The organism is Neobacillus niacini (assembly GCF_031457145.1).
Taxonomy (GTDB): Bacteria; Bacillota; Bacilli; order Bacillales; family Cytobacillaceae; genus Neobacillus; species Neobacillus niacini_J.
The window spans coordinates 115,343-173,013 of sequence record NZ_JAVDVZ010000006.1 but is presented as its reverse complement, the minus strand read 5'-3'; the positions used below and the strand labels follow the sequence as shown (position 1 = coordinate 173,013).

Annotated in this window: 52 protein-coding genes and 1 pseudogene (2 of these 53 running past the window's edge); 15 read left to right on the top strand and 38 right to left on the bottom strand. The window is 37.9% G+C overall.

Annotated features, from left to right (window positions below):
• The 3 genes from preA to J2Y03_RS16300 all read right to left on the bottom strand — a co-directional run.
• Positions 1-517, bottom strand: partial view of an NAD-dependent dihydropyrimidine dehydrogenase subunit PreA gene (gene preA / locus J2Y03_RS16310; RefSeq protein WP_310195783.1) — the start only. The gene continues 770 nt to the left of window position 1, outside the view; only the first 517 of its 1,287 coding nucleotides appear in the window; its start codon is at positions 515-517; its stop codon lies beyond the left edge, outside the window.
• 79 nt (positions 518-596) lie between these two features.
• Positions 597-1,961, bottom strand: coding sequence for an NAD(P)-dependent oxidoreductase (locus J2Y03_RS16305; protein WP_396954215.1), 1,365 nt, complete (start codon positions 1,959-1,961; stop codon positions 597-599).
• 446 nt (positions 1,962-2,407) lie between these two features.
• Entirely contained in the window at positions 2,408-3,097 is a 690-nt protein-coding gene (locus J2Y03_RS16300; RefSeq protein ID WP_310195781.1) for an oxidoreductase, read from the bottom strand.
• Positions 3,098-3,259: 162 nt separating this feature from the next.
• Here J2Y03_RS16300 and J2Y03_RS16295 point away from each other — a divergent pair, with 162 nt between their 5' ends.
• Positions 3,260-3,877, top strand: coding sequence for a GyrI-like domain-containing protein (locus J2Y03_RS16295; RefSeq protein ID WP_310195779.1), 618 nt, complete (start codon positions 3,260-3,262; stop codon positions 3,875-3,877).
• A gap of 37 nt (positions 3,878-3,914) precedes the next feature.
• Here J2Y03_RS16295 and J2Y03_RS16290 read toward each other — a convergent pair.
• From J2Y03_RS16290 to J2Y03_RS16280, 3 genes and pseudogenes are all read right to left on the bottom strand, one after another.
• Positions 3,915-4,013: pseudogene (locus tag J2Y03_RS16290) on the bottom strand (cobalamin-binding protein); the annotation flags it as partial.
• Positions 4,014-4,165: 152 nt separating this feature from the next.
• Entirely contained in the window at positions 4,166-4,627 is a 462-nt protein-coding gene (locus J2Y03_RS16285; protein ID WP_310195777.1) for a branched-chain amino acid aminotransferase, read from the bottom strand.
• Between the two features lie 115 nt (positions 4,628-4,742).
• Positions 4,743-6,272, bottom strand: coding sequence for a DHA2 family efflux MFS transporter permease subunit (locus J2Y03_RS16280; RefSeq protein WP_310195775.1), 1,530 nt, complete (start codon positions 6,270-6,272; stop codon positions 4,743-4,745).
• 186 nt (positions 6,273-6,458) lie between these two features.
• Here J2Y03_RS16280 and J2Y03_RS16275 point away from each other — a divergent pair, with 186 nt between their 5' ends.
• Positions 6,459-7,382 carry a TetR/AcrR family transcriptional regulator gene (locus J2Y03_RS16275; RefSeq protein ID WP_310195773.1) on the top strand — a complete coding sequence of 308 codons (924 nt, stop codon included), beginning with the start codon at positions 6,459-6,461 and terminating at the stop codon, positions 7,380-7,382.
• 245 nt (positions 7,383-7,627) lie between these two features.
• Positions 7,628-8,128, top strand: coding sequence for a hypothetical protein (locus J2Y03_RS16270; RefSeq protein WP_310195771.1), 501 nt, complete (start codon positions 7,628-7,630; stop codon positions 8,126-8,128).
• Positions 8,129-8,173: 45 nt separating this feature from the next.
• Here the strand turns inward: J2Y03_RS16270 and J2Y03_RS16265 are convergent, their stop codons facing one another.
• A complete protein-coding gene (locus tag J2Y03_RS16265) occupies positions 8,174-8,659 on the bottom strand; it encodes a PaaI family thioesterase (protein ID WP_310195769.1) in 486 nt (161 codons plus the stop codon).
• Between the two features lie 203 nt (positions 8,660-8,862).
• On the opposite strand from J2Y03_RS16265, the gene rluF reads away from it, so the two are divergent.
• The 3 genes from rluF to J2Y03_RS16250 all read left to right on the top strand — a co-directional run bounded on the left by rluF (position 8,863) and on the right by J2Y03_RS16250 (position 13,626).
• Complete coding sequence (gene rluF, locus J2Y03_RS16260; RefSeq protein ID WP_310195767.1) at positions 8,863-9,627, top strand: 23S rRNA pseudouridine(2604) synthase RluF; 765 nt, start codon at positions 8,863-8,865, stop codon at positions 9,625-9,627.
• A 127-nt stretch (positions 9,628-9,754) separates the two neighbouring features.
• Positions 9,755-11,569: an oligoendopeptidase F gene (pepF, locus tag J2Y03_RS16255; RefSeq protein WP_310195765.1), complete on the top strand. Its 1,815-nt coding sequence runs from the start codon at positions 9,755-9,757 to the stop codon at positions 11,567-11,569.
• 350 nt (positions 11,570-11,919) lie between these two features.
• Entirely contained in the window at positions 11,920-13,626 is a 1,707-nt protein-coding gene (locus J2Y03_RS16250) for an MFS transporter (RefSeq protein WP_310195763.1), read from the top strand.
• Between the two features lie 54 nt (positions 13,627-13,680).
• On the opposite strand, the gene J2Y03_RS16245 is transcribed toward J2Y03_RS16250, so the two are convergent.
• A complete protein-coding gene (locus J2Y03_RS16245) occupies positions 13,681-14,466 on the bottom strand; it encodes an SDR family oxidoreductase (protein WP_310195761.1) in 786 nt (261 codons plus the stop codon).
• A gap of 120 nt (positions 14,467-14,586) precedes the next feature.
• Here J2Y03_RS16245 and J2Y03_RS16240 point away from each other — a divergent pair, with 120 nt between their 5' ends.
• Positions 14,587-14,928 (top strand): hypothetical protein, encoded by a 342-nt coding sequence (locus tag J2Y03_RS16240; RefSeq protein WP_310195759.1) that lies wholly within the window; start codon positions 14,587-14,589, stop codon positions 14,926-14,928.
• Here the strand turns inward: J2Y03_RS16240 and J2Y03_RS16235 are convergent.
• The 8 genes from J2Y03_RS16235 to J2Y03_RS16200 form a co-directional block, all read right to left on the bottom strand.
• A complete protein-coding gene (locus J2Y03_RS16235) occupies positions 14,885-15,934 on the bottom strand; it encodes a VanW family protein (protein WP_396954214.1) in 1,050 nt (349 codons plus the stop codon). The genes J2Y03_RS16240 and J2Y03_RS16235 overlap by 44 nt on opposite strands.
• A gap of 578 nt (positions 15,935-16,512) precedes the next feature.
• On the bottom strand, positions 16,513-17,070 hold the full coding sequence (locus J2Y03_RS16230; RefSeq protein ID WP_132086732.1) for a DNA-3-methyladenine glycosylase I: 558 nt from the start codon (positions 17,068-17,070) through the stop codon (positions 16,513-16,515).
• Positions 17,071-17,176: 106 nt separating this feature from the next.
• On the bottom strand, positions 17,177-18,307 hold the full coding sequence (locus tag J2Y03_RS16225) for a glycerate kinase (protein ID WP_310195754.1): 1,131 nt from the start codon (positions 18,305-18,307) through the stop codon (positions 17,177-17,179).
• A 97-nt stretch (positions 18,308-18,404) separates the two neighbouring features.
• Positions 18,405-19,757: a glucarate dehydratase gene (gene gudD, locus J2Y03_RS16220; RefSeq protein WP_310195752.1), complete on the bottom strand. Its 1,353-nt coding sequence runs from the start codon at positions 19,755-19,757 to the stop codon at positions 18,405-18,407.
• A gap of 98 nt (positions 19,758-19,855) precedes the next feature.
• Positions 19,856-20,743: a 2-hydroxy-3-oxopropionate reductase gene (gene garR / locus J2Y03_RS16215; protein WP_310195750.1), complete on the bottom strand. Its 888-nt coding sequence runs from the start codon at positions 20,741-20,743 to the stop codon at positions 19,856-19,858.
• A gap of 127 nt (positions 20,744-20,870) precedes the next feature.
• Positions 20,871-22,193 (bottom strand): gluconate:H+ symporter, encoded by a 1,323-nt coding sequence (locus J2Y03_RS16210; RefSeq protein ID WP_310195748.1) that lies wholly within the window; start codon positions 22,191-22,193, stop codon positions 20,871-20,873.
• Between the two features lie 33 nt (positions 22,194-22,226).
• The gene (dapA, locus tag J2Y03_RS16205) at positions 22,227-23,123 is read right to left on the bottom strand and encodes a 4-hydroxy-tetrahydrodipicolinate synthase (RefSeq protein WP_310195746.1); all 897 of its coding nucleotides are present in this window, start codon (positions 23,121-23,123) and stop codon (positions 22,227-22,229) included.
• A 137-nt stretch (positions 23,124-23,260) separates the two neighbouring features.
• Positions 23,261-23,416: a hypothetical protein gene (locus J2Y03_RS16200; RefSeq protein ID WP_310195744.1), complete on the bottom strand. Its 156-nt coding sequence runs from the start codon at positions 23,414-23,416 to the stop codon at positions 23,261-23,263.
• 277 nt (positions 23,417-23,693) lie between these two features.
• On the opposite strand from J2Y03_RS16200, the gene J2Y03_RS16195 reads away from it, so the two are divergent.
• The gene (locus tag J2Y03_RS16195; protein WP_310195743.1) at positions 23,694-24,734 is read left to right on the top strand and encodes a CdaR family transcriptional regulator; all 1,041 of its coding nucleotides are present in this window, start codon (positions 23,694-23,696) and stop codon (positions 24,732-24,734) included.
• A gap of 195 nt (positions 24,735-24,929) precedes the next feature.
• Here J2Y03_RS16195 and J2Y03_RS16190 read toward each other — a convergent pair whose 3' ends face one another.
• From J2Y03_RS16190 to J2Y03_RS16165, 6 genes are all read right to left on the bottom strand, one after another.
• A complete protein-coding gene (locus tag J2Y03_RS16190) occupies positions 24,930-26,264 on the bottom strand; it encodes a TRAP transporter large permease subunit (RefSeq protein ID WP_310195741.1) in 1,335 nt (444 codons plus the stop codon).
• A 184-nt stretch (positions 26,265-26,448) separates the two neighbouring features.
• The gene (locus tag J2Y03_RS16185; protein WP_310195738.1) at positions 26,449-27,975 is read right to left on the bottom strand and encodes a DHA2 family efflux MFS transporter permease subunit; all 1,527 of its coding nucleotides are present in this window, start codon (positions 27,973-27,975) and stop codon (positions 26,449-26,451) included.
• Between the two features lie 245 nt (positions 27,976-28,220).
• Positions 28,221-29,204, bottom strand: coding sequence for a proline dehydrogenase family protein (locus tag J2Y03_RS16180; protein ID WP_310195736.1), 984 nt, complete (start codon positions 29,202-29,204; stop codon positions 28,221-28,223).
• A gap of 169 nt (positions 29,205-29,373) precedes the next feature.
• Complete coding sequence (ftsZ, locus tag J2Y03_RS16175) at positions 29,374-30,516, bottom strand: cell division protein FtsZ (RefSeq protein WP_132086752.1); 1,143 nt, start codon at positions 30,514-30,516, stop codon at positions 29,374-29,376.
• A gap of 277 nt (positions 30,517-30,793) precedes the next feature.
• Entirely contained in the window at positions 30,794-31,714 is a 921-nt protein-coding gene (locus tag J2Y03_RS16170) for a DUF1002 domain-containing protein (RefSeq protein ID WP_310195735.1), read from the bottom strand.
• A gap of 117 nt (positions 31,715-31,831) precedes the next feature.
• Positions 31,832-33,379, bottom strand: coding sequence for an NAD(P)H-hydrate dehydratase (locus tag J2Y03_RS16165; RefSeq protein WP_310195734.1), 1,548 nt, complete (start codon positions 33,377-33,379; stop codon positions 31,832-31,834).
• 95 nt (positions 33,380-33,474) lie between these two features.
• Between J2Y03_RS16165 and J2Y03_RS16160 the strand changes: the two genes are divergently transcribed.
• The gene (locus J2Y03_RS16160; RefSeq protein ID WP_310195732.1) at positions 33,475-34,464 is read left to right on the top strand and encodes an NADPH:quinone oxidoreductase family protein; all 990 of its coding nucleotides are present in this window, start codon (positions 33,475-33,477) and stop codon (positions 34,462-34,464) included.
• Positions 34,465-34,508: 44 nt separating this feature from the next.
• Here J2Y03_RS16160 and J2Y03_RS16155 read toward each other — a convergent pair whose 3' ends face one another.
• The 13 genes from J2Y03_RS16155 to J2Y03_RS16095 form a co-directional block, all read right to left on the bottom strand.
• The gene (locus tag J2Y03_RS16155) at positions 34,509-35,276 is read right to left on the bottom strand and encodes an IclR family transcriptional regulator (RefSeq protein ID WP_310195730.1); all 768 of its coding nucleotides are present in this window, start codon (positions 35,274-35,276) and stop codon (positions 34,509-34,511) included.
• 69 nt (positions 35,277-35,345) lie between these two features.
• On the bottom strand, positions 35,346-37,523 hold the full coding sequence (locus J2Y03_RS16150) for a malate synthase G (RefSeq protein WP_310195728.1): 2,178 nt from the start codon (positions 37,521-37,523) through the stop codon (positions 35,346-35,348).
• A 58-nt stretch (positions 37,524-37,581) separates the two neighbouring features.
• Positions 37,582-39,027: an FAD-linked oxidase C-terminal domain-containing protein gene (locus J2Y03_RS16145; RefSeq protein ID WP_310195727.1), complete on the bottom strand. Its 1,446-nt coding sequence runs from the start codon at positions 39,025-39,027 to the stop codon at positions 37,582-37,584.
• Positions 39,008-40,363: a (Fe-S)-binding protein gene (locus tag J2Y03_RS16140; RefSeq protein ID WP_310195725.1), complete on the bottom strand. Its 1,356-nt coding sequence runs from the start codon at positions 40,361-40,363 to the stop codon at positions 39,008-39,010. Before J2Y03_RS16140 ends, J2Y03_RS16145 begins: the two co-directional genes overlap by 20 nt.
• Position 40,364: 1 nt before the next feature.
• Positions 40,365-41,681 (bottom strand): FAD-binding oxidoreductase, encoded by a 1,317-nt coding sequence (locus J2Y03_RS16135; protein WP_310195723.1) that lies wholly within the window; start codon positions 41,679-41,681, stop codon positions 40,365-40,367.
• A gap of 182 nt (positions 41,682-41,863) precedes the next feature.
• Positions 41,864-42,646 (bottom strand): NAD-dependent protein deacylase, encoded by a 783-nt coding sequence (locus J2Y03_RS16130; RefSeq protein WP_310195722.1) that lies wholly within the window; start codon positions 42,644-42,646, stop codon positions 41,864-41,866.
• Between the two features lie 148 nt (positions 42,647-42,794).
• A complete protein-coding gene (locus J2Y03_RS16125) occupies positions 42,795-43,988 on the bottom strand; it encodes a MalY/PatB family protein (protein WP_310195721.1) in 1,194 nt (397 codons plus the stop codon).
• 136 nt (positions 43,989-44,124) lie between these two features.
• Positions 44,125-45,201, bottom strand: a complete 1,077-nt coding sequence (locus tag J2Y03_RS16120) for a sulfate/molybdate ABC transporter ATP-binding protein (RefSeq protein ID WP_310195719.1) — start codon at positions 45,199-45,201, stop codon at positions 44,125-44,127.
• Between the two features lie 50 nt (positions 45,202-45,251).
• Positions 45,252-46,103, bottom strand: a complete 852-nt coding sequence (cysW, locus tag J2Y03_RS16115) for a sulfate ABC transporter permease subunit CysW (protein ID WP_310195718.1) — start codon at positions 46,101-46,103, stop codon at positions 45,252-45,254.
• A gap of 15 nt (positions 46,104-46,118) precedes the next feature.
• The gene (cysT, locus tag J2Y03_RS16110; protein ID WP_310195961.1) at positions 46,119-46,940 is read right to left on the bottom strand and encodes a sulfate ABC transporter permease subunit CysT; all 822 of its coding nucleotides are present in this window, start codon (positions 46,938-46,940) and stop codon (positions 46,119-46,121) included.
• Positions 46,941-46,974: 34 nt separating this feature from the next.
• Positions 46,975-48,024, bottom strand: a complete 1,050-nt coding sequence (locus tag J2Y03_RS16105; RefSeq protein WP_310195716.1) for a sulfate ABC transporter substrate-binding protein — start codon at positions 48,022-48,024, stop codon at positions 46,975-46,977.
• Between the two features lie 135 nt (positions 48,025-48,159).
• Entirely contained in the window at positions 48,160-48,357 is a 198-nt protein-coding gene (locus tag J2Y03_RS16100; RefSeq protein ID WP_132086777.1) for a YezD family protein, read from the bottom strand.
• On the bottom strand, positions 48,308-48,790 hold the full coding sequence (locus J2Y03_RS16095; RefSeq protein ID WP_310195714.1) for an RrF2 family transcriptional regulator: 483 nt from the start codon (positions 48,788-48,790) through the stop codon (positions 48,308-48,310). Before J2Y03_RS16095 ends, J2Y03_RS16100 begins: the two co-directional genes overlap by 50 nt.
• Positions 48,791-49,151: 361 nt before the next feature.
• Between J2Y03_RS16095 and J2Y03_RS16090 the strand changes: the two genes are divergently transcribed.
• The 3 genes from J2Y03_RS16090 (at position 49,152) to J2Y03_RS16080 (ending at position 52,419) form a co-directional block, all read left to right on the top strand.
• Positions 49,152-50,813, top strand: coding sequence for a ribonuclease J (locus J2Y03_RS16090; protein WP_310195713.1), 1,662 nt, complete (start codon positions 49,152-49,154; stop codon positions 50,811-50,813).
• 196 nt (positions 50,814-51,009) lie between these two features.
• On the top strand, positions 51,010-52,137 hold the full coding sequence (locus J2Y03_RS16085; RefSeq protein ID WP_310195712.1) for a CAP domain-containing protein: 1,128 nt from the start codon (positions 51,010-51,012) through the stop codon (positions 52,135-52,137).
• An 87-nt stretch (positions 52,138-52,224) separates the two neighbouring features.
• On the top strand, positions 52,225-52,419 hold the full coding sequence (locus J2Y03_RS16080) for an alpha/beta-type small acid-soluble spore protein (RefSeq protein ID WP_132086786.1): 195 nt from the start codon (positions 52,225-52,227) through the stop codon (positions 52,417-52,419).
• A gap of 48 nt (positions 52,420-52,467) precedes the next feature.
• Here J2Y03_RS16080 and J2Y03_RS16075 read toward each other — a convergent pair whose 3' ends face one another.
• Positions 52,468-53,310, bottom strand: a complete 843-nt coding sequence (locus tag J2Y03_RS16075) for a dimethylarginine dimethylaminohydrolase family protein (protein WP_310195710.1) — start codon at positions 53,308-53,310, stop codon at positions 52,468-52,470.
• A gap of 122 nt (positions 53,311-53,432) precedes the next feature.
• Here J2Y03_RS16075 and J2Y03_RS16070 point away from each other — a divergent pair, with 122 nt between their 5' ends.
• On the top strand, positions 53,433-53,801 hold the full coding sequence (locus tag J2Y03_RS16070) for an SET domain-containing protein (protein WP_310195709.1): 369 nt from the start codon (positions 53,433-53,435) through the stop codon (positions 53,799-53,801).
• Between the two features lie 60 nt (positions 53,802-53,861).
• Here the strand turns inward: J2Y03_RS16070 and J2Y03_RS16065 are convergent, their stop codons facing one another.
• Positions 53,862-54,380, bottom strand: a complete 519-nt coding sequence (locus tag J2Y03_RS16065) for a response regulator (protein WP_310195707.1) — start codon at positions 54,378-54,380, stop codon at positions 53,862-53,864.
• 78 nt (positions 54,381-54,458) lie between these two features.
• Entirely contained in the window at positions 54,459-55,493 is a 1,035-nt protein-coding gene (gene desA, locus J2Y03_RS16060) for a Delta(5) desaturase DesA (RefSeq protein WP_310195705.1), read from the bottom strand.
• Between the two features lie 243 nt (positions 55,494-55,736).
• On the opposite strand from desA, the gene J2Y03_RS16055 reads away from it, so the two are divergent.
• Both J2Y03_RS16055 and J2Y03_RS16050 read left to right on the top strand, forming a co-directional pair.
• Positions 55,737-56,132, top strand: coding sequence for a hypothetical protein (locus tag J2Y03_RS16055; RefSeq protein WP_132086796.1), 396 nt, complete (start codon positions 55,737-55,739; stop codon positions 56,130-56,132).
• A 449-nt stretch (positions 56,133-56,581) separates the two neighbouring features.
• Positions 56,582-57,671, top strand: partial view of an alanine/glycine:cation symporter family protein gene (locus J2Y03_RS16050; RefSeq protein WP_310195701.1) — the 5' portion only. Its footprint extends 389 nt past the window's final position; 1,090 of the gene's 1,479 nt are visible here — the first part of the coding sequence; its start codon is at positions 56,582-56,584; the stop codon falls past the right edge of the window.

The window sequence follows — 57,671 nt, the reverse complement described above, 5'->3', positions numbered from 1 at the left end:
TTACAATGACAGGTGTTTTTGCCACTTCCTTCACCCAATAGGTCTGGCGTTCCACCAGTGCAGGCACTTGCCCTGAGGCAGATCCCATTCCACGTTCCGCCATTCCATGCGGACAGCCAAAATTTAATTCGAGACCGTCAACCCCGACATCCTCCACGCGTTTTACAAGTTCGTGCCATTTATCCTGTTTTGGTTCCATCATTAGTGAAGCTATAATGGCGTGATTTGGAAATCTCTTTTTCGTTTCATAGATTTCTTTTAAATTTACTTCTAGTGGTCTGTCCGTAATCAGTTCAATATTATTGAAACCAGCTACCCGCTGCCCGTTGAAGCTGATGGCAGCAAACCTAGAGGAAACATTTAAAATGGGGTCCCCTAATGTCTTCCAAACTGCTCCACCCCACCCTGCTTCAAAGGCCCTCTGAACCTGATACCCTGAATTGGTGGGGGGTGCTGACGCTAGCCAAAATGGGTTAGGAGATTTTATCCCTGCAAGATTAATACTTAAATCAGCCATCTCGTATTCACCCCTTTAATAGTAAAACTTCCTTCAAATAAGGATAGCGCTTACAAATTTATATCCTTTTAATTTTAAATTACTGTACGGTTCCGACTGCAGTAAATTTCTTATGAATGTTATAAGCTGCTACTTTACCTTGTTGCGCTGCGGTCACAACCATGGCATCCCCTTTGCCCTTACCAAAAACAACATCGCCACATGCGTAAATTTTGGGATTAGAAGTTTGATAGGTTTCTTTATTTACTTGTACTACACCACTTTCATGCTCCAGTTTTAGAGCCTTAATTAGTTCCAAATGCCTTGTTTGTCCGATTGCTTTAATAACTGCGTCCACCGGCAGAACATGTTCAGACCCTTCGATTGGATGTGGTCTCCTGCGCCCATCTAGATCCGGTTCCCCAAGTTTCATTTTGATACATACTATCCCGGTTACTCTTCCATTTTCATCTCCAATAATTCTTTTTGGAGCTGTTAACCAGCGGAATTCCACACCGTCCTGCTTGGCAAATTCATATTCAAAATCATAGGCAGTCATTTCTTCTTCTGTTCGGCGGTATAAGATTTTAACATTTTCTGCCCCTAAGCGTATGGAGCAGGTTGCACCATCTATGGCCGTATTTCCTGCACCAATGACAACTGCACGCTTACCAACAAAATCCTTCGATAATCTTCCACTCTTTGTTTCTTTTACAAACTCAATAGCGTCATAGACTCCCTCTAACTCTTCTCCTTCTATACCTAAATCAGGAACCTTCGCCATACCAACCGCCAACACGGTGCAATCAAAGTTTTTTAGTAATTGGTCTACTGAAATATCTTTTCCTACCCTTGTGTTTGTTTTGATAGTTACATTAAGCTTCTCAACTTGTTCCACTTCCCAATACGAAATCGAATGTGGGAGTCGAAATGAGACAATGCCATAGGTATTTAAACCACCAGCTTTTTCTGCAGCTTCAAATATCGTTACATCGTAGCCAAATCGTGCCAGCTCTCTCGCTGCAGAAAGTCCAGCAGGTCCTCCACCAACAATGGCAACAGACTTACCGTTGGGAGCTCCAGGCTTAAAAAGTGTTTGTTCATTTTTCATTGCCCAATCTGTGGCAAATCTCTGGAGATTTCCAATCATAATTGGTTTTGTAGAATGGTTTAAGACACATGCACCCTCACATAACTCTTCCGTTGGACATACTCTCGAGCAGCTTGCTCCGACTGGATTGGAAGCCATGATTGTTTTTGCAGAGCCAAGTAGATTTCCTGATGCTATTTTTTTTATAAAAGTTGGGATATCAATGTCTGTTGGGCATGCTTTAATACACGGGGCATTGTAGCAATAAAGACAGCGATTTGATTCTTCCAACGCTACTTGATTTGTAAGAGCACGTTCCACTTCTTGAAAGTTAAATTCCAGATTGGTATTAGAAATCCGCTGTATTTTTTCCAATAAAAAGTCCTCCTTTATCTAAAAAAATACGTATTTTATTATTGAAGGATGTTTGAAGGGAAATTTTTGAGGTTATTGTAGATTAAAATAGGAGATATCCTTGTACGATGATAATTCTTTACCAATTTAACACATGTACACAAAAAATTTTGTAAAATTACATCGAACCAAATGATTCACATAAGAAATGGATTCTAATCAGAAAACCAACGTTAAAACCAGAAAAATAATGTTTATTAATAAGAAAAAATGATAGTATGACAATTTTTCTTATTAATAATTTCTCGACAATGATAAATTATTTGCCGAATAAAAGTTCATCCGGTATTTCCACCATTGAGCTTCTAGTAAAAAAAATTCAAGTCCTTAAAATAATAAAATAATGCAGCGGGTGACTGGTTAAAGAGTAAAGGATCATTCAAGTGAATGATCCCTTTTTTATCGTCTTAAACCTTTTTCCATTCTGAAGACCCAACTATTGAATCAATTTGATGTGAATGATAGACATTGTTCCCTTTTTTATTTGACTGAGCGATAAAAGCCATTGCGGCAGCCACTTTTCTTGCTTGTATCCCTCGGTACGGGCGCAAGGGGCCTATCATTAGCTTGTTCATAACCCCACTAACTCTTTCGGCAAGTTTCTCACCAAACCGAAACTCCTCTCGCTCTCCCAACAGTAAAGAAGGTCTAAAGATATGCAGGGAAGGTAAGTTTAATTTGTTTAGCGTTTCCTCTACTTGCCCCTTTACCCGATTGTAAAAGAAAACTGATTTACTATCAGCTCCCATTGCCGTTACAATTAAAAATGTTTCAGCTCCATTTTCCTTTGCTAATTTGGCCGCTTCAACAGGATATTCGTAATCAACTTTACGAAAAGCCTCTTTTGATCTAGCTTTTTTAATGGTCGTCCCCAAACAACAGAAAACATCATTTACTTTGAATAATTCATGGTATTTAGGAAGTTCATCAAAATTCACAAGGTGTACTTCACAAATCTCTGATGGAAGTTCAATTGGCCTGCGAACCAATAAATGAATTTTTTCATATTCTTCTTTTTCACTTATTATATTTACTAATTCTTTACCAATAAGCCCTGTTGCACCCAGAACGAGGGCCGTTTTTTTATTTAGACTCATATAATTGTGCAAGCTCCTCCCAAAAATTAACGACCTAATAAACGTATTATAACATGTGCCAAAGTTGGTACATATTAAGAAAGAAAATGCTTTTTTATAATAAAAGTTATATTATTTGAATGTAGACCAGAGGGGAAATTTCAATTTATAAAGGAGCTAAATATGAAATACGAATGGAGAAAAAAGGACAAAGAAATTTATCTACCTTCATCAACCCCGACAAAAATAGTGGTTCCACCCCTGAAATACTTCACGTTGAAAGGAAAAGGAAACCCTAATAGCGAAGCGTTCAAGGAGAGTGTAGAGGCATTATATGCATTGTCCTATTGCGTACGGATGCTGCCAAAGAAAGGTATTACCCCTGAGGGTTATTTTGAGTATACGGTTTTTCCATTGGAAGGAGTTTGGGACTTAGATGAAGAAGGTAGACTTTCCGAACAATTAGATAAGGATAGATTAATTTATAAGCTAATGATTCGTCAGCCCGATTTCGTTTCAAATAGCCTCTTTTCTACAGCAAAGGAAATATCGGCAAAAAAAGTCTCGGACAATTTATTAAATTCTGTAATGTATGAGGAAATAGATGAGGGCTTGTGTATTCAATGCATGCATATAGGAGACTACGACAGTGAGCCAGCCACTTTTCTTAAAATGGAGGATTTTTGTACTTCAAATAACCTCACGCGTATTGATAAGAGACATCGTGAAATATACATAAGTGACCCAAGAAAGACAGACCCTCAAAAGTTAAAAACAGTACTGCGATTTAAAGCACAATAAATGAACTAAACGCTTGTATGTGATCCAAGCGTTTAGTTTACTCATGAATTAGTACGTAGAGTTTTTCAAGCCCATCAAGCAGTCTTGGGGAAGGTCGACAATATAGTTCTTCTTCGAGGATTAAAATTTGACTCTCATCATAGCCAAGATGCCCAATAGATGAGTTAAACCTAAATACTCCATAATTTCTGTATTACTCGGACACAAAGATATGACTCTCATTCTTTCCCACCCCTCTTACTTTATTTATCGCTATCATTACCACCTAAAAAAACCAACCAGTATAGTTCAGCTGGTCGGTTTTTTAACGGCTTCCACCAAATTGAATAAAAAATGGTGAATAAGTTGAAAAGCATCTCCAATAGACATATCCTCTTGGAATCCCGCAACATAATTTAATGCAAAATTTAAATCCCATAAACCATCATCTTGACTGAACATTAAATCAAATTTTGAGGCTTCACCATCCAAAGAGTTATTCAAATGTTCCCTTATTATTTTATCAAACTTCTTTTGAAGCTTTAATCCAAGCATTACATCATATGTACCAAAAACATCATCAACTTCAAGTGAAATACCTTCAACACCAATATCATCAAACAAAGCCGACTCTACATAAATAAATTCATTCTTATGTTCTTTTAGGTAGATGATTGGCTGATTCAAGAAACTTGAAGATTCATTCGCAATCATAGTTTCTGTTTCCTTACTGCAGCGTTCAATATAAGCATTAGAAAAATTTGCTTCCAATTGTATAAGCCTCCAATTAATCATTTCTTATCATTACTATAGAGTGTTTCTCAACAAAAAAGCAAATATCTTTAAGTGGTAAAAAAAAAGCAGCCTGGGCTGCTTTTTTAAAAAATTAGTTTTCAGCTAATTTAGTTACGACTTTTTTTTCAACAGGGTTTTCACCGATTTTATCCTCTGCCTGTGTTACACGTTTCATAAAGAATGCTAGTATAAGGGCAACTGCGGCAATAAAGGTAGAAACTAAAAAGGCAAAATTTATCCCGTCCAACATAGCACTCATCATGACTTGCTGCTGCAATTCTGCCAGTGCTGCTTGTGTTGGCTGCTCAGTTAAGGCTGCCTTGGCAGCTTCGCCAAGTTCTATCGCTCTAGACTCTGAGCGGTTTGACATGATTGTCACCAATAATGCTGTTCCAATTGCTCCTGATACTTGCTGAAGCGTATTGTTCATGGCAGTGCCGTGTGGGTAAAAACGTGCTGGTAATTGATTTAAACCGTTTGTAGAAACTGGCATCATCACCATCGACATCCCCAACATTCGGACTGAGAATAAAAGCAGTAATTGAGTATACGTTGTCTCAAGTGATAATTGGCTGAAAAGATAACTTGTTATCACCGTGATGCTTAAGCCAGTTATTGCTAAAAGGCGGCCGCCAAATTTGTCAAATAGTTTACCGGTAACTGGTGACATAAGCGCCATAATGATTGCTCCTGGAAGCATCATTAGGCCTGCATCCAATGGAGATATGCCGCGTACCGTTTGAACATAAATCGGCAGCAAAAGCATCCCCGAAAACAATGCCATCGTAAGTACCATTGAGATAACAGACGATAAAGCAAACATAGGGTACTTAAAGATCCTATAATTAAGCATAGGCTGATCTTGTTTTATTTGACGTAGGATGGACACAAACAATGAAATAGCTCCAACAGCAATCGTCAAATAAACTTGTGGGCTGTCCCAGCCTTGCTTTCCTGCTGAACTGAACCCATAAAGCAAGCCGCCGAAGCCAACGCTTGTAAGTATAACAGATAGGAAATCAAGTCGAATAGCAACTTTTTCTTTTTTATCCTTTAATAAGAAGAAACCGATTAATAGAACAATCGATGCAATTGGTGTTACAAAGTGGAATAACATTCTCCAGTCATAGTGTTCGATTAACCAACCAGATAATGTTGGTCCAATTGCCGGTGCCCCCATTAATACTAAACCAAAAATCCCCATTGCGGCTCCTCTTTTCTCAATCGGGAAGCTTACTAACATGACATTCATTAACAGTGGCATCATAATCGCAGAACCAGCTGCTTGCGTCATCCTGCCTGCTAATAAAACCGGAAAAATATGGGCAAACCCAGCAAGAATTGTCCCTGCTGTAAATAAGCCCATTGCAACTAAGAAAAGCTTTCTTACAGAATATTTTTGAATTAAAAATGCTGTTGTTGGAATTAATACACCATTTACTAACATAAAGCCTGTAGTCAACCACTGAACGACCGAGGCGTCAACCTTTAAATCCGACATTATAGAAGGAAGTGCAATATTAAGTAAAGTATTGTTTAAAAAAGCAATAAAAGCCCCAATCATCAGAATCGAAATAATCCCATATGGGGGACGTTTCGTTTCATTTTTTTCATTTCCCATGTTTAATACCCCCTGTAAACTCTTTGTACATTTTTTTATACCACTGTTTCATGCTTAATTAATAATATACCGTCAGTTCATTTTTTGCAATCAAAAAACACTACAAAATTATGGGTTTGTAATACCCTTCTTTATCATGTAGTATATTTTTATACAGGTAGTATAATTCGGATTATAGGTGATAAAATGAATGATCGGAAACAGCATGTCATTAATAAGGCCCATCAATTATTTATTGAAAAAGGATATCAAGCTACATCAATTCAGGACATTTTAGATTTTAGCTGTATCTCAAAAGGAACCTTTTACAAATATTTTTCATCAAAGAGTGAGCTATTAATTGCAATTTATAAAGCAACTTTTAAAACCCTCCAAAAGGAAAGAGATGATTTATTAATTGGGAAAAGCCCTTCAGATATCGAGGTCTTTATTAAACAATTAGAATTGCAAATGATTTCAAATAGAAAAAATAAGTTAATTGCTCTTTATGAGGAAGTAATGTCAACGAATGATGCAGACCTGAAACAATATATCCGCATCGCACGATTACGTTCACTAAGATGGATGTTTTGCAGGTTTATTGATATCTTCGGTGAAAAAAATAAACCATACTTATTTGATTGTGCCATTATGTTTCAGGGACTCCTGCAGAACAACCTCCAATACAATCGCTTGGCAACCGATTCAAATGAGAAAATTAGTAATGTAGTCAGATATAGTGTGAATCGTTTAGTTAAAATGGTTGCCGAAGTAGCTGAAGCGGATGAACAATTGCACCAACCTGAGTTGTTAGAAAAATGGCTCCCTGGGCTACAGAAAAATAATCATGAATTGATTGATCAATTTTATAAAATCGTAAATCCAATGAGAAATTGCATTACTAAACACTTCCAAGATAAGAATGAACAGGAAAAGTATCATGAACTGCTAGATTTCATCCAAGAAGAAATCATGCATACCAGGGCACCAAGAAAGTTCCTAATCGAAAGCGCAATCCATACAATACAAAACAACCCAGCTTTCATCTGGGAAAAAGAACTACACCAGCTTAACCAAATCATAACATCCTTCTTTGGACAATTAGAGGAAAATGAAGAAGATGAACACTAAGATAGTGCCTTTATTGGGTGCCTGTCACCACTCGTGGACATTTCGCCCTATTTGTCCGCCTGAGGTGGACAGTTGTTCGATACAATGCTAAAAGTTTATAGCACGATATTAGATTTTTCTAACCTGAGCGTTTGCCCATGCATTTCTAGGTAGTTTTACGTAAATTAGTAAAAACAATGTTTTTTTTACTATTTTGAGTAGGAGCAGTTGTGTCCTGCTTTAAAAAGCTACAGGAGGTGTAACCAATGAGAGATTTATCAGCAGACAGGAATCAAATAACGGATGGAAGGAATAGACAATCTATTTTTGATTCTTCAAAGTTCTGGGGACAAGGTCCTCGGCACAAGGAATCTCTAAGTGAAGATATAGAAATACACTCTGCTAAGACAAAAAAAGAGGATTTACAAGAATATCAGCTTGAAATAGCAAAAAAAGAGGATTCACAAGAACATCAGCTTGAAATAGCAAAAAAAGAGGATTCACAAGAGCATCAGCTTGAAATAGCAAAAAAAGAGGATTCACAAGAGTATCAGCTTGAAATAACAAAGAAAGAAGATTCACATGAGCACCTGCCTGTAATAACAAATAAAGAAGATTCACAAGAACAAATTCCAAAAAATAACCCTAAAACATCTAAATCCCAAAATGTGAAACTGTACGATACGACAAACGGTAAGTTCATTTTCACTAGAGGTTGGGATGGCACTAATATGTCCGTATATCAAATAAGAAGAAAAAACCTCTAGAATAAAAGGAATGGAGCCAGTTTAATGGCTCCATTTCTTTTTGTTTTATTTTTGCTGAATAAACGTGCTCGGCATCACCACTGCAATAACCTCACCCCGAGCGCAAAGTTCATCATTTGCAGATACTTCTGTTTCAATACGAAACTTTTTCGGGTGTATCTCATGAACGACTCCAATAGCCTTAAGAGGTATACCGTGTGGCGTCGGTTTGACAAACTCAACATTCAAAGATGCGGTTACAAACCGTGGAGGCTCAGCAGCCTCTCCGGCATGATGGCCATTCTTTTTATGTAATGCTAAAGATGCAGACCCAGTTCCATGACAATCAATAAGCGAAGCAACGACACCGCCATAAACAAAACCAGGAACTGCGATATGTTTGGGTTCAGGGGAATAAATAGTCACTGTTTTCTCCCCTATCCAACCTGTCCGAAAATGATGCCCTTCATGATTTAGCCTGCCACAGCCATAACACCACGCAAAATCCTCTGGATAATCATCTTGAATTGCATGAAGTACCTTTTCTTCCATTGTACAATCCCCCTTTTCAGAAAATTATAACATATTCTTATTAACTGTGACGGTTCCTATTTAGGTTCAACATGAACACGATTCTTTACTTATTATGGCTCCGCGTTCCACTCTTTTAAATCAAAAAATCATTGTTCGAAATTTGTAATAGATACAAAAAAATTGGTGATGGGAAACAACGAAGTGATGTTAACCTTGAAATTATGCGTATAGTTAAGTATTCTAAAAACATAATTCAACGACTTAAGGAAGTGTTTAACCTGCGATTAAATAAATTTATTTCCGAGTCTGGAAAAACATCAAGGCGCGGTGCAGATAAATGGATAGAAGAAGGAAGAGTAACGATAAACGGAAAGATAGCAAGAGTGGGCAGTCAAGTTGAGCCTGGGGATGTGGTTCGTATAAACGGTGAAACCATAAAGGTGGCCAAAAATAATGTCTACATTGCCTTAAATAAACCTGTTGGGATTACGAGTACCACTGAAAAACACATCAAAGGAAATATTGTAGACTTAGTCAACCACCCACTGCGAATTTTTAATATTGGCAGGCTCGATAAAGATTCGGACGGATTAATTCTTCTTACCAACGATGGGGACATTGTCAATGAAATACTGCGTGCTGAATATAAACATGAAAAGGAATATATTGTTACCGTAGATAAGCCTATTACTTCTGATTTTTTAAAAGAGATGTCAGAAGGAGTTCGGATCCTAGACACAAGAACACTTCCATGTAAGGTGGAAAAGCTATCTAAATATGTTTTTAACATTACTTTGACACAAGGATTAAATCGCCAAATACGACGAATGTGCTCTGCACTCGGGTTTTCAGTGGTTCGACTCCAGCGTGTTCGAATTATGAATATTAATTTAGGAAACCTCCCTATAGGTCAATGGAGAGACTTAACAAAAAAAGAAAAGAACCAATTATTCAGTGATCTTAACTATGAACCTAGAGAATGGTGAAAAAAGGATGAGTCGAAACGTTATTTACGTTAGAGGCTCATCTTTTTTTAGTAATAGTTGATTTACTATTCAAATAATATAAACTATTACTTAGTAACACGAAAGATTTTTAAGGAGGAGAGTTTTAATGGAGAAGACGGTTAAAAAGAGGTTGACTCGTTCTGAAGTTCAGGAGGAATTAACTTGGAATCTCGTTGATTTATTCCCATCTGAACAAGCTTGGGAAGCAGAACTTGAAGTAATTGAAAGAGATATAACAGAGATTGAGGCTTATAAAGGTACCTTACATAAAGGATCAAAAGATTTAGTATCTTGCTTAATGACCCAAGAACAATTATTGATGAAAATGTTAAAAGCAGCAACCTATGCTAGCTTGAAGCAGTCAGCGGATGGGACAGATCCGGTTAACCAGGCTAATACAGCCAAATTATCAGCCTTGCGAACAAAAATGATTACTGCTTTATCGTTTATTAATTCTGAAATCCTCTCGTTCGATGACGCGGTCATTGAGAAATATCTTCAAGAAGAACCAGAGCTTCAACCTTTCCGAAAAGATTTACTTGAGCTTCTTGACACAAAGAAACATCGGCTTTCAGCAGAAACAGAGGAAGTATTAGCTGCTCTCGGTGAAGTACATGGTGCCCCTTATACTATCTATAACATGGCAAAGTTAGCGGATATGGAATTTGCTCCTATCACAGATGTTGATGGAAATGAACTGCCTGTATCCTTTGCTTTATTTGAAAATCGCTACGAGTTTTCAGCCGACACAGAAACACGAAGGAAATCCTATGACTCTTTTGTTTCAACTCTTAAGCAATACAAAAGCACTATTGCTGCAGCATATGCAACTGAGGTAAAAAAGCAAGTTACTCTTTCGCGTTTAAGAAACTATCAGTCGGTTGAAGAAATGCTCTTAGAACCACATCACGTAACACTTGAAATGTATAACAACCAAATTGATATTATTTTTAATGAGCTAGCACCTCACATGCGACGATTCGCTAAGCTTAAGCAAGATGCTTTAGGTCTTGATGTCATGAAGTTCTGTGATTTGAAAGCTCCTCTAGATCCTGATTTTAATCCGGAAACTACATATGAGGAAGCCAGTCAACTTATCTTAGAATCATTAAAAGTAATGGGTCCAGAGTACAGTGAAATCATTGAAAAAGGTTTCAAAGAACGATGGGTTGATTTAGCGGATAATATCGGAAAATCAACTGGCGCCTTTTGCTCAAGCCCTTATGGTGCGCACCCATACATTTTGGTTACGTGGCAGGATAATATGCGTGGCTGCTTTACCCTAGCACATGAATTCGGGCATGCTGGTCATTTCTACTTAGCAAATAAAAATCAAAGAATTATGAACGTCCGACCTTCTATGTATTTCATAGAAGCACCCTCTACTATGAATGAGCTACTATTAGGCCAGCACCTGTTAGCTAAAAACGAAGACAAACAATTGCGCCGGTGGGTTATCCTTCAGCTGTTGGGAACGTACTATCATAATTTTGTGACCCATTTGCTCGAGGCTGAGTATCAGCGCCGGGTTTATGCTTTAGCTGAAGGTGGAAAAGCACTAACTGCGAAAACTCTATCTGAAGTGACTGGAGCTGTTCTATCAGAGTTCTGGGGAGATACCGTTGAAATCGATGAAGGTGCCTGCCTAACCTGGATGCGTCAGCCTCACTATTACATGGGCTTATATCCATACACCTATTCAGCTGGCTTGACTGCCTCGACTGCCGTTGCTCACTTAATACAGGAAGAAGGCCAGCCAGCAGTTGATCGCTGGCTCGATGTACTTCGAGCTGGTGGAACAAAGAAACCTCTGGAGCTGCTTAAACATGCGGGTGTTGATATGTCTACACCTGAACCAGTCCGTAATGCTGTTGCTTATGTAGGTTCCTTAATTGATGAATTAGAAAAGTCGTATAAATAATAAAAGTGCCGGGCTCCCACTTAATTCTTGGTGGAACTGACCCTATTTTATTCACCTTCATGATAATAGTGTAACTCTAGTAAAGACTGGAATGAATAATAACAGAAGAACTTACCCCTGTTCGACCTGATGTAAGAACAACAGACGACGACAAAAAATAAAATGGAAAGGCACCATTCACCCCTTAATGGTGCCTTTCCAATTCTGTTAGTTCCACTGTCCACCACAGGCGTACAAATGTACTTTAGTGGTGCCTGTCACCAAATTATAATTATTATTGAATCTTTCTACCTATATAATCGTATTAAGATAGTCTCAGTAAAAAGATAATTGATAAAGGGGAAAATGCTATGGGGAATATGTTTTTGTTTGCTCTGATTGTTGGTATTGCTTCTGCTCTTGTTCTTATACCTATTTATCAGAATGATAAGTCAAGTAATCACAAAAGTCATAAAAAGAGTACTTCGGAAAATAGAAGGTTTATACCGGGAGCGATTATTGCAGTTTTAGTTATTTTGATTCCTTCTGTTTTTGCTTACTATTATTTTACGAATTTTGATAGAAACCTCTCTTCACTATGGGTTCATGCCATTATTATTACTATGTTAGGTGCGTTAGTTTCAACTGGTTTGGAAAGGAAAGTGAAAGCACTCCTCTGTGCAGCTAGTATAATACTTGGAATTTATTTTCTAACTGCTTTCCTATTTAATGCAGATGAAAAATATGAAATTGCTAAGATGGATCAAATGGTGGAAATTAAAACCTTTGATGAAAAAGAAACACCAGCAAGCGTTCCACCAGAATTTGCACGAAATAAAATGAAAAAAGCTTTTGGTCAAGTGCCAAATACAAGTTATTATGAATTAGGTAATCTACAAATTCAAAAGGTCAATGGCGACTTTGTCTATATTGCACCTGTTGAGTTCTCTGGATTTTTCAAATGGTGGAAAGGCAAGGAAACACCTGGTTACTTTACTTTAAGTGCAACTGATTCTTCTGCAAATACAAAATTTATTAAATCTGAAATGATCTACACCCCTTCTTCCTATTTTAATAAAGCGATTGAGCGCCATATTCGTATGCAATTCCCAAAACATATTTTCTATGGAGATGTTCAACTAGAAATTGATGATGAAGGAAAACCATATTACATCCGCTCGTACGGTGAATTTGTTTCAGCACGTAATGGATTTGATGTTAAAGGTGTTGTGGTTGTGGATTCAAAGAATGGGGATACCAAATCATATGCCTTATCAGAAGTTCCTGAATATATAGATGGTGCCGTATCACCTGAAATTGTCAGCTTGCAAAACAGCTACTTTGGAAACTATATTCATGGCTTTTGGAATAGCCTCTTTGGAAAATCAGACGTAAAACTTCCTTCCGACGAAGGAACAGAGGCAAATGTAAGCCCAATTTTCGACCAAAACGGGGTTATGTATTATTTCACTGACTTCACCAGCCCTAAAGAAGGCGTTGATTCCATGCTCGGCTACTCACTGACCAACTCGCGTTCGGGTGAAGCAACCTACTATACCGGAAATCCCGAAGAATCGTATATGGACTCACAGGGTGCATTACAAATTATCGAAAAGAAATTTATTGAAAAGAAATGGCATGGTGAAATGCCCGTAATCTATAACTTTTATGGTGAGGCAAGCTGGCTGACACCTGTTTTAGATTCGAATGGCTTTTTGCAAAATTACTTTATTGTTTCAGCTGCGAATCCTGAAATATCCGTTTTTGGGGTTACTCCCAATGAAGCTTTAAAGCAGTACAAAACAGCCTTGCAACGAGGTGGCGGTTCCGTTGATGGCAGTTCGAAAGCAGATGAAAAGAAAATAACAGGTACAGTCCTACGGGTTTATAAAGAAAAATCTGGAGATTTCACAGTTGTTTCTTTCCTGCTTGACAACAAGAAAAGCTACATCATTTCCTCAGAAAAAGAACCAATGATTATTTATCTAAAAGAAGGTGATATAGTAAACATCACCTATCTGGATACGGCGGAAGACTTCCTTCCAGCAAAAGAAATCGTGATTGAAGGCTTAGAATAATTAAATGAAAACACGATGAAGCGGAATACTTCATCGTGTTTTTCACTGCAAAAATTATAAAAGTGACTCTGCACCATCAATGTAAATTTCAGTTCCCGTGATATGATTCGATTGTTTAGAAGATAAAAATAACACAAGATCCGCTACTTGTTCTGGCTTTCCTGATTGATGACCAAGGGGGTGGTTTCCTTCTGGATAATTGATTGGAATTTTTATTTTTTTTAATTCTTCTTTTTCATGCCATGTATTTTCACCGATATGTGTTTCGATACCACCAGGACATATAATATTAACTCGAATCCCATATCTAGCTAATTCAAGTGCCGCCATTTTACCGAATCCTGTCTGACCAATTTTTGAAGTACTATAAGCGGACATCCCAAATCCTGTGAATTTACGATTTCCATTAATAGAGCTCGTAATAATCACACTGCCGCCGCTGTCCTTCATATGAGGAATCGCATATTTAATGGTTAAAAAGGTGCTCCGTAGATTATTAGAAATGGTCAAATCCCAATCTTCTGGTGAAAGATCCTCAATTGGAGCGACAACACCATTAATTCCGGCATTTGCAAAAACAATATCAAGTCTTCCCCATTTCTCAATAACATTGTCATAGCACTTCTTCATTTCATCTGAAGAAGAAACATTGGCTTCAAGTACAAGGGCTTCGCTCCCTTTTTCCTCAACCAATTTTTTAACCTCTTTACAATTTTCTGGATGCAAATCTACTAAAGCAATTTTCGCCCCATTTTCAGCTAGTTTTATAGCTGAAGCGCGGCCAATTCCTGATCCTGCACCTGTGATAAATGCTACATGACCTTGTAATAATAAGTTCAATTTTTCGAACCATCCTTTTTTTCCTTATAGTCCCCTGTTAACAAGTAACCATTCACATAAGAGAAAAACATAAAAAGGAAAAAATAAAACCATCCAATCATAATTATAGGAGGTTTTACTGTGGATTTAGAAAAGTTAGAGCAACAAGGCGATGAATTAAGGGGAATTGGTCATAAGAGAAGAGAATTAGTGGAACAAGTCTATCATGAAATTCAAGAAGGAGAACCACGTACTTCTAAAGCGCTATATCAGGAGTTAAGTTCCGTTTCAAATAAAGCGATTGAAATTATTCAAGAGCAGAAGCAGATTTTTGATGAAGAAGTAAGTAAATTATTATATAACGTAACCTACAATAAAATAAACTATAAGCTAACACGAAAAGACGTGTATATGCCACACGTCTTTTTCAAATTAAAACCTATCTTTTTTGAAGTAAACTTTGAAATGCTGCAGAGGTCCTAACCTCAACTGTAAGGGTACCATTTCCATTATAAATGGCCTTTATCAGGAGCGGGACCCCTGCTGTATTCTTAAATTGAAAATCTTTTCCACCATATGAAACAGTTGCATCCCTTCCTGAAGGTACATACCCCACTGTCAGAGAATGATGGTGCCATTCTACATAATCGATAGTTAATTGATCAACCGCATTAAACAAGGTAGATGATGTTTGACAAATACCGCCGCCAATTCCCATGACCAATTCCTTATTTACAATTTCTTGAGCAGGCTGATAACCATGTGCAGCATCACTTGGTCCCACTGTATGATTAAAGGAGAAAATATCACCTGTTCCAACAATGACATTATCAATAGCCTGCGCAGACAATTCGATGTTTTTGTTTCTCCCAGTTATACTAGGATTAAATTTAGTACTGTAAGTCGCAACCACCACTTCAGATAAATGGGCAGCGTCCTCTGGCTTATAGCCACTTTCGGTGATATAGATTGGCAGAAGAACATCACCACCATTGACAGAAGCCTCGATTACTTTTGTTACAAGCTCTGCTTCTTCAAGAATCACCCTTGGTTTTCCCTTGATAACCTGACCATTTGCATCAATTTTATCTAGTATCATCTTCGTGTCATAACCTGGATCCGTTTCTGTTCCTCTTGCTAGTTCCTTAGCCCAACTCTCAAGTTCCTGTTGATATTTATCATTATCCGTCCCAAACCCCATTTCAACGGGAATGAGGCTTTTAATAATGTTTTTTGTACTTGGATCTACTAGATTGACCACTTTCGGCTTTTTAGCTTCTTCCTCTGCAATTCTCTTTGTCTCTGCATCTGCAGCAGTTTTCTTTGCCGCTTCTTCTGCGGCTTTTTGCTCTTCAAACTTCTTTTCTTGTTCAGTTACCTTATTCTTTTGTTCAGATTCTTTACCTGTGGTTGTTTTCTCAGCACAACCAACTAAACCTAGTAAACTGCCAATTAGAATAATAAACACTACCCATCTCCGCATTCGCATTACTTCTCCTCTTTTCCAAGGCTCTTTTCTTAAACTATGTTGCTTTTATAAATAAATTAATGATTATGCTGTATTTTTGCAGAAAACAGCAGAAATTTTATAAGAAAAGAGCTTGTAAATATAATCAAAGGCGCAAAATAACTATTTCCACGTTAAAATCGGCTTTAAGATTTTAACAACTATCATTATGAAAACAGTATTTCCCAAAATCTCACCACCCCAAACGAAAACACTTCCGAATATTCGGAAAAAGGAATGCATACCCATTCACCTATTTTATTCCGTGTTAAATTCTCCTATTCCTGCAAATATTACTTGATTAATATTTTCCGACAAATAATTCCCTTTATTTGGATACACATATTAGACGGTTTTTATAATCCTTTAGTTTCAAAATTAATTGAAATTTTCCTTGTACTTTATTAAGAACAATATAATATAGATTGATAGATAAGTAAACAGTAAAACAATGTCAAAATCACTCTTTATTCATATTCTTCGCACTCTATATAAAGAACAAAAAAGACTCATTCTAAATGAGCCTTCACTTGTTTATCCTAATCCCTATTTTATTGGTTTCAGTTGGCTTTATAACAAAAGCATGATTCCACATGATCATTTACCATCCCAGTCGCCTGCATAAAAGCATAGCAAATCGTTGACCCGACAAATTTAAACCCTCGTTTTTTCATATCCTTGCTTAATCGATCACTTATTTCCGTTTTAGCTGGGACTTCCGATAAATCTTTAAAGTGATTATGTATGGGTTTTCCATCGACAAACGACCATATATAGCGGCTAAAGGAACCATATTCTTCTACAACTATTAAGAATGCCTTTGCATTCGTTATAACTGAATTTACTTTAAGTTTATTTCTAACAATCCCTTCATTTTGCAAAAGCTCATCTATTTTCTTTTGATCATACAAAACGATCTTTTCTGCATCAAAATTATCAAAAGCCTTGCGGTAATTATCTCTTTTCTTCAAAATTGTGTACCAGCTCAATCCTGCCTGAGCTCCTTCTAAATTCAAATACTCAAATAGCAGTCGATCATCATATACTGGCACTCCCCACTCATGATCATGATAATCAATATATAATGGGTCCTTATTAACCCATCCGCATCTTTCCATCCTAAGCACCTCATTAAATGCATTTTCATTTATTATACCTATAATTAACGAATAAATAGAAAAAAGCCGTCGAAAAACTCGACAGCCTGCCTGATTTGTAAATTCTTTATCGCATTTTCATAACTCGGCAGATATTTTCCGCTGCGAAAGTTAAATTTGCTTCACCGGATTTCAATGCTTCATCTAATGAAGAAACACCTTTAAGTATACCAACAATGGAGGTAAATCCATTTTCATAAAGTGGTTCTACACCATTACCTATTCTTCCTGCAAAAGCAATTACTGGAATAGAATACTTCTTAGCAATTGATGCAACTCCAAAAGGTGTCTTACCGAACAATGTTTGCCCGTCAATGCTCCCTTCACCAGTAAAAACATAATCTGCTCCTGCCATTCTTTCCTCTAGACCAGTATATTCTATTACTAGTTCCACGCCTTTTTTCAGGTTAGCATTTAAAAATGCCATTAATCCAGCACCAAGACCGCCGGCTGCACCAGCACCTTCTTTTTGAGCAATGTCTTTACCGAGATCACTCTTGATAATTTCAGCATAATGAGCTAAGTTTTGATCCAATTGTTCCACTACTTCAGCAGTTGCACCTTTTTGAGGTCCAAAAATGGCAGAAGCACCATTTTCTCCAATTAATGGATTATTTACATCACAAGCCACATCAATTTTAACATGAGCAATTCGTTTATCTAATCCGCTTAAATCAATAGTTGATAAATGTTTTAATGCTCCACCGCCGAAGGATAGTTCTTGACCATTCTGATCTTTAAAGGAAACACCGAGGGCTTGGAGCATTCCTACTCCACCATCATTCGTGGCACTTCCCCCAATCCCGATTAATATACGAGTCACACCCTTGTCTAGTGCATGTTTGATTAATTCACCTGTACCAAACGTAGTAGTTACTAAGGGGTTTCGGTCTTCTTGTTTAATGATTTCTATTCCACTTGCACTTGCCATTTCAATAACAGCTGTTTGACCTTCACCTAAAAGACCGTATTCCGCTATAACTTTTTCTCCTAATGGGCCAATAACCTCTGTCTTAATGATTTCACCATTTGTCATACTAACGAGTGATTCAACCGTTCCTTCTCCTCCGTCAGCCATAGGAACGATCACACATTCTGCCTCTGGATAAACTGTACGAATTCCTTTTTCCATTGCAAGGGCAGCTTTCTTTGCGGACATACTCTCCTTAAATGAATCAGGCGCTAACACAAACTTCATCATAATCTGTCCTTTACATTTAAAGTATAAAAATTTATATATATCTACTAATTATTAGTAAAAGGAAAGGGTGACCTAACAGCCACCCTCTTACTAATTATCGTACTAAGCAAGGACGCTTGTTATCGAATTTCCATCCAGGAATCAAGAACTGCATTCCTACAGAGTCATCACGAGAACCAAGACCCATATTATTGTATAATTCGTGTGCTTTCATAATTTGATCCATGTCAATTTCAACACCAAGACCTGGCTTATCCGGAATGGTTAGGTCACCATCAACAATTTGGAATGGCTCTTTTGTTAAGCGCTCAGTACCTTCCTGCCAAATCCAGTGTGTATCAATTGGAGTAATTTCACCAGGTGCTGCAGCAGCCACGTGTGTAAACATAGCAAGTGAAATATCAAAATGGTTGTTTGAGTGTGAGCCCCAAGTTAAGCCCCATTCATTACAAATTTGTGCAACACGTACAGAACCTGCCATAGTCCAGAAATGTGGGTCTGCTAAAGGAATATCAACAGATTGCAAGGAAACCGTATGACCCATTTGGCGCCAGTCAGTTGAAATCATATTGGTAGCAGTTGGAAGACCTGTTTGTCTTCTGAATTCAGCCATAATTTCACGGCCAGAATAACCATTTTCAGCTCCACATGGATCTTCTGCATAGGCTAAGATTCCATGCATATCTTTACAAAGCTCTACTGCTTCCTTCAATGACCAAGCACCGTTAGGATCAAGGGTAATTCTTGCTTCAGGGAATCTTTCTTTTAAAGCTTTAATGGCTTTAATTTCTTCCTTGCCTTCAAGAACGCCGCCTTTTAGTTTGAAATCATTAAAGCCATATTTCTTATGAGAAGCTTCAGCTAAACGTACAACTGCTTCAGGTGTTAGTGCTTCCTCATGACGAATTCGGTACCACTCTTCCTCTGCTTCAGGGTTGCTATAGTATGGTAGATCTGTCTTATTGCGGTCACCAATATAAAACAAGTATCCCAATGTTTTTACTTTATCACGTTGCTGGCCTTCACCTAATAATGCAGCTACTGGTACATTTAAATGCTTCCCTAATAAATCTAGTAACGCTGCTTCGATTGCTGTAACAGCATGGATAGTAATCCGTAAATCAAATGTTTGTAATCCACGTCCGCCTGAATCACGACCGGCGAATTCTTTTCTGACATTATTTAAGATATTATTATAATTACCAATAGATGAACCTACTACTAATGGAATCGCATCTTCTAATGTTTTGCGAATCCCTTCACCACCAGGTACTTCCCCAACACCTGTATTTCCATTGCTGTCTTTAAGAATTAGAATATTTCTAGTAAAATAAGCTCCGTGTGCACCACTAAGGTTAAGAAGCATGCTGTCTCGACCAGCAACGGGGATAACAGTCATTTCAGAAACAACAGGGGTAACATTAACTAAATTTTGTACAGTTTTCATTGGGATATCTCCTATCCATTATTTTTTTAGTTAATCTTTATTTATAAGGGAGAACGAAGGGTACTCCATCTCTTCGTTCCCTTTTAGTTAGAAGAATATTAGCGTGAAACTTCAGTGTTAGCTAGTTTTTCATAGTATTTTAAAAGACCGCTGTGGTCATCGAATTCATGGCCATCTACTTTTAATCCATACATCATTTCTAATACAGCAGCAGTTAATGGCAGTGGTGCACCAACTTCATGACCAGCTTCCATTGCATTTGTTAAATCTTTTATATGAAGATTAATCCGGAATCCTGGATTAAAGTTGCGATCTAACATCATTGGTGCTTTGGCTTCTAGTACAGTACTTCCAGCTAATCCACCACGAATCGCTTCAAAAACTGCTTCTGGATTTACGCCAGCTTTTTGAGATAAAACAAATGCTTCTGAAACAGCTGCAATGTTTAAAGCGACAATCACTTGGTTCGCTAACTTTGTAACGTTACCTGCACCAATTTCTCCAACTCGAACAACAGAACCTGCCATTGCGTCTAATACTGGTTTAACTTTATTAAACACTTCTTCTTTACCGCCAACCATTACAGAAATAGTCCCGTCGATTGCCTTTGGTTCTCCACCGCTAACAGGAGCGTCAATCATGTCAACGCCTTTTTCAATTAATACTTTGTTTACTTCTTGCGATGCTGCTGGTGCAATCGAGCTCATATCAATATAGACTAATCCTTCGTGTGCACCCTCAATTAATCCATTTTCTCCTAAAGCAACTTGTTTCACATTTGGAGAGTTTGGAAGCATAGTGATTACGATATCAGACTTTTCTGCAATTTCTTTAGGTGTTGCTGCTACTTCTGCCCCTAATTGTTCTAGCTCACTAACTGCATTTTTATTAAAATCACTTACAATCAGTTGATATCCAGCCTTGATCAAGTTTTTGCTCATAGGCTTACCCATAATTCCTAATCCAATAAATCCAATCTTCTTCATAATATTATTCACTCCTACAGAAATTTTTATATATTAAGAGTTATACTGGATGTAAACCCTTATTTACCAAGGTCAAGTTTATCCTTGGGGCAGTGAATTTACTGCCCCAATTCTCAAAAAATACTTTTTATAAAAACATATTAAGAATTAATACTCCAATTAATCCAAGGATAGCTAGTGCAGTTGTATACGTTGTTCTAGTTTTTAATGCTTCTGCAACTGATAAATTAAGATATTCTTTGTACATCCAGAAACCAGGGTCATTTACGTGTGAGAATGCTACACTTCCGCTTGTTACAGCAAGAACCATTAATTCCATACTGATACCAGATGCTTGTGCAATCGGAAGGACAATACCTGCTGCAGTCATAACCGCTACGGTTGCTGAGCCTAATGCGATACGTAAGATTACAGCGATCAACCAAGCAAGGACAATCGGTGAAATATCCAAGCCACTTGTTAATTCTTGAATATAATCGGCTACACCACTATCTACTAAAACTTGCTTGAAAGCGCCGCCGGCACCAATAACTAAGATGATCATACCCATTGGCTTAATCGCGTTTGAACATGACTTCATAACATCTGAAAGTGAGCGCCCAATTTTCGGTCCAAGAATATAGAAGGAAATCAATAAGGAAATCATCAATGCGATTGGTGCTGATCCAAAGAATTCCATATAAAATCTAAATTTGTGTTCTTCTGGTAAAGTGATTTCTGTTACTGCCAGTACTGCCATAAGAGCTACAGGGATAAGCGCAGCAGAAATACTTGCTAAAAAGCTTGGCATTTCTTCTTCTTTAAAGACTTTTGATGTTCCAAGTCCTTCAGGTATAGAAGGATTCAACTTTTTAATAAATGGAAGTCTTGGCCACATTAAGGCGATAAAGAATCCTACAGGGATTGCAATAATAAGACCATATAATAGTGTTAAACCTTGACTAGCTCCAAAAACACCTGCTACTGCGGATGGTCCTGGATGTGGCGGCAAGAAGCTATGTGTTGTTGATAATCCAACTACTGTTGGTAGTGCTACCCAAAGCAGATTCATTTTTGTTTGACGTACAATCGTGAATACTAATGGAATCAATAAAACGAACGCTACTTCAAAGAACATTGTAATTCCAAGAATATAAGCAGCTAGTAACATAGCAATTTGAACGCGTTTAACGCCCATCTTGTCAATCAAGGTGTTAGCAATTCGTTGAGCGGCTCCAGCTTCAGCCATGACCGTTCCCAACATCGCTCCGAAACCTAAGATTAAGATCAAGTCATCGACTTGCCCGCCAATACCACTTACGATTGTATCAAGAAGCGTATTTACATCCATTCCTTGTAGTAGACCTACAAATAAAGCAGCCAATAATAATGCAACAAAACCATTCATTTTAAGCGGAATCATCAAAACAAGAATTAGCGCAACACCTAAGGCAACATATAATAATGGCATAGTTGTTTCTTCCTTCCAAAGGGAAATAGTTAATTAATAAATTTGATATAACTCTAAGTCTTTTAATACGTTTTCTAAAATTAATCTACTTTCCGGGCTCATCTCAGCTGCAGGTGCTAAAGCAACACCAACATCAATACCGACCATTCTTAATCCTTCTTTTAAGACTACAGGGAATGTTGCTTTATCAACAGCTAGTCTTAATGGAGCAAGTTTTAATTGTAATTCAAGTGACTTTTGTTGATCACCTGCTATGAATGTATTGTATATCTCTGAAACTAGCTTCGGAGCAATATTTCCGGTACTTGCAATTGCACCAGATCCACCATGACAAAGTCCTGCATAGATCAAGGTATCTCGTCCAGCAAGAACAGAGAACGTTTCACGGTCTGTCACTCTGAGGTACTCAGCCATTCTTGTCATATCTCCACTGCTGTCTTTAATACCAATAATATTGTCAACTTTACTTAACTCTTCACACGTTTTAACTTCAATCTTCACTTGTGTGCGTGCTTCATTTCCATAAAGGATGACTGGTAATTTTGTTGATTTTGCAATCGCTTTAAAATGATCCGTTAATTCACTTTGTGTGGGTGACATGAAATATGGTGTAAGAACAGAGAGTGCAGAAACTCCGCCAACCTCTTCAACCATTTGTGCAGTTTGAATACAGTCACGAGTGGTGATTTCACTCGCCCCGCAGTAAACTGGAACACGGCCTGCTGTATGGTCAACCGTAACTTCAACCACACGGCGTTTTTGTTCTGCCGTCAAACCGTAAATCTCACCGCTGCTGCCTAAAATAAATAGTCCGTGAACTCCACCTGAAATGGTATAGTCAATTACTTTTCTTAATGCATCCTCCATTAAATTTCCATTTATATCCAACGGTGTTACTAATGCTGGAATGACTCCTTTTGGTTTAAACATGATTGCCTCCTTCTTGATCTCCCCAATTTCCCTAAGAATACTAGAGAGTCATTTTGAATAATTTGTGAACAATTTCACATGTATAGATTTTTTAAAAAGACTACTATTTTGATTAACATCATAACTAAGGTGACAACCTAATAATCTTTTTTTCTAGCACCAACCGCGAAATTTGTTACAAAATGAAGAATTCCGATGAATAGGATCATTGACTTTGATTTTCTTACTTCTTTTCCATCGACCCTTTTCATAACTCTATAGTAAACGCTTTCGAAGAAAATAGCTTTATTCATTTTAATAAATATCTTCTTCCCTTTTTTGTGCAATTGAACAAAATCTATTTCGAGCACAAATTCAAATAACAGGAAAACCACTATAAGTCAAGTGACTATTTTGTTACGCTTGTTTATTGGGTTTTAAGTTTTTTCACAAAATTCGTAACCGTTTACAAGTTATATTGTATAATTAACTTATTAATTAATCATCGTTCAAGTTGATAAGATATTTTGTATTTTTTTAGGCAAATATACAAATTCTTTTAAAATGATTTTTAGTATGGAGGTAGTGTAAATGAGCATAAACAAAGTACTAGCTCAAGAGATTGCTAATAAGGTTATGCAAGTCATTCCCTATAATGTAAATATCATGGATGATATAGGAAGAATTATAGGCAGCGGTGATCCTGGGAGAATCGATAACTATCATCAAGGTGCTCAATTAGCGATTGAACAGGAATCGCTTGTTTCTATCTACCACTCTGAAGGCGGCACCAAACCAGGGGTGAACATACCTATTCATTTTCGGAATAGAATCATCGGAGTAATAGGGATAAGCGGTGACCCTGACATTGTAAGTCCTTTCGCCGAATTAGTTAGAGTTACTGCGGAGTTGTTATTAAATCAAGAGTTTTTATTTAGAGAACGGCGAATTAAAGAGCAAATGAAGGAAGAGTTTTTATATCATTGGATTTTTCGTAATGAAGATTACGATAAGTCGTTTATCAATAATGGTGAGGTACTAGGAATTGATATTTCGATAAAAAGAAAAGCAGTAATCGTCAAAAGTAAAATGAATAAACTAATCCCTCTTCACGACCAAGAATTTATGTTTCGGCTTAATCCAAATCTTATCCTTTACATCGTTCCTATCCCAAGTGAAGTTGTAAAAAGGATTGAAAAAGGACTAGTTAACAGTGAATTCAAAATTGGAATAGGTGAACCTTATACAAACGTGGCAAAATCAGTCCATGAGGCAAAAAGAGCCATTGAGATTGTAGAAAAACTTGATATGAATCAAATACACTGCTACTATAAAGATTTAAAATTCATAGATTATTTAACAAACAAAGACCCTTCACTAAACGATATGAACAAATTTTACGAAGAGCTTGAAGAAAATTCAAAAGGACGAGAATTAATAGAAACACTAATTAGCTATATTACAAATAGCGGCGATATGAATGCCATTTCAAAGGAGCTTCATATTCATCGAAATAGTCTGGCTTATAGATTACAAAAAATTGAAATCCTAACCAATAAAAATCCCAAGAAATTTACAGATTTATTTGAGCTTTTTACTGGGTACGTTTTATATAAAATGAAAACTTCGTAAAAAAAGCCTTCACGCAAAAGGAGGCCACTGAAAAAGGCGTTTCTTTGAACAATGAACACGAATTTTCATCAATATATAATAAATAAAAGAAGGCAATTATCTAAATATAGTAGGTAATTGCCTTCTAGTTTTTCAAAAATGTACTTTTTAAGTGGTCTCCGCAAAAGAGAAGGCTTTTCTTATGTTATTTAGTAATTATCCAATTAGCGAAATAATTCCAATTCCAATAATAGCAATTACAGCATAATGCAATCCATTAAAACGTAAGCCAGTCTGAACTCCTGAAATACCTGCAAAACGGCTAACCATTAGGTTTAAACCCGAAAATGGACTAAGACCTGTGGATATTGACCAAGTCAATAAGAGCAATAATGCTAGACTAATATTACTAATTCCTAACTCTGCAGCGTTTAGCTGCATGGCCAAAGCCCCTACCGCTGCAATTTGGTGTATTCCGATATAAGTAATACATAACACAATTACCATTACTGCAATTGCAAATAAAAGGAATGATTGGTGTGCTAGTGTAGTTAGAAAATCACTAATTCCATTCGCAGCTGCCGTCCCTTTCATAGCAAAGGCTAACATCCCCGCACTCATAAATAACATAATTTCATTGTTCAACATCAATACCGTGCGATCACGAAAGTCTACTAATCTCGGAATAAGCTCATCCCAACGTTTTGATTGAATTCCAAATAAAAGCGGAATGATAATTGAAACAAGACAAACGATGACAATCATCGACCAATTGGTTAAATACTCAATCACTAAACAAGAACCAATTAGCGAAATCACAAAAAACATTAATTTCACGAGATGTTGTTGATGGATTTTTTCGATAAGAATTTTTTCATCGGATGATTTTTCTGTGAGTGGATGTCGTTTTAACCAGATCACAAACAAAAGGTTTCCTATGATAAGAGACAATAGTGAAAAACCAATTCCATAGATAATATAATCCTTATACGGAATATTTAAATAATGCAGCACTAAAGAAACCGAAGCAAAGTATGGTGACCATATTACTGCCGTGGTAAACCCAACCAAATAGCCTTTTGCTGACAATGCAGATGGTAGCTTTAATTCATCTAAAAACTCATTGATAATTCTGACTGACCCCAAGTTTAATATCGGGGTGAGAAAAAATAACGTACCAGTAATTCCTGCATATAATTTCTTTGGCTGAAGTAATAAATTTTTCAATAAAACAGAAATCGATTGAAAAAAACCACCAAGCCTAAGGGGAATTGAAAGTAAGGGAGCCAATGTGATTAGACTAATCAATGGGAGTATTAAGAAAATCCCATCACTGATACCTGCAATACCTGTGCCTTTGTTCCACTCAATTACTAACCCTAAGGTCATCATAATAATCCCAAGCAGGCGTGGAAATTTATCAGCTTTGAAGGCACTGCCCAAAAATGCCAGTATTGATAAGGCGACAACAGAATATTCAAGCCACTGCATCTTCAAAAAGTATTGAAGTAAAAATAACACACACATCCCAATGATGAGATAGCTTCGCATGATAGTCTCTCCCTGTTATAAATAATATTTTTCCCTATTAATAGTAGACCGATAAATTGCATATTACCATCATTTTTAATAAACATTCTTCAATTATTAACAATTTCCAAAGTCAAAAAATAGTAATCCAACCAAAAATAAGGAGAAATCGTCATCAATACGATTTCTCCTTATTTATTTAATATTACTTTACTAGTTGATGTACTTCCTGCTTTTCAGGAGAGCCTTTTTCAATATTATCCTCTGCTGGTTTGGCTCGTTTAATAAAGAATGAAAGAACTAATGCAGCGGCGATAATGATTGCTGATATCAAGAAGCTAAAGTTAATTCCTTCTAACAATGCTTCCATACCAATTTGCTGTTTCATCTCCTCTAAGGCTGCAGCAGTTGGCTGCTCAGTCATATTTTGCATAGCAGATTGTGTTAGTTCTATTCTATAGGATTCGGAACGATTTGACATAAGGGTAATCAATAAACCCGTACCGATGGCAGCTGAAACCTGCTGCATAGTATTATTCATCGCAGTACCATGTGGATAAAATCGTTGCGGTAATTGATTCAATCCGTTAGTCGACACAGGCATAAACACCATTGACATTCCAAACATACGAATCGCGTGTAAAATAACCATAGAAATATAGGTAGTTTCAAAAGATAACCTGCTGAAGAGATAAGTAGTAACCGTTGTGATTAACAAGCCTGTAATGGCTAAGATCCTACCGCCAAATTTGTCAAACAATCTTCCGTTTACTGGAGACATCAAAGCATTTACAAGAGCTCCCGGTAACAGCATTAATCCGGTATCCAGCGGAGATATCCCACGGATGGTTTGAACATAAATTGGAAGAAGCAGAAAACCTGAAAACATAGCAATATTTACAATCGCAGAAATAGCTGATGATAAAGCAAACATATTATATTTAAAAATCCTAAAATTCAGCATTGGCCGTTCTTGCTTTAATTGGCGTAAAATAAACCATACTAATGAAATAACCCCGATAATAATTGTCAAATAAACTTGCGGACTGTTCCATCCTTTACTACCAGCTGAACTAAATCCATAGAGCAGTCCTCCAAAACCAATGCTTGAGAGTAAAAGCGAAAAGAAATCAAGCGTGAGATCAATCTTCTCCTTTTTATCTTTAAGCTTTATAAAGCCTATCAATAGAATCACTGCTGCAATAGGAGTTACGAAATGGAACAGCATTCTCCAATCATAATGTTCAATAATCCAGCCAGATAAAGTTGGGCCAATTGCCGGTGCAAACATGAGGATTAATCCAAAAACCCCCATCGCCGTTCCCCTTTTTTCAATAGGAAAGCTGACTAACATCACATTCATTAGAAGCGGCATCATGATTGCTGAACCGGATGCCTGTACCATTCGCGCCGTCAATAATAAAGGAAACGCATGGGCAATACCAGCAATTATCGTACCTATAGTAAATAAACCCATTGCCACTAAAAACAACCTGCGTACAGTATATTTTTGAATCAAGAAGGCAGTGGTAGGAATCATGATTCCATTGACCAGCATAAAACCAGTAGTCAACCACTGAACGGTTGATGTATCCACATTTAAGTCCTTCATAATGGATGGTAATGCAACATTTAACAAAGTATTATTTAAGAAAGAAATAAAAGCTCCAATCATTAAAACCGCAATAATTCCGTATGGTGGACGATCAGTCTTTTTAATAGATTGTTCCATTCGTGTGTTCCCCCTGTATTATCTTGGTCATATGTAATGGTAAATTCATACATAAACTTTATCATAAACGACGGTTTCATTAAATTCAATGAACTTTGTCGTAATATGGATGAGTCAAAAGGTCCGTCAATCCATACTAATTATTGACAAGGTGGAAACTTATCAATTTTGAAGTGAATAGTTCTACAGACCTAGATGAGAAAGAAATAAAAGAAACCTCTCAGCGGAGAGGGTTGATTCCTAACTTATCTTCGTTTCTTATTAGCATTCTTTGTTAATCTACCTAATAAAAATGACCCAACAGCAACACCGATTACAGTGTTTGTTTTTTTATTAAATAGTTGTTTGGCAACAAGATTGATGTTCTGTGGTCTTTCTGCAAGACGTCTCATAAAATACCCATACCAGTCATTTCCGAAAGGGACATAGGTACAGAAGTTATAGCCCTCTTTTGCCAGTTGCAGCTGCATGTCTTTTCTAAACCCATATAGCATTTGAAACTCATATTGATCATTCGGTATGTTATTCCGTTTTACAAATTCCTTCACATGATTAATAATCATATGGTCATGGGTGGCAATCGAGGTAAATTTACCGTTTAATAAATGCCATTCAATTAGCTTAATGAAATTTGCATCGATGTCTCTTTTATTTTGGTAAGCGTATTCAATTGGCTCCTTATAAGCCCCTTTTACAATTCGCAAACGATAGTTTTTATATTTTTTAAGGTATTCATCCGCACGAAGCAGATAGGCTTGAATAACAGTCCCCACGTTGTCATATTCCTTAGACAAATCATCCAAAACATCAAAAGTAGGTTGAAGGTGTCCTGTGTCTTCCATATCAATATTAACAAAAATACCGTAGTGTTTTGCCCGATTAACGATTTCTCTTAAATTGCTTAAGCAAACACTATATTCTATATCTAAACCTAACTGTGTTGGCTTTAAAGAGATGTGAGCATCGACTTTATGCTCATGAATCGCTTCAATTACCTTAAGAATTTGTTCCTTCGCTTGGGTTGCTTCTTCTTCTTTAAAAACAAATTCACCTAAGTTATCAACGGTACTAGAGATTCCATGTGCATTTAGCTCTTTTATACTTTTGATGACTTCTTCGATATTTGTTCCGGCAACAACACTTTGTGCACCCATTTTTAAGCCATACTTTTTAGCAGCACTATTTAGAAACTGATTTTGGGATAAACTGATAAAAATATCTTTCAACATAGCGATTACTCCTTGCTGTTGTTATTTCAGTATTATTTTAGCATTAAAGTTTCAAAATCTCCTCAAAATTTTTAAAAAAGGCCGAACCTGGATTGTATATGAACTTAACTATTTTCTGTTATACCAAAAGGCTACTAAGAGTATTCTCAGCAGCCATTTGGTGTAACTATTATCTTCTATTTCGATTACGCAGGAATGTTGGGATATCCAGCGTATCTTCTGATTGTTGTCTTGGTCTGTCGTTATGATGACTAGTATCTTCTTTAACACTCTGCTCCCGTCTAGCTACTCCCTGTGATTGTGGTCTTGTCGTTACATCCCTTGAAGGAGCAGCTGAAGGCTTTCTATGAGATAGTTCGGTTTCAGAAAAACCTGTTGCAATGACAGTAATCATGATTTCATCTTTATAATTTTCATTAATAATAGAACCGAAAATCATATTTAATTCCTTGTCTGCAGCAGAAGAAACAATATCAGCTGCCTCTTGAACTTCATATAGGCTCAAATTACTGCCGCCTGTGATGTTCATTAGTACACCTTGGGCGCCATCAATCGAAGTTTCTAACAGCGGGCTGGAAATTGCCTTCTTTGCCGCTTCTACAGCACGGTCTTTCCCTTTAGCAAGACCAATACCCATTAAAGCAGTCCCCTGATTTGACATGATAGTTTTCACATCAGCAAAGTCGAGGTTGATTAAGCCAGGTACAGCAATTAAATCGGAAATCCCTTGTACACCCTGCCTGAGCACATTATCAGCCTCGCGGAAAGCCTGAATCATCGGTGTCTTTTTATCGACGATTTGCAGCAACCGATCATTTGGAACAATAATTAATGTGTCTACCGCTTGCCGCATTAAATCAATACCAGCAGCTGCATTTGTTGCACGTTTACGACCTTCAAAACCAAACGGTCGTGTCACGACACCAATCGTTAATGCGCCCAACTCTCGGGAGATTTGTGCAATAGCAGGTGCTGCCCCAGTACCTGTACCACCGCCCATACCGGCGGTAACAAACACCATATCTGCGCCTTTTAGGACTTCTTGAATCTGCTTTCTACTTTCCTCAACGGCATTCCTGCCAACCTCAGGATTGGCACCTGCACCTAACCCTCTTGTTAAGGTTGCACCAATTTGCATTTTAATCTCAGCTTTTGATAATTTTAAGGCTTGTGCATCAGTATTAACCGCGATAAATTCAACACCTTGAACACCATCTTCTATCATCCGGTTTACTGCGTTATTTCCACCACCGCCAACACCTATTACCTTTATTCTTGCTACTTGATCTATGTCCATTTCAAAATCCCACATTATCTATTTTCCTCCTGCTCCCGCAAAATTCATTGCCTCATTATTCAAAAAATTCCAATGAGCATTATAATATCATAAACTTATAGTAAATTTATTACAATATAGTAAATTATAATCTACCAAAAGCATATGATTGTGAATTTTGTCGAAACTTTTGTCCTTAAATTCTATTTTAACAAAAAAATGGGGATTTTTATATAGTCCTGTGGTCATTCCTCGTCATTTATCAATAATTTTTTTACATACGAAAGGCTCAGTCCTGAGACTGAGCCTTATATTATGCAAAAATACTTTTGATGCTTTCAATTAAATCCCTAAAGAAATCTGCTACTTTTTGAAGAAAATTCTTATCGCCTACTGCTTCTTCAATTCTTTGCTGGATATCTTGAGTGAGATTTTCAAGCTGTGATTTGACATTATCAAAATTAATATTTAGGTCTCTCATTTTTTCAAACAAATCAATTAAGAGCTGACGATCTTCAGGACTTAGGCTAAGTTCTAGTGTTTTTAACTTTTCATCAATAAGAGCAACTAATTCTTCTTTCGTGGCTGGATTTTGCTCTGCAATTTCCTTTTTTATTTCTGTCAATAATTCACTTACTTTATCTTGATTAAGCCCTTCTTTTTTAGCCAAATCAGTAGCCAAATTCAATTCCTCATTGGCAACCTCTGTCCTCTCGAGATTTAGAGTGGCGCCTTCACCCTCATCATAAGCCTTATAGATTCCAACTAATGCAGAGTGTCCGCTGACTTTTACTGGCGAAGCAACATCTACCACTGCGTCCTGAATTCCAGCAGTCAGTAGGGCATTGGCATACATCTCATCGGTGACCTCTGTAATATTTTCAGGAGTGACCTGGTTGATAATTAGCCCCTCTCCCGAATCCTTTCTAGTAATTTTAGCGGAGGAATACATATTAGAGTGACGGTCACCTTTAATATACTTAACTAGGTCTTCTCCAGAAACAGTAATCTCTTTAACTTTGCTAGTGTCAGTTACTTTTAAAAGCTTTCTCACTTCATCCTTTTGAGCAGCTGATAATGCTTCCCCGTAAACCACGATTGGCAGCCCAAATTTTTCGTTAATACTTTCTTCATTATTACCATTAGTATCCGCAAAAACCATGCTCGTACTACTAATCGTTAAAATCAATGCTAGTAAAATTGCAACAAATGTCCTCTCATAAAAACGTTTCATCAAAATCACTCCTTATTATCTTCTATCTACGATGCTTCTATTTGTAAGACGGAAAAACACCCAAATAAGTTTCAACAATGATTATAGTGTATGCACGAATGGAAGACCATACCATAACTAAATCTCGTTTAGGAGCTTCTTAACCCCTTTAATAATATCAAATGGCATGACGCCATAATGGGATAAAGTTTTTGCTTCCACTTCACCAGCCCTCGCATGTAAATAGCTTGCTGAGATAAGAGCATTGATAGCTGCAGCCCCCTGTGCAAGGAAAGAGGCGATAAGTCCTGTCAAGATATCTCCACTCCCGCCTTTTCCAAGTGCGTCATGACCGTACGGATTTATCAATAGCTCTCCTGTAGGTGCAGCGATAACAGAACGATGTCCTTTTAAAAGTAAATATAAATTGTATTCCTTGGCAAAGCGGGAAGCAATTTCCAGTCGATTTTCTTCAATTTCTTTCACCCTTTTATTTAATAGGTTTGACATTTCACCCGGATGAGGAGTCATAATAATGGTACCCTTATAGGTCTTCAGCAAGTCCATTTGGTTTCGGAGTAGGTATAGAGCATCTGCATCAATGACAACGGGTTGATTGGTTAAGTGAGAAAATAATGTTTTCATCCACTCTTCCCCTTCTGGAAATCTACCCATCCCAGGTCCGATGGCAATGCTGTCAAATTGATGGAGCAGAGGTGAAAGTTCATGGATTGCCTCTTCAGCAAAATGTCCATCCTTCGCCGACAAAGGCAGTAATAAAGATTCAGGGTTTTGTGCAGCAACCATTGGGTAAATACTTTCTGGAACAGCTAACGTGACTAATCCTGCACCGGAATGCAATGCAGACTTTGCTGAGAATATGGGTGCACCGACAAATTGTCGAGAACCACCTATAATCAGTGCATGACCGAAGGTTCCTTTGTGACCATGTTTTGGTCGGATTGGAATAGCAGCCTTAGCCTGATTTTCGGTAATTAGCTTAGGCATCTCTAACCCTAATTCTTTGACAATCGAAGGTGGCACAGAAATGTTTACTGCCTTCCATTCTCCGACATATTCTGGTCCATCATTTAAAAAGAAACCTTTTTTGGGGAACACAAAGGTTATTGTCTTGTCTGCTTTAACAGCAACACCATCTACTCTCCCATTGTCACTGCTAACACCTGATGGAATATCAACAGAAATTATGGATTTCTTTCCTTTATATGTATTAACCAGCGAAATCACATCTTTTAAAGGTTCTCGTAAAGGACCTTTTACACCTGTTCCTAGAATCGCGTCGATAATAATGTCTACGTTATTTATTTCATCCTGAAGTTTTTTTAGACTATTTTCTTGAAGATGATTGAGTGGTAATCCTCTATATATGTACACATCTAAATGAATTTTAGCATCTCCTTTTATACGTGCAGGATCTACTAATAACCACAGTTGCGGAGTTAACCCACTATCAAATAGCCTGCGAGCAATGACAAAACCATCTCCGCCGTTATTACCTCCTCCTGCTAAAACAATGACTCTGGTATTTTTATCAGATGTGTATTGGAGAATCTCCTCGACTACTCTCGCGCCCGCATTTTCCATTAACACAACACCAGGCAATCCAATTTTCTCGATCGTATACTGATCCATTTTTTGCATTTCCTTTTGCCCTGCAACAAACATGAACATCACTCCATTTTAGCGTATGAGTTCTATACTTTTATAATAATGTAGTATGATGGAAATGGAAATTATTAAACTAGAAGGAGGTCTTTGTATTGAGTGAGGAATTCAAAGCCCTAGTCGTTGATAAGACAGAAACTGATTTCACGCTTGGGGTTAAAAATCTTTCTTTTAATGATTTGCCAGCGGGCGAGGTACTTATTAAGGTTGCCTACTCGAGTATTAACTACAAAGATGGATTAGCCAGTATTCCTGAAGGTAAAATCGTTAGGTCCTACCCATTTGTCCCAGGGATTGACTTAGCAGGAGTGGTTGTTTCTTCGGAAGACCCTCGTTATTCGGATGGAGATCAAGTCATCGCCACCAGTTATGAAATTGGTGTATCCCATTATGGCGGTTATAGTGAATATGCGCGAATTCCAGCAGATTGGATTGTACCATTACCTGAAAACCTTTCATTAAAAGAAGCGATGATATACGGAACCGCAGGGTTAACTGCAGCCCTTTCTGTTCAGAGACTTGAAGAAAATGGGCTTACTCCTGAAAAAGGCAAAGTGTTAGTTACTGGCGCTACTGGAGGAGTAGGAAGCATCGCAGTTGCCATCCTGGCAAAACGAGGCTACGATGTCGTGGCCAGCACTGGAAAAGCGAATGAACATGATTACTTACAAAAACTTGGTGCAAAAGAGGTTGTTTCTAGGGCTGAAGTTTATAACGGAAAGGTCAAAGCTTTAGATAAACAGCTTTGGGCAGGTTGTGTCGACCCCGTCGGTGGTGAATCCCTAGCGGCAATCTTAAGTAAAATCGAATACAATGGTTCAGTTGCTGTCAGTGGATTAACAGGCGGCGGAAACGTGCCTACCACAGTGTTTCCATTCATCCTTCGTGGTATCAATCTTCTTGGGATTGATTCTGTTTATTGTCCAATGGAAGTCCGTATGCCACTTTGGCAGCGTATGGCGTCCGATTTCAAACCGGATGTACTCGATCTGATTTCCAAAGAAATAAGTTTAGAAGAGTTACCTCAGACCTTGCCTACCATTTTACAAGGGCATGCCCGAGGACGTTTTATCGTAAAGATATAATGTAAAAAGCCGCAAGAAACTTTTTCAAGTTTTGCGGCTTTTTCTCATTTTACATGTCCAAGTCTTGCAGATAGCTGATGGCTTGTTTGAATCATTATCGGTCCAAGTTTATATAGTCTTTCCTTGGTCATGCGTGTTGTAGGTCCAGAAATACTCACGGCCGCAACCGCATTCCCTTGACGATCAAATACCGGCGCAGCGATACAAGTAATACCATACTCATTTTCTTCTAAGTCTAAGGAATACCCTCTATTTCTTACTTGGTTAAGCTCTTCTAGGAGTACTTCTATTTTAGTAAAGGTATTGGCTGTATGGAAGGGCATCCCTTTACGTTCCATAATCGCCAGAACATCCTTTTCAGGTAAGTGGGCTAGGATTGCTTTTCCTACGGACGTACAATGCATAGGAGCTCTTTTTCCCACCTTCGAATGGGTTCGTAAGGTTTCATTTCCTTCTAATTTCTCAATGTATACTACTTCTCCTTGGTCATAGACAACCAGATGAATCACTTCATTCGTCTTGTTTTCAAGTTCCTGTAAAAATGGTTTCGCTTCTGTTCTTAAATCAATTGATTCTAGCAGCTTAGAGCTAATATCAAGAAACTTATAGCCAAGCTTATATTTCCCTGTTTCACTGTCCTGTTCGATATATCCGTATTGAACTAGGGTTGATAGAGTTCTGAAAACTGAACTTTTATTAATATCGATTTGGTTAGCAATCTCGGTAACACCAAGTCCGCCTTTTTTCATTCCTACGAGTGCGATAATATCCAGCGCCCTGCTCACAGACTTAACTACATTTTCTCTTTGCAAACTTGCTCACCCCTTAAGCAGAACTTTGACAGGGCACTTTTCGAAAAAAATGCCCCGCCATTTCATTTATTACGATTTGACCGAAAACTTAGCTTTCGCTTCTAAACGGCGACTATGCAAGATAGGTTCAGTATATCCGTTAGGCTGGTCATAGCCTTTAAACACTAAATCAAATGCTGCTTGGAAAGCAACGGATTGTTCAAAGTCTGGTGCCATGGGTCTGTATAAAGAATCCCCAGCATTTTGTTCATCAACGACCTTCGCCATCCGCTCCATCGTTTTTACCACTTGCTCCTTCGTGCAAATTCCATGGTGCAGCCAATTCGCAACATGCTGGCTCGAAATACGCAGAGTCGCTCGGTCTTCCATTAAAGCCACATTATTTATATCTGGAACCTTTGAACAGCCTATTCCTTGTTCGACCCATCTAACAACATATCCAAGAATTCCTTGTGCATTATTATCAAGTTCTGCTTGGATTTCCTCTTGACTCCAATTCGTATTTTCAGCTACAGGGATTTGTAAAATATCATCCCGTAAATCTGAAATATTTTCGAGCAAATTATTTTGTACTTCTTTTACATTTACTTGATGGTAATGCAGAGCATGAAGGGTTGCTGCAGTCGGAGATGGAACCCAGGCTGTATTTCCTCCAGCCTTTAGATGTCCGATTTTTTGATTGTGCATATCCTTCATTAAATCAGGCATTGCCCACATCCCTTTACCAATTTGGGCACGTCCTTGGAAGCCTGTTGCCAGACCATTATTCACATTTGATTTTTCATAACTTTGGAGCCAGACTGTTGATTTCATATTATTTTTACGAATCATTGCCCCTGCCTCCATCGAAGTGTGCATTTCATCGCCCGTCCGGTCAAGGAAACCAGTGTTAATGAAGACTACCCGTTCCTTTACTTCACGGATACAAGCTTTTAAATTTAAAGATGTTCTGCGTTCCTCATCCATGACACCCATTTTCAGTGTATTTCTGGCTAATCCTAGTAAATCCTCCGTCCGATTAAATAGCTCATTGGCAAATGCGGTCTCTTCTGGACCATGCATTTTTGGCTTTACGATATAAATGGAGCCTTTTGTTGAATTCTCGTACGAGGTGTTACCGATTATAGAATGCTTGGCACATAGGGAAGTAACAACCGCGTCGATAATACCCTCGTGCACTTCATTACCATTTGCATCAAGAATCGCATTGTTTGTCATCAAATGCCCAACATTTCGAACGAGCATTAAAGCCCTTCCAGGCAAGGTGAGTTCTCTTCCTTTAGGTGACACATAGCTTCTGTCAGGATTTAGTGTCCGTGTTAGGGTTTTATTTCCCTTTGTAAAAGTAGCAGTTAGGTTGCCTTTATTTAATCCCAGCCAATTCCGATACACCCGGACCTTATCTTGGGCATCCACCGCTGCAACAGAGTCTTCACAATCCATAATCGAAGTAAGTGCCGATTCGAGAAGAATATCTTTTACACCCGCTGGATCTGTTTTGCCAATCGGGTGGCTTGGGTCGATTTGGATTTCGAAATAGTTATCATTATTTTTCAGAAGAATCGCAGAAGGCTGGTCAGCTTCACCTTGATAACCTGCAAATTTTTCCTCATTTTTCAAACGAACTTGGCCACCATTACGTAAAGTAACTACTAAACTTCCTTGGACAACCGTATAGCTAACAGCCTCTTTATGTGAACCATCCTGTAATGGAATACTCTCATCAAGAAAATTTCTAGCAAATGCGATAACTTTCTCACCGCGTTCAGGGTTATAGCCACCTTGTGCCTGGGCTCCTCCCTCATCACTAATGACGTCCGTGCCATATAACGCATCGTACAAACTTCCCCAGCGACCATTGGCTGCATTAATCGCATAGCGTGCATTATCAACAGGTACTACTAATTGCGGTCCTGCCTTAACAGCAATTTCATCATCTGCACCTTCCGTAGAAATGCGGAAATCCTCTGGTTCAGGCTGCAGGTAACCGATTTCTAATAAGAATTCTTTATATCTATCAAAATTGAATTCTTTATTGTCACGGTGCCATCTATTAATTTTCGTTTGAAGTTCATCTCGTTTTGCGAGCAATTCTTTATTTTTAGGCGTCAAATCGGTAATGATTTTTTCAAAACCTGCCCAAAACTGTTTCTGATCCACTTGACTTTCTTGCAATGCTTCTGAATTAATAAAATCATATAATTCTTTTGCTACCTGTAAATCTCCAGATTTTACATAGTTAACCATTTTCATAACCTCCATAATATTGTTTAGTATTACGAAACAATGTTTCGATGAAAAGACATTACACTTTCATTTCTTTTTTTATTTCTACACAGCGACCTGGTGTCGGAAATAGTTTTCCTGCATTTAAGAGATTATGTGGATTAAAGATTTCACGTATATTTGTCTGCGCAAGAATTTCCTCGTCTTTAAAAACAAATCGCATTTCTTCACGCTTTTCTATTCCCACACCATGCTCACCGGTAATAGTGCCTCCAACTTCTGCACATGCCTTTAAACAAGCACTTCCAGCTTCTAACGCTAGTTGGATTTCTCCTGGTTTCCGTGCATCAAATAGTACAAGCGGATGGAGATTTCCATCGCCGGCATGAAATATATTCGCAATCCGCAAGCCGGATTCATCACTAATCTGGGCAATTTTTCGCAAAACTTCAGGCAGCTTACTCCTAGGAATTACCCCATCTTGTACGAGGTAGTCAGGTGAAATGGCACCCATCGCCCCAAATCCTGTTTTACGATTGGCCCACCACCGTCCTCTTTCTTCTTCATCCCGAGCAGCTCGAACCTCACGAACATTACTTTTTTTACAAACCTCCAAGATTTGATTGATTTGTTCTTCTATCCCTGCGACAATACCATCGACTTCAATTAATAAAACCGCTTCAATATCCTTTGGATGTCCGACTGGGAAGGCAGCAGCTTCTACGCCCTCAATTGCTGTTTTGTCCATCATTTCCAGTGCGGCAGGAACAATTCCGGCAGAGATAATATCTGAAACCGCTTGACTACCATCTTCAACCTTATCAAAATAAGCGAGCACCGTCTGTTTCCCTTCTGGATTTTTTAAAATTCTAACGGTTATTTTCGTAACAATACCTAAAGTTCCTTCTGAGCCAGTTATCAGCCCTAGTAAATCATATCCGGGTTCATCCAAAACCCCCTTGTTTCCTATTTCAATAATCTTTCCGTTCGGCAGCACCACTTCCAGTCCAAGAATATGGTTCGTCGTGACGCCATATTTCAGACAGTGAGCCCCGCCTGCATTTTCAGCAACATTTCCGCCAATCGTGCAGCAATATTGGCTTGAAGGATCGGGTGCATAATAATAGCCTCGATCAGAAATGGAGTTTGTTAATTTCAGATTAACAAATCCAGGTTCAACCACTGCTCTTCTGTTTTCAAGGTCCACACTTATTAGTTTTTTCATTCGCACCATACTAATGATGACTTCTCCATTAATAGGTATAGCCCCGCCACTTAATCCTGTTCCAGCACCACGGGCAAGAAATGGCAGCCCATTGTCAGAACAATATTTTACTAATTTAGAGACTTCCTCCGTATTTTTTGGGAAGACAACTGCTTTTGGCAGGTGTTTGTAGATTGTAAAACCATCACAATCATAAGCAAGCAAATCTGCCTTTTTATATAAAATAGATCCTTGACCGTCAACGATACCTGCAAGATTGAGAATATGAGAGTCGCTGGTATTAATTTTTGTAATTGCCATGATTGGATTCCCCTTCTTTTTGATAGGCCCAATCGAGAAGTTGAACGGTGTGAACAATCTTCTGGTTTCTTCCATATTTCTTCACACCCATTGCCATTTGCAGCATGCAGCCCGGATTCCCCATCGAAATCATCTCGACATCTTCTGGGACATTTTCCATTTTACTTTTGAGGACTGCATTAGCCATTTCTGGATTGGTAATATTATAGATTCCCGCACTTCCACAACAGGTGTCAGCATTTGGCATATGAACCATTTCCACGCCTGGTATATCAAGAAGAATCTCCCTAGGTTCCCTTCTAACACCTTGCCCATGTGCTAAGTGGCAAGCATCATGATAGGTGATTCGGGTATTTAGCACGGCGTTTGGTTTATCATATCCGGTATCATGCAGGTATTTTGAAATATCCACTACCTTTTCTTCGAATACTTTTGCTCGTTCTTTCCACTCTGGTTCATCACGGAATAATTCTGCATATTCCTGCATCATGCACCCGCAGCCCGCAGCATTAACGATCACTTTTTCAGCATTTTCAAAGGCTGTGATATTTTGCTTTGCCAGCTTTCTTCCCATCTCTCTGTCGCCAGCATGAACATGGAGTGCACCGCAGCAGGTTTGATTTTTCGGGATGCTTACATCATTTCCATTTCGTATTAACACATTAATGGTTGCTTCATTGATATCACTAAAGAATACATCCATCACACAGCCAGTCAGTAAAGCAACTTCCTGCTTTGTTTCGCCTCTTGCTTTAATGACAGGGTCATTTTTATATTTTTTGCGGACAGACCTTTTTACATCTGGCATGACGGATTCCATTTCGGTTAAATGCTGAGGCAGCATATTCATAATTTTTGTCTTACGGACCACCTTTTGCAAGCCGCTATGCTGGTAAAATCGTAACAGTCTCCCGAGCGAATTTAAGCGATTGGAATACGGGAACACGCCGCGAAGAAAGAGTTTGTTTACTGCTCCCTTCCATCCTTTTAAGGGAATCGCTTGCCGAACTTGACCTCGTGCTTCTTCAATTAGCCCGCCAACATCAATATCCACAGGACAAGCTGTAGTGCAGGCACGGCAATCCAAGCAAGAAAAAACCGGGTCCGCAAAATCTTCATCAACCAAAAGATTTCCTTCTGCGACGGCTTTTATGAGATAGACACGTCCGCGTGGAGATTGCTGCTCTTCACCGGTTTGTTCGTATGTAGGACATGATTCCAAGCACATCCCACAATGTACACAATCTGCCCACTTCTTTTCCTGTGGCGGATCACGCCAAAGATAGTTACCTAGACTAGAGCTGCAAGGCCGATCTTGTATTACCTTTATACTCAAATTAGATCCCCCCGACATAGCGATTTCGGTTCAAAATTCTGTTTGGATCGATTTTTTGTTTAATTCCTTCAAGAAGAAAATGAGACGCTGTACTATCTCCCCAAACATTTACTTCGGCGCGAAGGGAATATGGAAGGTGTTTAACAACGGCATATCCACCAAGTTGATCAGCTAATTTTCTTACCAGTTTAATAGCTGAAACCACATCATCGCTGGCACCGCTAATAGCCATTTGACATAGTCCTGTCCCTAAACCTCCATGGGCTTCTATGGAAACATGACAAGTATCACTGATTAGCTCTGCTTCTTGCAATATCGTAATCACATCTAAGTTCGTGACACCAATTTTTAAAACTGCTTCTGTTTTTAAATCTAAATAAGCATTTGGTTGAAGAGCATAAAATTTACTCCAGCATGTTTCGGCTTCATCTTGTGGAAGGATTGTAAGGGTGGTTTTATCAGGTAAAATACCTCTGATTGTGTCTTCTTGGTAGAGTACTGAGCTTTTTACATCTTCAAACGAAATAAGCAATGTAAATTGATTAATGTTTGTTAACTTCCCAGCAATGGAGGGGTTAAGAATCTCGAGGCTGATGGGTTCAATCATGGAATCAAGCACTTTGACAGCAAATGCTCGAATCTCCTCGATATTGTTTTCTGGAAAGGATACGAGAAGAATAGATTGATATTTTGCAATGGGCCGCAGCTTCACTGTCACTTCGGATACTACACCAAGGGTTCCCATTGCTCCGATAAAAAGCTTATTCATATCATATCCGGCAACATTTTTCACCACTTTCCCACCTGAACGGATAAGAGTACCATCGGGATAGACCATTCTGAGACCAATCACATTGTCCCTGGCAGAACCATACCCAAGCCTTTTGGGTCCACTGTCATTTGCAGAAATTATCCCTCCAATCGTCGCATGATTTGGAGAGAAAGGATCAAGTGGAATCTTTTGCTTATACTGAGCTAAGTAATTTTGTATTACATTGAAGGGCGTACCAGATTTAGCAGTCAAGGTCATATCACCAGGATTATGCTCAACGATTCCAGTATATTGAGCTAATGATAATAGAATGTCCGCTAGTTCTAGCAGGCCTCCATATCCTCTTTTTGACCCCCCTCCCATGATGGCAACAGTGTGTTTATTTGTATTGGCATAAGTTAAAACAGATGAAATTTCCTGTTCAGTTTTTGGAAAGACCGTAACATGGCCGGAATTTCCCAGTGGATGACGGTCAGGACCCCCTTCACTTACCTCCAATTCTTTTACCAAAGCATTTAGTTCAAAAAGACTTTCATCCGTAATCAAATTTTCCACCTCCAGTTGTTGCATAATAACAAACAACGTTTCTCTTTTATTGTAAAAAAAATCCGAATAATTCATTTTCCCCTTTAATTTTATTTTCCCTACCGTTAATTGTCAATCTATTTAGAAAATTTAAATTAAAGGTAGAAAGTCCCTCAACTGTCTCTATTAAAGAAATCCACCACTTAAGATTGTGGTGGATTTAAAGGAATATTAATTTTAGCCATTGTTTCGCCGATTGAGTCATGAATGACATAGGAATACTTGGTCTGATCATAGGGTGAGTCTCCCTTATTGATTATAATCAGCGGGGTACCTTCGCTCCTGTATTGTGGGAATGTGGAGAATGGCGTAACTTTTAAGCTTGTTCCTAAAACCAATAGGCAATCCGCATGATTGATGATAGTTAGGATTTCATTGAAACCATCCTTGGAAAACCATTCACCAGTATCACCAAATAAGACAACATCAGGTTTAATATACCTATCTTTTTTATTACTAGTGCTACAATGGTTACAAATATAAAAATCATCCATGGAGTGCAGCCTATCAATCATTTCTTCGGTTTTATATACTTTATAGCAATTTTGACAAGAAGCTGTCTTCATCGTTCCATGAAACTCAATTACATTCTTCGAGCCCGCTTTTTGATGCAGACCATCGATATTTTGGGTAATGATGTGACTTACCTTCCCATCTTCTTCCCACTTGGCTAGAATTTCATGTCCTTTATTCGGTTGTGCTTCCGGGTGGTAAAGATCCCCAACCGCAAACTGATAAAATGCTTTAGGATTATTATAAAAATAATCCAGTGAAAGAATGTATTCAGGCGCCATCTGATAAATGCCCGTTTGGGAACGAAAATCCTTGATTCCCGATTCCGTACTAATGCCTGCTCCGGTAAGAACGACAATATTCTTCGCGCTTTTTATTAGGTTTGTGCAGGTTTGAATCATGCTGCTCTCCATATTAACACTCCTATGATACCTTAGTGCATTTTTGTTATTGTAGAGGGTATAAGGCGGGATAGCTCGGTGCTATCACTTTGCTATCAAGTTCTATAACTTGTGCTATCCGCCGGTATTTCTTGCTATCCGCAACTAAATCCTCAATGACCTATTTTAAATCTTCAAACTCTCTTGCAATTCTTTCAAATGCTTCTTTTATCATCGGTCTTGGTGACGGGATACAGATTCTTTGAAAATGTAATCCTTCATCCCCAAACATTTTTCCGTCTTCTAGTAAGACATTGGCTTTGTTATAAATCCGATCATGCACTTCGTCTGGTGATAGACCATAGCCGCTAAAGTCCATCCACATGACATAGGTGCCCTCAGGAATCCTTACCTTCACTTTTGGCATCTTTTCTGCAAGGAAATTAACTGCCCATTCCATTGTGCCATCAATATACTCCTTCAGCTGCTCTAACCAATCTTCACCCTCATGATAGACCGCAAGTAATGCTGAGACGGTAAATGGCGATGGTAAATGCATGCCCATCACACCAAAAAAAGTTTTCCTCAGCTCTGGATTTGGAATAATCACATTTGTACAGTGAAGACCCGCTACATTAAAGGTTTTATTAATAGCAGTAAACGTAATAATCTTGTCAGCATGCTCAGCAGCTGCTTTCGCAATCGGAATAAAGGTTTGATTTCTTCTAATTATATCTCCATGAATCTCATCTGCGACAATCAATACATTATTTTCCGCACAAATATCAGCTAGTTTTTTTAGTTCATCTTTATTAAAAACTCTACCCGTTGGATTATGCGGGTTACATAAAATAAACATTTTCGTTTTTTCATCTTTTGCCTTTGCTTCAAAATCTTCGAAATCAATCGAATAATATCCTCTGTCATCAACAATTAGCGGATTATTCAATAGAGTTCTATGATTTGCTTCAATTGACGACGTAAATGGTGGATACACTGGACGCTGGATGATGACAGCTTCTCCTGGTTGCGTTAATGAACGTACAGCGACATTCAACGCATGGACTGTACCTGGACTATAGACAATTTCCTCCTTCTGGAACTCCCAATCATGCCTCTTTTTAAACCAATGCTGAACGGCCTCAAAATACTCATCAGGAAATACGGTATAACCAAAAATTCGATGATCAACTGTCTTATGTAATGCGTCTATCAAGGGTTGGGGTACTGGTAAATCCATGTCCGCAGTAAATAATGGAATCGTCTCCTCATCATATCGATCAGTTAGACCCATTTTTTTTATGAGTTCTCCCCCATCCCATTTTATAGAATAGGTTCCTCTACGATTTACAATTTCATCAAAGTTATATTTCATGTCAACTATCCTTCCATATGATATTTCCATTCTCCTGCATACTATAATTTTGCTTAACATATTAATAAATCAATTATAACGAACATTTGCCAGATAATAAAAAATAGTGCCAGGATTTCCTAGCACTATTTTCCTTCTATATTAATTTGCTTTTTAATGACGTTCTAATACCACTTTTTTCTGTAAGAGTGATTTCATTTGCTGAATTCGTATTAAATACTACGATATTTTTAAACTCAGCATATAGGATATCTCCTTTTTTTACAGGGCTGAAATTTTGATATTGCTCGATACTCATTTCTGCTTCAAATAAATCATTGGTATCTTGCCGTCTTAATTCAAATCTAACGGTAGAACCAATAATATGAATGTGTGAAACTTCTGATGATACACTGTTCCCTTGTAAAATTTTTCGTAAGACAATCTCATGCGGTCTTATATATCCAATATTCTCCTCATTATCCTCAAATAAAGCAGAACCACGGAATTCGTTTACTCTCCCTAAAAAGCTATAAACAAAAGCATTCGCTGGCTTCTGATAAACCTCCTCAGGAGTGCCAATCTGTTCAATTTTACCTTGATTCATTACCACTACCGTATCAGCCATTTCAAGCGCTTCTTCCTGGTCATGGGTAACAAAAATCGTCGTTATATTAAGCTTTTGATGGATTTCTCTTAACCAGTGGCGCAATTCCTGACGAACCTTTGCATCCAATGCCCCAAATGGTTCATCTAAGAGCAAGACATCTGGCTCAACCGCAAGCGCCCTTGCTAAAGCAATCCGCTGCCTTTGTCCCCCGGAAAGCTGGGAAGGATAGCGAGTTGCAAGATGATCTAATTGTACGAGCTTTAACAGCTCATTTACTTTGTCAGCTATTACATTTTTAGATGGACGCGTTTTGCGCGGTCTAACCTTTAATCCAAAAGCGATATTCTCAAAAATCGTCATATGCTTGAATAAAGCATAATTCTGAAACACAAAGCCTACATTCCGCTCTTTTATCGGTTTATAGGTGTAATCAATCTCATCGAAAAAAATATTTCCGGAATCCAGTCCCTCTAATCCGGCTATCATCCTAAGGAGTGTGGTTTTACCTGAACCTGATGGCCCTAACAGGGCAACAAAATCTCCTGTTGGAATTTCAAGGTTCACATTTTTGACAGCTGCAAATGTTCCAAATGCCTTAGATACTTCCTTAATGGTTATCCCCATATCAATAATCCCCCATTGCAAAGATAAATGATCTTTGACAGTGCCTTTTACTATTTTTTTGTTTTCCACTCTACAATGCTTTTTAAAATTAATGTCACGATAGCAAGAAGTGCAAGTAGGGAAGCCACTGCAAAAGCTGCCGAGAAATTGTATTCGTTATATAAAATTTCAACATGAAGCGGTATGGTATTGGTTAATCCTCTAATATGACCTGAAACAACCGAAACTGCTCCGAATTCACCCATGGCACGCGCATTACAAAGAATGACACCATACAATAAACCCCATTTAATATTTGGTAAAGTGACACGAAAAAACATTTGCCAGCCACTCGCTCCCAGCGTAATCGCTGCCTGTTCCTCTTCAGTTCCTTGTTCCTGCATAATCGGCAATAATTCTCTAACGACAAACGGAAAGGTTACGAATATCGTCGCAAGGACAATTCCTGGCACTCCAAAAATAATTTTAATATTATTTGCCTCTAAAAACGGTCCCAATAATCCTTGAGAGCCAAACAATAGCACAAAAACGAGTCCAGCAATTACGGGAGAGACTGCAAATGGAATATCTATCAACGTAATTAAAATATTTTTACCCTTAAAGTTAAACTTAGCGATAGCCCAAGCAGCGACAACACCGAAAATAGTGTTAACAGGAATCGAAATCGCTGCAGTAATTAATGTTAATTTAATCGCAGATAAAGCATCTTTTTCTGTTAAAGCGGCAAAGTATAGCTCAATTCCTTTACTTAATCCTTCTGTGAAGACAGCAATTAATGGAACCAGAATAAATATTCCTAAAAAGCCGAGGGCTATCGTGATCAGCAACCATTTCTTTAATAAAAAAGGCTGGGAATTGGCATTTAATCTCTTTGCTTGTATGGTGGTTTCTTGAACAATCATATTCCCCGATCTCCTCTAGCTCATTTGATATTTTTTTGAAGACTTCCATTGCCAGAAATTTATTAAGAATAATAACACGAATGAAAATACCAGCATGACAACTGCGATTGCGGCAGCTCCTGCATAATTGAATTGCTCTAATTTCGTAATAATTAACAATGGAACAATTTCCGTTTTCATTGGCATATTGCCTGAGATGAAAACGACCGATCCATATTCCCCTAAAGCCCTTGCAAACGCAAGGGCAAAGCCAGTTAGGATCGCTGGGAATATTGCTGGCAGGATAATTTTTGTAAAAATTTGAACAGAATTAGCACCAAGTGTGGCGGCAGCCTCTTCATATTGTTGGTCCAAATCCTGTAATACCGGCTGCACAGATCGAACAACGAAAGGAAGTCCGATAAAGGTTAGGGCTATCATAATGCCGAAGGGTGTAAATGCAACCTTTATACCCATCGATTCAAAGAATTGACCTATCCATCCATTTGGCGCATATATCGTTGTAAGTGCGATGCCTGCAACTGCGGTTGGAAGGGCAAACGGCAAGTCAACCAGTGCATCAACAATTCGTTTTCCATAAAACTCATACCTTACTAATACCCAAGCAATAAGTGTCCCGAAAACAGCATTTACGAGTGCCGCGATGAGGGAAGTATTGATCGTTAATTTATATGAAGCTACGACTCTATCATCGGTAACTGTATCCCAAAATTCAGCCAAGCTGATCGTGGATGCTTTTAAAAATAGGACTGCAATAGGAATTAAGATGATTAGGCTAAGATAAATTAGTGTGTACCCCATGGATAAACCAAATCCCGGCAAAACCCGATGTTGCATTTTCTTAATAGACACGGTACAGCTCTCCTTTTACTTACGGTTTGTAAATTTCATCAAAGACGCCGCCATCGTCGAAGTGTGTCTTTTGAGCATTTTTCCAGCCGTCAAAGACTTCATCAATGGTAAAAAGGTTAATCTTTGGAAATTGGTCTTCATATTTCTTCGCTATTTCCTCAGAACGTGGGCGGTAATAGTTTTTTGCAGCAATTTCCTGACCTTCATCTGTGTACAGGTACTCTAGGTATGCCTTTGCAACCTCTTCTGTTCCATGTTTTTTAGCTGTTTCGTCAACGACAGTAACTGGTGGCTCTGCAAGAATACTAACGGATGGATTAACAATTTCAAATTCATCCTTACCTAACTCATTTAAAGCTAAGTAAGCCTCGTTTTCCCATGCGATTAATACATCACCAATTCCTCTTTCAACAAATGTTGTTGTAGAACCACGTGCACCAGAATCTAAAACAGGTACATTTTTAAAGAGTTTAGTTACAAATTCTTTTGCCTTATCTTCATCATTGTTATTTTGCTGAAGGGCATATCCCCAAGCAGCCAAGTAATTCCACCTTGCTCCACCAGAAGTTTTTGGATTTGGAGTAATGACGGATACTCCTTCTTTCACTAAATCATCCCAGTCTTTAATGCCTTTTGGATTACCTTTTCTTACAAGAAAAACAATCGTTGAAGTGTAAGGTGAGCTATTGTTTTTAAATTTCGATTGCCAATCCTCTGATAACTTGCCTGCTTCTGCAATGGCGTCGATATCATATGCTAGTGCCAAGGTAACAACATCTGCTTCTAGGCCATCAATCACTGAACGGGACTGCTTCCCTGAACCTCCATGTGATTGGTTAATTGTAACTGTTTGACCATTTTCTTTTTCCCAATAAGCAGCAAAGCTTTTGTTAAATTCTTCATAAAATTCTCTTGTTGGGTCGTATGATACATTTAACAGTTCTACTGCTTTTTTCTCTTCTTCTTTCGTTCCAGATGTTTCTTTTTCAGTAGTTGCACTTTGATTAGAGCACCCAGCAGCCAATAAAAGTAAAGTTGTAAATAAGATTAACCAAATTTTTTTCGTCATTGTTTTTTTGCTCCTTTTATTTTGGTTTATAGGCTTTTTTCATTAAAAAAAGCCCAATAGTTTAATAACGTACATGTTTTATGTACGATAACTACAGGGCCTTCGGGTGTCCGATCGGCAAGATATTCATTTTTTTCATCTACTTTTCGTTTTGTTCGGAAATGATTGTACACTTGATTTAGTTTGTAAAGGCAGCCGATGTTTTTCTAATCGGTCAATTTGGGTAATTTGTGAATCGTGGACGGTGATTTGAACAGTGCCAAATTCCAAGCCTTCTAGCAAACTAGCTATTTTTTCCATCACTTGTTGATCCAGACGTCCTTTTGATGACAACAAAATCCTCTCCTTCTAGCTTATTAATTCTGTTTAAAAGTAAATCCTCCAATGTCGTTCGTTCTAAAACAAAAGCAATTGTATCTCGAACCAAAGACCACAACGGCTTTAATTGACATCCCCCCTCTAAAGGACATGGCTCATATTTTGTAATGGAGGCGCAGCTCATTGGTGACAATGGACCTTCTAGATCACGGATTACTTCCCCGATATTTATTTCCACAGGGTCCCTTTGCAGCATATAACCACCCTTGGCACCTCGTTTGCTTGTAACATAACCAAGCTTTTTTAATTGAAGTAATATTTGTTCCAAATAATGAATGCTCACAAGGGTTTTTTCAGAAATTTCGTGAATTCCTAGTACATTTCCTTGATGGTTTCCCAACTGTAGTAAGGCTCGCAGTGCATATTCACCTTTGCTCGAAACCTTCATTCAATACCTCCTCATTTAATGTTGAGTAATTCAGTCAACATTCACTCCCAAAAATAATCCACTTGATTTTTGTAAAAATGGATTTTTGCTAGTTATAAATATATGCAAGATTTTTATGAAAGGGCACATGTCTATAGCGCCCTTTTCTGTTGTCTCTTTTGCCCAAAACTTTAATTCCGATTAACTTGATGGGTTTAGTATAAAACATATCATAATTGTTATTTTTCGAAAAATCAATATATATTTTTGAAAATAAATTTATATTTTATTCCGGTTCAATTTTTTCAAAGAACTTATTAATACTCATCCTGTCTGCGGGGGATACTAAAACCTATGTAAATGTTAATCGGGAGGTAATAAAATGAATAAGGTATCCTTTTTAGCCTTAGGCGGCATAAATGAAATTGGTAAGAATATGTACGTGATCGAATATGGTGATGATATCTTAGTTATTGATTGTGGTGGTAAGTTTCCAGATGAAAGTCTGTTAGGAATAGACTTGATCATCCCTGACGTAACTTACTTAGAGGAAAATCAAGATAGAATTAGAGCATTAATTGTTACTCATGGGCACGAAGATCATATCGGTGGAATCCCTTTCTTCTTAAAGAAAATCAATGTTCCAATCTATGCAACACGTTTCACCTTAGGATTAATCGAATTAAAACTAGAAGAACACCGACTTACCAGGGACACGGAACTTGTTACCATTACCTCCGATTCCATACTTGAATTTGGGGAAATCGGTGTATCCTTTTTTAAAGTGAGCCATAGTATTCCTGATTGTCTTGGCATTGTTATTCATACCCCAGAAGGGAATGTTGTACATACCGGTGACTTCAAATTTGATTTAACACCAGCAAATGGCCAATATTGCGATATTCATAAAATGGCCGAGATAGGCAGACAGGGCGTTATTGCATTAATCTCTGAAAGCACCAATGCGGAACGGAAAGGGGTCTCTCCATCAGAGTCAATGGTTGCGGAACATTTAGTTGAAGCCTTTAGAAAAGCTGAGGGGAAAATCATTCTCTCCACTTTTGCCTCCAATGTAAATCGTGTTCAGCAGGTCGTAGAGGCTGCCATGAAAACAAATCGAAAACTTTCCCTCCTAGGCAGGAGTATGGTGAATGTGGTAGATGTTGCCCTGGAGCGGGGATATTTAAACGTTCCCGATGGGATGCTGATCAGCGCGCACGAAATTGAGCAATTCCCGCCTGATAAAGTTGTCATCCTATGTACGGGTAGTCAGGGTGAGCCTAATGCTGCCCTTGCTCGTTTATCTACAGGTAATTATCGTGACGCTACCATTTACCCAGGTGATACCGTAATTTTAGCGGCGTCACCTATCCCAGGAAATGAAAAAGGAGTTTCTCGGATTATTGACAACTTATTTCAACTGGGGGCGAAAGTCATTTATGGCTCCGGCAGTTCCACTGGAATGCATGTTTCCGGGCATGGCTATCAGGAAGACTTAAAACTCATGCTAACTTTAATGAAACCAACTTATTTTATTCCCATTCATGGTGAATATAGAATGCTCCATCATCACAGACAGTTAGCTGAATCAGTTGGGGTGGAAAAAGGAAACACATTCATCATAAAAAATGGGGATGTTGTTGATATTGAAGATTCGGTTGCCCGTCAGACTCGAAGTATTCCAGCTGGAGATACTTATGTAGATGGTATTAGTGTTGGTGATGTCGGTGAGATTGTGTTACGTGACCGGAAACAGCTAGCTGAAGATGGTATGCTCGTTATTGTCTTAACGATTAGCAAAGGTGACCGGAAAATTATCCAAGGTCCTGACACAATTACGCGTGGGTTTGTATATGTAAAGGAATCCGAGAATCTGATTAGAGAAATCAATCGACTCGTAAAGAAAACGATTCTTGAGTTGGAAGCCGATAATATTCGCCAGTGGAATGTTATGAAGCAAAATATAAAAAAATCAGTCGGACAGTATTTATTCAGACAAACAAAGAGAAAACCAATGATTCTTCCTATCATCCTAGAAATATAAAGCAAAAGTCAGGCACTACAAATTGTGCCTGACATTTTCATTTTTGGGCATCACAGATATATTAGTATTAACGCAGATAAATTTTTATTTTTGCAGATATAATTAAAATAAAGCAGAAATATCTTGATTTACTTGCTAATTTATTATACATTTATTCGAACTTGGCTAAACTCCTAATAGAATTGGAGGAAAGAGGATGTTTCGTTTTCTAAGATTAATCGCATTATTATTTTTACTATATATTTCTTGGCCATTTATTGCAAAACAGTTGGATAATTCCAATATTCATGCTGATTTTGTGTCATCGTTAAAAGAAAATCTAGAAGTACCAGAAACAATTAGTTTTTTATATGATGATATCCAGCAGATGTTGAAACAGCTAGGCTTCCAAATAGATGAAATGCCGTTGACACAAGAGAAATCCAAGGAAGAGCAGCAGAATAAAGTAGAGTTAACAACCCCTGCTGAACAAACCTTTTCTATTCATAATGTTGAGCTTGGGAATGCAAAAGCGGACATAGAGCATAATTTGGGAATAGCTAAACGGATATCACTTAATGAATACGGAGCAAATTGGCATGCGTATCATGAGAATTACCATGACTTTTTTATGGTTATGTATGATGAAAACAACATAGCAGCGGGTCTATATACGAATCAAGATTTATTAGCTTCAACTAATGGAATCAAAATCGGTACTTCAACAAAAGAGGCTGTTCGCAGTATACTCGGTGAGCCAATCACAAAAATTCAAAAAGGAATAGTTATTTATCAGCTTCAAGAGAATAATGACAATGATTTATTCTTGCTCGATGATACCTATGTGACGATTTTTTATGATAAGCATGAGAACAATACCGTAACAGCGATACAAATCGTTAGCAAATTCTTAGAGGAAAACAAAAAAGATTTTTATACGGAGGCGACTCCAGCTTTAAAAGAAGGCTTTGAATATCAAATGTTTGATTTAACTAATGCTGCCAGGGTCGTTCATCAGCTCCCCGTCTTAACATGGGATGACCATGTTAGAGAAACTGCTCGCAAGCATAGTGCAGATATGGCGGAGAAGAATTATTTTGATCACAAGAATCTTGAGGGTCAATCACCTTTTGATCGAATGAAAGAAGATGACATCCTTTTTCAATTGGCTGGGGAAAACCTCGCTTATGGACAACTAAGCAGTATTTTCGCTCATGAGGGCTTAATGAACTCCCTTGGACATCGAGAGAATATTTTACGTGGAGAATACGAGTACTTAGGGGTAGGCGTTGCCTTTAATGCAAAATCACAGCCTTATTATACCCAGAACTATTACACCAACTAAGGAAAACGAATCAGGATAAATAAAAAGGGTAAATTATATACGAGCAATTCCTGATTGCTCAAAAAACTTCGTCGGGAGTGATGTATCATGGCTAGAAACAAACTAGTGGTTCCTGGTGCAGATAATGTTCTGAATCAAATGAAGGAAGAAATCGCCAACGAGTTTGGAGTTCAACTTGGTGCTGATACGACCGCACGAGCAAATGGTTCAGTTGGAGGCGAAATGACCAAACGGCTTGTCGCCTACGCTGAACAATCTTTAAGAAATCAACAAGGTCAATAGCCTGCGATTTCACAAAAAGGCTGTCCGAATACTCGGACAGCCTTTTCCTTAACCCCGCAAGATAGGAAGAGTACAACAGCGGAAGGAACCTCCTGATTTAATAATTTCAGTTATGTCCACCTCTATAATTTCAAACCCTCGATTTATCAACTTTTGGTTTACTTGTTTATTTACGGGTAAACTTAAAATTTTCTTATTCCCAATATTTAATACATTTGTTCCTAAGGTAAATTGTTCTTCTTCGGTAACTTCAATCAATTCATATCGAGAAGAAAAATGGTCCATATCCTCCTTTGTCAGTGCTGGAGGATAAATCAAGGCAACCTCTGGTGAAATAACATTAAAAACACAATCCAAATGGAGATACTTTTCCTTAAAGGAAATGGCTTTGACATCGAACTGATTGAGTACACTTTGCAAATGTTCAACAGCCTGCAGATAGGTCCGGTTACTTAATCCCACATAGATGGTTTCTCCATCAATAATAACATCTCCACCTTCAATCCTGTCTTCTGCCAAAGTATAATAAGACATTTCTTCATCATCAAGCCACTGTTTTAATACATCTTCTTCCCCGATACGAACATCATGTGCCATCTTGGCAACAAAAATGGTTTGCCCCAACGTAAAACCAATATCCCTTGTGAACACCTGTTCAGGAAATTTTTTATGATAGGGTAATAAAATTACCTCTATACCATTAGCTTCTAAGGTCCTAACGAATTCTCTGTGCTGTTCCAGTGCAGTTTTAATATGTATTCCTTCATCCTCAAATTGCTTTTGTGTATCATTGATTACTTCACGAATCGTCATATATTGTGGCTGACAAAGTATGACACGTTTTAATTTATCATACTCATTTTGGCAAAATGTTTCATTCTTAAGCGTCATTTTACACCTCCAAATTAATCTTCTTTTTATAGGATTACTTAAACAAATGAATCCATTCATTCATAGATTAATTCTAAAGTGGTTCCATTAAATAATTTAATTAAAATGGTGGTGATAACTATATGTTCGAAGTTAAGAAATCGAAATATGGCAGAGGGATATTTGCAACACGTAAAATAAGGAAAGGCGAGCTTATCCATGAAGCTCCGGTGATTATATCCCCTAAGGATGAGTATAAGTATTTGAAAAAAACCATCTTGATTCAATATGCATTCTGGTGGGGTGAAGATTTAGAAGAATGTGCCTTAGCACTTGGATATGGTTCGCTTTTTAACCACTCCTACACCCCGAATGCTTTATATAAGCTAAATTTACAAAATCAGACAATCGACATTTTTGCCTATACAAATATAAAAACGGGTGAAGAAATTCTAATTAATTACAATGGGGATCCTGAAGACGATGAACCATTGTGGTTCGATGTTTTTTGAATGAATTTTTTCCATAAGGACATAGAAAGGCACCCAAAAATCAATTGGGTGCTTTTCTTATTAGCCTGTAGGCTGCTTAATTTTATCGATAATCGATGAAAAGTAATTTCTTACAATTCCTGTTTTATTCTGTAAGAACTCGTTATTTGTATCAATCACATTTTGTTCCTGTGAGCATTCAAGGATATCTTCGTCCAAAAGTTCATTGGAATAAATTCTTTGACCATCCATTATGCTGCGAATGGATAGGGCCAATTCTTCACTCGGATTATCTTTTAGTAAATACCCTCTTACATCAGCTTTCAATGCGCGTTGAAAATAACCTGGTCTTGCAAAGGTTGTTAAAATAATCACTTTACAATCTGCCAGTTGTAAAGCTTCTGCAGCCTCTAGGCCACTTTTTTCAGGCATTTCTATGTCCATAATACATACATCTGGTTGTAATTGGTGCACTAGTAATAGTGCCTCTTCCCCATTGCCTGCCTGACCAACGACTTCGATATCATCCTCTAAATTCAGCAGATTCCCCATAGCCTCTAAAAGCAGCTCCTGATCTTCTGCGATTACAATACGAATCATTTTCTCTCTCCTTATCAGGCAGCTGCTAATCATGCAGAGACTCCCCTTTCGTTAAGGAGAGTCTGCCAAGTTTGGTGCTTACAATTCCGGTTTTGCTTGAACAGAAATACGTTTCTTAGCTAAAGCCTTCACGTCTTTAAAAGCAACAAAATTTTTAGCATTTTCATCCCAAAGACGGAATCGTAGAGACTTTAAGCTTGTTGCTAGTGATATTGTTGGTACATTTTGTAATGGAAGCGTCTCTTTATGAGCTTCTTCAAGTTTATAATTCGGAACCCTTGGGCTTAAATGATGAACATGGTGAAAACCAATATTTCCTGTTAAAAATTGCAAAAGTTTTGGAAGCTTATAAAATGAACTACCTTCCACTGCTGCTTTTACATATTCCCAGTCTTTATCCTCTTCAAAGTAAGAATCTTCAAAAGTGTGCTGCACATAAAACAACCAAATTCCACAAGATCCAGAGATCATGAAAATCGTTCCCTGTACGAGTAAAAACGACTGCCAGCCAATTGCCCAGCAAAGCACAGCAATCAATGCAACAAGAATAACATTCGTTAAATAGGTGTTCATTTTTTCCTTTTTACGCGCATCTTTTCGATTAAAACGGTTTTTAAGCATGAAAACATAAATCGGTCCTATGCCAAACATAACGATTGGATTACGATAAAAACGATAAGCTAAACGAAGTCTAAGCGGTGCTGCCAAATATTCATCAACTGTTAGTGTCCAGATATCACCTGTACCTCGTTTATCCAAGTTTCCACTTGTTGCGTGATGAACGGAGTGCTCGTGACCCCATTGATCAAACGGGAACAATGTTAGTACACCCATTGCGGTACCAACTGCTCGATTCGCAGTTCTGTTTTTGAAAAACGAATGATGGGTACAGTCATGAAAAATGATAAAAATTCGCACTAAAAATCCTGCTGCAGCTACTATTGGAACCAATGCTAACCAATATGAGATAGACAAACTTTGATAGGCAAGAAACCACAACAGAAGAAATGGTCCTAATGTGTTAATGATTTGCCATACACTTTGTTTTGTCGTTGATTTTTCAAAAGGAGCGACTTGTTTTCGTAAATTTTTCGTATTTTGTTGTACAGACATATTTTTAATTCCCTTCGGTTTGTGTCGTTAAACCAAGTATAGAGAACGAAAGGTAATTGTGTAAGTACCAGGTGTCATGTGCAGAGTATGACAAATGTCACATACAAGTTGTCTCTTACAAAAAAACAGGAATCTATGCTATAATAAAATAATGATGCTTTAACAAACTAAAGCAGAGTTATACTACTTACACAATGAAATAGTCCTAAGATTTAATTAATTTAGAGCAAAAGGGTGAAATAAATGACAAATCCAATTGATACTATTTATATTTTAGAAAATCCCGAGAAGAATATCATAAAGTTTGCTACTGGTTATCAGCTTAAATATGATGACATCATAAAAGATGTTTTTGGTGTTGCCTGCCTAAACGATTTAGAAATGATGATTCAATTTAACAAACCATTTCAAGACAGTATTTGTACCAGGAAAAATATTAGTTTAAATAAAATTTCATTGAATACAGTCGTTCGAATCGCATCGAAAGATGAACTCATTCAATTACGAAACCAATTAATAGAGGAATTAGGAAATTTACCGATTCCTCGTCCTTTTGATTCGGTCATAAAGCTTCAAGAAGGAATATTCCACTGGGATGAGAGTAATTCTTCGTACATTTCAGAAAAGCTTGGTGCCTAATTACATTATTGATCTAAAAAAGTAACCCAACCTTCTTCATGAAATTGGAAGGTATGGGTTACTTTTCTATTGTATCTACTATTTTTTATGGTGGTGTTTGTTTTGTCAGATAAAGTACTAACTTCTATGATCCAAGATATCCTTCTGCAATCCGTACTCGTGAATACACTGTACAATTTTTAGAAAAATCTAAACTAGTCCAGTCAGGACCAGCATACATAATAGCCAAAAAGAACATACCTCACCAAAGAAGTTTGTCCTTCCCCCCGTGTGGCACAACCACACCCTCTCCATCTGGTATAACTACTCTTACTATTTATCTTAATATATAGAATTTATTGAATATTCTATTGAAATATTATACTATATTATTTTATACTTTAACTATCATCTTGTTATACAACATTCGGTAAATGTATACCTATTAATACATAACAAAGGAGGATTTTATGGTCGAGCAAATTGTTACTAGCATTAATGGTTATTTATGGAGTGCACCACTCATCATCTTTATTTGTGCAGTTGGATTGTACTTTAGTGTACGGACAAGATTTCTGCAGATTCGTCATGTAAAGGAAATGATTCGTCTACTATTTTCTGGCAAGAGCTCCAATGAGGGTGTCTCTTCCTTTCAAGCATTGGCAATGTCTTTATCAGGTCGTATTGGAGTCGGAAATATTGCCGGTACAGCAACGGGAATTGCCTTCGGAGGGCCAGGAGCTGTATTTTGGATGTGGGTAATCACCTTCATCGGTGCAGCATCTGCATTTGTTGAGTCTACCCTTGCCCAAATCTATAAAGAAAAGCAAGATGGAGAGTATCGAGGCGGACCTGCCTTCTACATTGAAAAAGGACTTGGGTGGAAATGGTTTGCCGTTATTTTTGCAGTTGCAACACTCCTCGCAATGGCTGTACTCATGCCAGGTATTCAGGCGAATGCAATTGCTGAAGGTGTTAGCAATGCTTTTGGAATTGAAAGCTCCATTACTGGTTTAGTAGTAGTCTTACTTATGGGACTTATTATTTTTGGCGGCGTTAAGCGGATTGCGAGAGTTGCGGAATTTCTCGTGCCTTTTATGGCGGCCGGATATTTACTTGTCGCCATAGCAATCATTGCGGTGAATTTCGATAGAATTCCAGAAGTATTTACTCTGATTTTTAAAAGTGCATTTGGCGCTGAGGGAATGTTCGGTGGTATTCTCGGTTCAACCATTATGTGGGGTGTAAAACGTGGGCTCTATGCGAATGAAGCAGGACAAGGAACAGGTGCTCACCCTGCAGCAGCCGCAGAAGTATCACACCCGGCAAAACAAGGACTAGTCCAAGCATTTTCAATTTATCTAGATGTGTTCTTAATCGTTACAGCAACTGCTTTTATGATTTTATTTACAAATTCGTACAATACAGTAAATGAAAAAACTGGGGAAGTCTTAGTGGAAAATCTGAAAGGCGTTGAAAGTGGTCCTGCTTACACTCAAGCAGCCGTTGATACAATTATTCCAGGATTCGGATCAGGATTCATTGCGTTGGCTCTATTCT

Coding starts and splice junctions, on each gene's coding strand:
- J2Y03_RS16235 (WP_396954214.1), bottom strand. CDS start 15,934: ATGCGAATGCGGAGATGGGTAGTGTTTATTATTCTAATTGGCAGTTTA.
- J2Y03_RS16055 (WP_132086796.1), top strand. CDS start 55,737: ATGACAAATCCAATTGATACTATTTATATTTTAGAAAATCCCGAGAAG.
- J2Y03_RS16165 (WP_310195734.1), bottom strand. CDS start 33,379: ATGTTTGTTGCAGGGCAAAAGGAAATGCAAAAAATGGATCAGTATACG.
- J2Y03_RS16280 (WP_310195775.1), bottom strand. CDS start 6,272: ATGGGAAATGAAAAAAATGAAACGAAACGTCCCCCATATGGGATTATT.
- ftsZ (WP_132086752.1), bottom strand. CDS start 30,516: ATGTGGGATTTTGAAATGGACATAGATCAAGTAGCAAGAATAAAGGTA.
- J2Y03_RS16070 (WP_310195709.1), top strand. CDS start 53,433: ATGTTCGAAGTTAAGAAATCGAAATATGGCAGAGGGATATTTGCAACA.
- J2Y03_RS16195 (WP_310195743.1), top strand. CDS start 23,694: ATGAGCATAAACAAAGTACTAGCTCAAGAGATTGCTAATAAGGTTATG.
- J2Y03_RS16200 (WP_310195744.1), bottom strand. CDS start 23,416: ATGAATAAAGCTATTTTCTTCGAAAGCGTTTACTATAGAGTTATGAAA.
- J2Y03_RS16080 (WP_132086786.1), top strand. CDS start 52,225: ATGGCTAGAAACAAACTAGTGGTTCCTGGTGCAGATAATGTTCTGAAT.
- J2Y03_RS16275 (WP_310195773.1), top strand. CDS start 6,459: ATGAATGATCGGAAACAGCATGTCATTAATAAGGCCCATCAATTATTT.
- J2Y03_RS16085 (WP_310195712.1), top strand. CDS start 51,010: ATGTTTCGTTTTCTAAGATTAATCGCATTATTATTTTTACTATATATT.
- J2Y03_RS16250 (WP_310195763.1), top strand. CDS start 11,920: ATGGGGAATATGTTTTTGTTTGCTCTGATTGTTGGTATTGCTTCTGCT.
- garR (WP_310195750.1), bottom strand. CDS start 20,743: ATGAAGAAGATTGGATTTATTGGATTAGGAATTATGGGTAAGCCTATG.
- J2Y03_RS16130 (WP_310195722.1), bottom strand. CDS start 42,646: ATGGAGAGCAGCATGATTCAAACCTGCACAAACCTAATAAAAAGCGCG.
- J2Y03_RS16095 (WP_310195714.1), bottom strand. CDS start 48,790: ATGAAGGTTTCGAGCAAAGGTGAATATGCACTGCGAGCCTTACTACAG.
- J2Y03_RS16065 (WP_310195707.1), bottom strand. CDS start 54,380: ATGATTCGTATTGTAATCGCAGAAGATCAGGAGCTGCTTTTAGAGGCT.
- rluF (WP_310195767.1), top strand. CDS start 8,863: ATGCGTATAGTTAAGTATTCTAAAAACATAATTCAACGACTTAAGGAA.
- desA (WP_310195705.1), bottom strand. CDS start 55,493: ATGTCTGTACAACAAAATACGAAAAATTTACGAAAACAAGTCGCTCCT.
- J2Y03_RS16210 (WP_310195748.1), bottom strand. CDS start 22,193: ATGCCATTATTATATGTTGCCTTAGGTGTTGCGCTAATTCTTGTTTTG.
- cysW (WP_310195718.1), bottom strand. CDS start 46,103: ATGATTGTTCAAGAAACCACCATACAAGCAAAGAGATTAAATGCCAAT.
- pepF (WP_310195765.1), top strand. CDS start 9,755: ATGGAGAAGACGGTTAAAAAGAGGTTGACTCGTTCTGAAGTTCAGGAG.
- J2Y03_RS16075 (WP_310195710.1), bottom strand. CDS start 53,310: ATGACGCTTAAGAATGAAACATTTTGCCAAAATGAGTATGATAAATTA.
- J2Y03_RS16190 (WP_310195741.1), bottom strand. CDS start 26,264: ATGCGAAGCTATCTCATCATTGGGATGTGTGTGTTATTTTTACTTCAA.
- J2Y03_RS16145 (WP_310195727.1), bottom strand. CDS start 39,027: ATGGCAATTACAAAAATTAATACCAGCGACTCTCATATTCTCAATCTT.
- gudD (WP_310195752.1), bottom strand. CDS start 19,757: ATGAAAACTGTACAAAATTTAGTTAATGTTACCCCTGTTGTTTCTGAA.
- J2Y03_RS16120 (WP_310195719.1), bottom strand. CDS start 45,201: ATGGGGATAACCATTAAGGAAGTATCTAAGGCATTTGGAACATTTGCA.
- J2Y03_RS16105 (WP_310195716.1), bottom strand. CDS start 48,024: ATGACGAAAAAAATTTGGTTAATCTTATTTACAACTTTACTTTTATTG.
- J2Y03_RS16090 (WP_310195713.1), top strand. CDS start 49,152: ATGAATAAGGTATCCTTTTTAGCCTTAGGCGGCATAAATGAAATTGGT.
- J2Y03_RS16230 (WP_132086732.1), bottom strand. CDS start 17,070: ATGGAAAGATGCGGATGGGTTAATAAGGACCCATTATATATTGATTAT.
- J2Y03_RS16270 (WP_310195771.1), top strand. CDS start 7,628: ATGAGAGATTTATCAGCAGACAGGAATCAAATAACGGATGGAAGGAAT.
- J2Y03_RS16225 (WP_310195754.1), bottom strand. CDS start 18,307: ATGAAGTTTGTGTTAGCGCCTGATTCATTTAAGGAGAGTATGTCCGCA.
- J2Y03_RS16150 (WP_310195728.1), bottom strand. CDS start 37,523: ATGGTTAACTATGTAAAATCTGGAGATTTACAGGTAGCAAAAGAATTA.
- J2Y03_RS16180 (WP_310195736.1), bottom strand. CDS start 29,204: ATGTTGAAAGATATTTTTATCAGTTTATCCCAAAATCAGTTTCTAAAT.
- J2Y03_RS16295 (WP_310195779.1), top strand. CDS start 3,260: ATGAAATACGAATGGAGAAAAAAGGACAAAGAAATTTATCTACCTTCA.
- J2Y03_RS16125 (WP_310195721.1), bottom strand. CDS start 43,988: ATGAAATATAACTTTGATGAAATTGTAAATCGTAGAGGAACCTATTCT.
- J2Y03_RS16185 (WP_310195738.1), bottom strand. CDS start 27,975: ATGGAACAATCTATTAAAAAGACTGATCGTCCACCATACGGAATTATT.
- J2Y03_RS16300 (WP_310195781.1), bottom strand. CDS start 3,097: ATGAGTCTAAATAAAAAAACGGCCCTCGTTCTGGGTGCAACAGGGCTT.
- J2Y03_RS16265 (WP_310195769.1), bottom strand. CDS start 8,659: ATGGAAGAAAAGGTACTTCATGCAATTCAAGATGATTATCCAGAGGAT.
- cysT (WP_310195961.1), bottom strand. CDS start 46,940: ATGCAACATCGGGTTTTGCCGGGATTTGGTTTATCCATGGGGTACACA.
- dapA (WP_310195746.1), bottom strand. CDS start 23,123: ATGTTTAAACCAAAAGGAGTCATTCCAGCATTAGTAACACCGTTGGAT.
- J2Y03_RS16170 (WP_310195735.1), bottom strand. CDS start 31,714: ATGAAACGTTTTTATGAGAGGACATTTGTTGCAATTTTACTAGCATTG.